Raw genomic sequence first — 51980 nt, 5'->3', positions numbered from 1 at the left:
CGGTGCACTACCGCAAGGCCGTGTACAACCACTTCATCAAGAACCTGATCGACCGCGGCGACAGCGCCTACCGCCAGTTGACCCCGGACGCCTTGAACGAAGCCAAGCTGTGGTACGTCCGCGTGCTGGACCTGCTGGGCCCACGCCCGGACAAGCGCCTGGTCAGCGGCTGGGAGCCGATCACCCTGAACACCCTGGCCAATTCGGTCAACGGCAGGCTGCGCGACTTCGAGCAGCGCCTGAATGAACAGGAACGCCTGACCGCCGAGAGCGAAGCGGCCAACGACGGCCAATCGCTGATCATGTTCCCGCAACCGCGCCTGCAACTGATGCCCTTCACCGCCGACCCGACCGTGCCGGAGCTGGACAGCCCGTACTTCCGTATCGCCTTGAACCGCGAGCTGGTGCAGAACTGGGACACCACCGAAGCACGCCTGCGCAACCTGCGCCACAACCGCACCCTGGACGGCAAGCCGCTGCAACTGCCGCTGTTCGCAGCGCCCTTGGATCCGCGGGCGCTGATGTCCGCCTACGGCAGCGGCGCAGCAGGTGGCGGTGCCGGCCGACTGCTGGGCCAGGAAATCCCGCACTACCGCTTCAATATCATGCACAACCGCGCCAGCGCTGCAGTGGAAAACCTGATCCAGTTCGGCGGCACCCTGCTGTCACTGCTCGAACGCAAGGAAGGCGCGCAACTGCAGGAAATGCAGCAACAGCAAGCCTGGGACATGGCCAAGCAGGCCGTAGTCCTGCAACAGCTGGTACAGCGTGTGGAAACCGAGGGCCGCAAGGCACTGCTGGCCAGCCGTGCCATCGCCGAAAGTCGTCTGGCCTACTACGGCAAGTTGTCGGATGAAGTGGTCAACGCCGGTGAAGTGGCCGCGGGCGCGCTGAATTTGCAAGCTCGGGTGATGGAGGGCATAGGCTCGGTATCCCAGGCTATTGGTGAAGGCCTGAAAGTAATCCCGAATGAATTCAGCGCTGTGGGCGGTGTGATCGCCGGCATGGCCGGTGGCGCCATTGTCGGTACCGGCACCGGTGGCTGGCGTCTAGAGGGTATACCCGGTATCGCAACGGCCCTCGCCCAAGGCGCAGCTACCGCCTTCCACGGTGCTGCCGAGGCGCTGGACCGCACTGAGCAATACCGCCGCCGCCACCAGGAGTGGATGCAGGCCGAAGAGCAAGCCCAGCGCGAGATCGAACAGATCGATGCGCAACTGGCCGTGCACGACGAGCAGGCCAAGGTCACCGCCGAGCAGCTGCGCCAGACCCAAGTGCTGGTGGAGCAAGCCGCTACCACCTACCAGTTCCTGAGCAAGCGCTTCACCAATGCTCAGCTGTATCAGTGGCTCAATGGCCAGTTCGCCACCTTCTATTACCAAGCCTACGACACCACCCTGTCGCTGTGCCTGGCCGCCGAAGCGTGCTGGCAGTACGAGATTGCCGACTTCAAGACCCGCTTCGTTCAGCCCGGTGCCTGGAAGGACAGCTACCGCGGCCTCACCGCTGGCGAGTCGCTCAAGCTCAACCTGATGAAGATGGAAGCGGCCTACCTGCAACGCAATGCCCGCAAGCTGGAAATCACCAAGACCGTCTCGGTGCGCCAATTGCTGGAAACCGCAGAGAAGCCATGGGCCACTGTGGTGCGGGATCTGGGCAACAACAGCGGTCTGGAAATCAGACTGGAACAGAGCCTGTTCGACGAGGATTACCCTGGCCAGTACCTGCGCCGCATCAAGCGCGTCAGCGTGACCCTGCCCGCGGTATTGGGGCCGTACGAGGACATCGCCGCCGTGCTTACCCAGACCTACAGCAAGGTCGAGATGAGCGCCGTGATCGATGAGAACCCTCGCGAGAACCTGCGCGCCAGCCAACAGATCGCCTTGTCCAGCGGCATGGATGACGACGGTATGTTCACCCTCAACTTCGACGACGAGCGTTACCTGCCGTTCGAAGGTACTGGTGCGGTGTCGAGCTGGAACCTCAGGTTCACCCGCTCGACGCCCGAGCTGCTGGCATCGCTGAGCGATGTGATCGTGAAGGTCAGCTACACGGCCGCCTCGGCGTAACCACCCATCCGGCAGCGAGGCTCTATACCGGATGCCCTCGCTTGCCTACCTATCACTTCTAAGGATACCGCCCGGCCACTGGCCGGGCGGACACTTCATCACTTTCTCTTTTCAGCGATTTCCTCATGAACACATCGAACGACAACACGTTGGCCATCAACGCCCCGTCGCTACCCAAGGGCGGCGGCGCCATTCAGAGCATCGGCAAAGGCTGGGGCGCGGTCGGCACCACCGGTGCCGCCAGCTTCGATATTCCCCTGCCCGTTTCGCCGGGCCGCGGCACCGCGCCGCAATTGGGCCTGAGCTACAGCAGTGGCGCCGGCAACGGCATCTGCGGCATGGGCTGGGGCCTGAGCCGCAGCAGCTTTGCCCGGCGTACCAACAAGGGCGTCCCGGCGTACACCGCCGACGACGAAATCCTCAGCCCCAGCGGCGAAGTGCTGGTGCCTGAGCGCAATGCCCAAGGAGTTATTGTCAGTACTCAGGTCGAGACCTTCCGCGGCCTGGCACTGGGCACGAAATACCAGGTGACCCGCTATTTCCCCCGTGTGGAAGACAGCTTCTCGCGCATCGAGCGCTGGCAGCGCGATGCACAGGAGCCGGGGTTCTGGCTGATGCACAGTGCCGACGGCGGCCTGCATGTCTACGGCAAGCGTGACAGCGCGCGCATCTTCCCGGCCGAAGCCCCGGCAAAAGTCGCGCAGTGGCTGTTGGAAGAGTCCGTCTCGCCCAACGGCGAGCATATTCTCTACGAATACACCGGCGAAGATGGCCGCGGCCTCAGCGCTGACGATGAGCGCGAGCACAGTGCCCAGCGCTACCTGACCCGCGTGCGTTACGGCAACCTGCAGGCGTTCGCACCGCTGTACCTGTGGGATGAGAGCACCCTGCCGACGCATTGGCACTTCGACCTGGTGCTGGACTACGGCGAGCGCAGCATCGAACAGGGCAGCGTGCCCACCTATGCACCCAGCCAAGCCTGGCCGGTACGACCCGACCCGGTGGCCGATTTCGCCTACGGCTTCGAGGTGCGCACCCTGCGCCGCTGCCATCAGGTGCTGATGTTTCATCGCTTCGCCGAACTGGGCGCCGAGCCTCTGCTGGTCAGCCGCCTGTGGCTGGAATACCGCCAATGCCAGGGTTACAGCTTGCTGACGGCCGTGATCAACCAGGCACTGAACGGTCGCGAGATCGAAGAGCTGCCGCCACTGGAGTTTCGCTACGAGCATTTCGGTTTCGAAGGCTATGCCTATCAGCCGTTCGAAGCGATGCCGGGGCTGGATGACGGAACCGCCTACCAATTGGTGGACCTGTACGGCGAAGGCCTGGCCGGGGTGCTCTATAACCTCGATAACGAATGGCTGTACCGTGAGCCGCTGCGCGACGCTGCCCAGGCCGACACCGACGCCGTGGTCTATGGTCCGTGGAAAGCGCTCGCCGCGCAACCGGTGGCCGATAGCCGCAAGCCGGCCCGCCAGTTCCTCAGCGACCTGACCGGTGACGGGCGTCTGGACTGGGTGGTGGCGCAGCCGGGCTACAGTGGTTTCTTCACCCTCGACGCCGACCAACGCTGGACCGGGTTCACTCCATTCAGCGCCTTCCCGCTGGAATTTTTCCAGGCCGAGGGGCAGATGGCCGACCTCATGGGTGACGGTCTGCAAGACCTGGCCATGATCGGCGGGCGCAGCGTGCGTCTGTATGCCAGCGATCGCGAGCAGGGTTTCATCGCGCCCCGTGAAGTGGCCCACACCCACGATGCCTTGCCGACACTGAGCAACAGCAGCAGTGAATTGGTGGCCTTCAGCGACATACTGGGCAGCGGCCAGCAACACTTGATCCGCATTCGCCACGATGAAGTACGCTGCTGGCCGAACCTGGGCCGTGGCCAATTCGGCAAAAGCTTCAAGCTGGCCAGCCTGCCGTTCAGCTACGGCGAATTCGATGCCGCGCGAGTACGCCTGGCGGACCTCGACGGCTCCGGTGCCAGCGACCTGATCTACCTGCACAGCGAGCATGCGCAGATCTTCCTCAACCAGGGTGGCAATGGCTTTGCCGACCCGGTGCTGCAGGTTTGGCCCGAGGGGCTGCACTATGACAACACTTGGCAGGTCAGTGCCGCAGACCTGCAAGGGCTGGGCTGTTCGAGCCTGGTGATCAGTGTGCCGCACCTGCATAACCGCCACTGGAGGCTGGACTTCAACCGCGGCCGTAAACCCTATCTGATGGCCGGTTCCAACAACAATATGGGTGCCGACAGCCGCGCGTACTACCGCAGCTCGGCGCAGGAGTGGCTGGACGAAAAGCAAGAACTGTTGGCTGCAGGCGAGAAGCCGGTGTGCGAACTGCCATTCCCCATGCACTTGGTGGTTCGCCAGGTACAACATGACGAGATCACCGGCAATACCCTGACTCAGCGCTTGAACTACCGCCGTGGCTACTACGATGGACGCGACCGCGAGGTGCGCGGCTTCGGCCTGCTGCTGACCACCGACTCCGAAGCCCCGTCGGACGAGGCCGAACCGTCTTCCCCGCCACTGCTGACCAAAACCTGGTTCCACACCGGACGGGCGGTGGACGAAGTGCTGCACGGCGTCGATACCCATGATACCGAGGCACGTGCCTTGGGTCCGGTGCTGCTGCTCGATCACGACGGCGTCACGGGCAACGACAGTATCGTCACCGACATCGATGCCGATCTGCGTGCGCAGATGGCCCGCGCCCTCAGCGGCCAGATGCTGCGCAGCGAAGTGTTCGGCCTCGATGGCGATGCCCGCCAAGCCGTGCCCTACTCGGTGCAGGTGCAGCGGTCCGGCCTGCGCTTGCTGCAGCCCGCCAGTGCCCATCAGCGCTACGCCCGTTTGCTGCCCCTGAACCTGGAAAGCCTGAGCTACCAGTACGAACGCCTTGCCGATGACCCGCAGTGCAGCCATAGCGTGCAACTGCGCACCGATGCCTACGGCGCGGTCACCCACGCCCTGAGCATTGCCTATGCCCGGCGCAAGCACGAGATCGATACCCCGCCCTACAGCGACGAGCATGAGCAGACCTGGTGGCGCGATGCGTTCGATTCGGCGCAGCACCACTACTACTTCACCGAGAGCCTGAGCCAGGCCATCCACCTGACCACCGACCCGCAACACTGGCGCCTGCACCTGCCGTATCGCAGTCGCAGCAATGCCTGGTCGTTGCCCAAGGCGCAGGTCACGGCTGCGAAGTTGAGTTATGAGGCGTTGCTGCGCGACGACGGCTTGCTCGGTAGCGCGGCACCACGAACCTTGATCGGGCTGAGCATGCAGCGCTACCAGGGCTGCGCCGACGGCACCGCCAGCTTTCTGGCCCTGGCCGACTTTGCCGAAACCGCAGAGCTGGACGAGGCCGCACTGCAAGCCTATGACGAGGTGATGGACCGTACGGCGTTGAACGCCAAGCTGCTGGAGCTGGGCTACACGCAGATGCCGGCGTTTCTTCCGGATGAACCACAGCGAGTGCTCTGGTCCGTGCGCCAGGGTTATGCAACCTACGGCGACGCCGCGGATTTCTACCGGGTCAAAGCCTACCGGCAAAGCCCGGCAGTGGGGCAAACCCAGGTCGAATACGACACCTATCGCTGCCTGCCGGTGAAGGTCACCACCGCCGACGGCTGCATTACCCAAGCGCAATACGACTACAGCACCTTGCTGCCGGTGCAGGTGATCGACCCCAACGACAACCGCCAACAGGCCAGTTACGACGCCTTCGGTCGGGTTTCCATCAATACCTTCTTCGGCACCGAGATGGGTGAACGAGTCGGCTTCGCTGAACTCGATGGTCAGATCATGGCCGGCACCGTCGTCGAGGCCATTGCCGATGACGCTGCGGGGCTGGGCGATTGGTCCATGGCCTATGTGTACGAGAGCAACAGCTGGATGGGCGAAGCCCCAACGGTCAGCGTAGCCGATCCACAGGCGCTGGCCGAGTTGGTGGGCCGTGGCCAGGTCATGCTCAACGGGCTGCTTCGCGCCTCGGCACGGCGCCAATGGCAGCGGGCCGAGCTGGACGTGCAGACCGCCGAGCTGCTGGCACCCTTGGCCAGCTATGCCCGCCAACCCGTACGAGTGGCAGCCTTCCAGGCGGACCGCTATCCAGGTGATCCCGAGCGGCAGGTGCGCATGAGCCTGGAAAGCTTCGATGGATTCGGTCGCAGCCTGCAGAGCAAGCAGCGGGTGGAGCCGGGGCTGGCCCATCAGGTCGACGAAGACGGTGAGCTGCTCGAAGGCGATGCCCACGCCGATCCGCGCTGGCGTGTCAGCGAGCGAGTGGAATACGACACCAAGGGGCAAGTGACCCGCGTGTATCGTCCGTACTTCGCCAACAGCGACCGCTACATCAACGACCAGAGTCATCGCGATGCGGAGCACAGCTATCACGATCGGCAGTTCTACGACGCACTGGGGCGCCCGACCGAAACCTGGACAGCGGCCGGATGGCTGCGGCGTCAGCGCTATGCACCGTGGTACAGCATCAGTGAAGATGAGAACGACACCGCCGAGGAGGTGCTGGCGATGCGCGCCGCCAACGCGTGATCCAGACCGGCGCTAGCCCAGCGGGCAGTGCTCGCAGGGCGGCACGTCGGTGACCTGCCGGGCCAGGCAGCAGTGGCGCCGCTCGCGGCGCCCGTCGCCCAGGTAACGCACCGGCTGGTACAGCGGATTGGCCCGCCCGTCGGCCAGCTTGCGTTGGCTCATCAAGCCCTCGGCGGGCGCCAGGTTGCGCAGGCCCATCTGCTGCAACCGGCGCACGCTGCTCTCCAGATAATCCCCCGCGTTGCCCCACAGCACCGCGGGCGGCACCTCGCCGTATTGGCTCAAAGCATCGATGAATGGCCGCAGATTGCTGGCGATCCACGGCTCCAGCGACGCCTGCGCGTCACCCTCTTCCCCCGCTTCGAAAAACCGCACGGCCAACGGCACGCCCCGCTCGTCGAGGATCAACCCGGTCTCGCGCAGCAGCAACGGCAGGTCCCAGCCGTATGCCAGTTGGCTGACCAGCATCGCCGGTAACCAGTGCATGAAGTAGTACTTGGACCACTGCGAGACCAGCGCCGGTTTGTGCGTATCGAGCAGGGCCGCGCCATAGATGCGCGTCAGCAGTTGATCGAGCACGCGCTTTTGCAACAGGGCCGGGAGCGCCACGGCGACGCGTGGATCGTCGTCGGCGGCAAGGCCGGTGAGGAGGTCGCGATAGTCGCTTTGATGAAGGTTCATGGGTTCCCGTGACAGTGCGGCGCTCTTGGCGGCTGACGTGAAGAAGTCCAGATAGACGACACAAAAATTCACGCTTTCACAAGGCTTGGTCTCGGCAGACGTCGGCAAGTTCAGGTGACAAACGGTTCAGGCCGCTCCCCTCTTGGCCTGCAAGCGTCTGCTGGCGACACACACAAAATACCCACAACTTATCCACAGCTGGGCGCCTTGCAATAGCCTCGATACCGCATTATCTTGTATCCCGATCTGCGCAAACCACTACATGTAGGGTTTGGCCGTGAAAAGCCAAGCATAGGTCAAAGGCCGAACTCAAGCCCCTGCAGTGTGCTTTTCCCGTGTTTTGCACTAAAGAATTCCCCGCCTACCGCTGCCTGCGGACGGCCGCATTTTCAGCTCTTTCCTACACCCAAGCGTTGAAGGCTCAGGCCTTCCGCTTACAGCTTTTTGGTGACGGACCCAATGACTGGCGTCCGCTCAAACTTTTGAACGTGGAGATACTCACCCCATGCAAACCGACACAACTCGCGAGAACTCGCCGGCCAAAGCGCCGCAGGCCGCCGATGCCACTCCGGATCTGGCCGCGACCGCTCCAGGCCAACTGCGCGTGATCAAGCGCAACGGTACCGTGGTCGGCTACACCGACGACAAGATCACCGTGGCCATCACCAAGGCGTTCCTTGCAGTTGAAGGCGGCAACGCTGCCGCCTCGTCGCGCATCCACGACACCGTCGCGCGCCTGACCGAACAGGTCACCGCTACCTTCAAGCGTCGCATGCCATCGGGTGGCACCATCCACATCGAGGAAATCCAGGACCAGGTCGAACTGGCCCTGATGCGTGCCGGCGAGCAGAAAGTCGCCCGCGACTACGTGATCTATCGCAACGAGCGTTCCAAGGAGCGCGCCACCCGCACCCCGGCCGACGCACCGGTCGAGGCGCACCCCAGCATTCGCATCACCAAGGCTGACGGCAGCCTGGCGCCGCTGGACATGGGTCGCCTGAATACCATCATCAGCGAAGCCTGCGAAGGCCTGGCCGAAGTCGACGGCGGTCTGATCCAGAAAGAAACCCTGAAGAACCTGTACGACGGCGTGGCCCTGACCGACGTCAACACCGCCCTGGTGATGACCTCGCGTACCCTGGTCGAGCGCGAGCCGAACTACTCGTTCGTCACCGCCCGCCTGCTGATGGACACCCTGCGCGCCGAAGGCCTGAGCTTCCTGGAAGTGGCCGACAGCGCCACTCACCACGAGATGGTCGACCTGTACGCCAAGGCCCTGCCTTCGTACATCGCCAAGGGTATCGAATTCGAACTGCTGAACCCCGTGCTGGCCACCTTCGACCTGGAAAAACTGGGCCGGGCGATCAACCACGAGCGCGATCAGCAATTCACTTACCTGGGCCTACAGACCCTGTACGACCGTTATTTCATCCACAAGGATGGCGTGCGTTTCGAACTGCCGCAGATCTTCTTCATGCGCGTGGCCATGGGCCTGGCGATCGAGGAGAAGAACAAGGAAGATCGCGCCATCGAGTTCTACAACCTGTTGTCGTCCTTCGACTACATGGCCTCGACCCCGACCCTGTTCAACGCCGGTACCCTGCGTCCGCAGTTGTCGAGCTGCTACCTGACCACCGTTCCGGACGACCTGTCGGGCATCTACGGCGCGATCCACGACAACGCCATGCTGTCCAAATTCGCCGGCGGCCTGGGCAACGACTGGACCCCAGTGCGCGCGCTGGGCTCCTACATCAAGGGCACCAATGGTAAATCCCAGGGCGTCGTGCCGTTCCTGAAAGTGGTCAACGACACCGCGGTTGCAGTGAACCAGGGCGGCAAGCGCAAGGGCGCGGTCTGCGCGTACCTGGAAACCTGGCACCTGGACATCGAAGAATTCATCGAGCTGCGCAAGAACACCGGTGACGATCGCCGTCGTACCCACGACATGAACACCGCCAACTGGATCCCTGACCTGTTCATGAAGCGCGTCTTCGACGACGGCAAGTGGACCCTGTTCTCGCCCAACGAAGTCCCTGACCTGCACGACCTGACCGGCAAGGCCTTCGAGGAGCGCTACGAGTACTACGAAGCGCTGACCGAGTACAACAAGATCAAGGTGTTCAAGACCGTCCAGGCCAAAGACCTGTGGCGCAAGATGCTGTCGATGCTGTTCGAAACCGGCCACCCATGGCTGACCTTCAAGGACCCGTGCAACCTGCGTTCGCCGCAGCAGCATGTCGGCGTGGTCCACAGCTCGAACCTGTGCACCGAGATCACCTTGAACACCAACAAGGATGAAATCGCGGTCTGCAACCTGGGCTCGATCAACCTGCCGAACCACATCACCGACGGCAAGCTGGACACCGCCAAGCTTGAGCGCACCATCAACACCGCCGTGCGCATGCTCGACAACGTGATCGACATCAACTACTACTCGGTGCCGCAGGCGCGCAACTCCAACTTCAAGCACCGTCCGGTCGGCCTGGGCATCATGGGCTTCCAGGACGCGCTGTACAAACAGCACATCCCGTACGGTTCCGATGCGGCGGTCGAGTTCGCCGACAAGTCGATGGAAGCGGTCAGCTACTACGCCATCCAGGCGTCCTGCGACCTGGCCGACGAACGTGGCGCCTACGAGACGTTCCAGGGTTCGCTGTGGTCCAAGGGCATCCTGCCGCTGGATTCGCAACAGATCCTGATCGAAGCCCGTGGCCAGAAGTACATCGATGTCGACCTCAACGAATCCCTGGACTGGGCGCCGGTTCGTGCCCGCGTGCAGAAAGGCATTCGCAACTCGAACATCATGGCCATCGCACCGACCGCGACCATCGCCAACATCACCGGCGTTTCGCAGTCGATCGAGCCGACCTACCAGAACCTGTACGTGAAATCGAACCTGTCGGGCGAATTCACCGTGATCAACCCCTACCTGGTTCGCGACCTCAAAGCGCGCGGCCTGTGGGACTCGGTCATGATCAATGACCTGAAGTACTACGATGGCTCGGTGCAGCAGATCGAACGCATTCCGCAGGAGTTGAAAGACCTCTACGCGACCGCTTTCGAAGTGGACACCAAGTGGATCGTCGACGCCGCCAGCCGTCGCCAGAAATGGATCGACCAGGCGCAGTCGCTGAACCTGTACATCGCCGGTGCTTCGGGCAAGAAGCTCGACGTGACCTACCGCATGGCCTGGTACCGTGGTCTGAAAACCACCTACTACCTCCGTGCCCTGGCCGCGACCAGCACCGAGAAGTCGACCATCAGCACCAGCAAGCTCAACGCCGTATCCAGCGGTGGCGACAGCGCGCCGATGCAGGCCGCTCCAGCCGGCCCGGCGCCTGTGCCCAAAGCCTGCGCGATCGACGAGCCGGATTGCGAAGCTTGCCAGTGATCCCAGGTTTCAATACCCCTAGCTCGTAATCGCACCGCCCCCTTCAAGCCTCTGCAAAGAGGCTTGAAGGGTTCACCTACCCCGCCTTTTTCCGCACATTCTTCGTGCTACCCAGCTCGCAAGCTGGAGACCAGCACATCCCTTGCCCGCGTTAACGTTCGATTTTTTTTCAAGCCTCGATGACTGATCGCGAGTGCCTGAATTTTTTTTGCATCGCGATGCAACGAATCTGCTTCGCTCAAATCAGAGGTTTTACACCCCCTGATCGAGAGTCTTGAAATGCAGATACTTCCCCAATCCCAGAATCGCATGCCCGGCCGTGAAACCGAATTGACGCCGCCTGCTGAGCATATCCGGCCTACTTACAAGGGCGCGGGTCGCTTGCAAGGCAAGAAAGCGATCGTGACCGGCGGAGACAGCGGCATCGGCCGCGCCGTGGCCGTCCACTTTGCCCGCGAGAGTGCAGATGTCGCCATCGTCCATTTGCCAGAGGAGGCAGACGACGCGGCGGAATCTATCCGAATGATCGAGGCGGAAGGCGTGCAAGCGCTTTCGATCGAAGCCGACTTGCGCAGCCCCAAAGCGTGCAAACAAGTGATCGACACGGCAATCGGCGCTTTTGGCAGCCTTCATATACTGGTGAACAACGCCGGCATCCAGAAAGTTGCCAAAGACCTGAGCGACATATCAGACAGTGATTGGCTATGGCACTTCGAAATCAATGTCCATGCGATGTTCTTTCTCAGCCGTGCCGCTCTGCCGCACCTCGGCGAAGGCGCATCGATCATCAACACCACATCGGTCAATGCCTTCGCCGGTAACGAGTTCCTTGTCGCCTATTCGACGACCAAGGCCGCTCAAGCAGGTTTTACTCGCGCACTTGCCCTTCAACTGGCCGCCAAAGGCATCAGGGTGAATGAAGTAGCTCCGGGACCTGTCTGGACCTCGATCCAGCCGGCCGGTTTCGGCCCCATGGATCCCCAGATGGTCGCCGACATGGGCAAGGATGTCCCCATGAAACGCATTGGACAGCCCAGTGAGCTTGGGCCGGCGTACGTCTATCTCGCCAGTGAAGAAGCCTCCTTCGTCACCGGGCAGACGATTCATGTCAACGGCGGGATGATCATCAATGGATAATGCCTTCGCCTATGTGGCGCCGCCCCTTTGCGCTTGGATAGACAATCCAAGACACAGCCATTGGCTTGATACGCAGGGGCAGCGCTTACTCGAATTTTCCAAACAATCAAAAGTGACGAACGGTTTCGCCGCGCTTGATGACCACGGTGAACTGACTGCCGATCCAGTGGCTGAAACCATCATCACGGCACGCATGACACACGCCTATGCACTGGGGGCCATTCTCGGCCTGCCCGGGTGCATGCCACTGGTCGAACATGGCGTAACGGCGCTGTTGGGTCCGTTACGCGATCCCGTCAACGACGGTTGGCTACCCGACGCTGCCGATGTATGCGGCCGGAAGCTGGCCTACGTCCATGCGTTCGTTGGCCTGGCTGCATCCTCAGCCTGCGTGGCAGGAGCGCAGAATGCGAGCGTTCTTCTGGACGCAATCGTCAACGTTCTGGAAAGGCACTTTTGGTCAGAGAGCGAAGGGGCGATGCGTGAAAGCTTCGCGGCCGACTGGGGCGATGAGGAGCACTATCGAGGTGCCAACAGCAACATGCACAGCGTTGAAATGTGCATGGCCCTGGCAGATGTACTGGATGCCCCCCTGTGGCGGGACCGCGCGCTCAGAATCGCGACCCGCGTGATCCATGTGCATGCCCGCGCCAATCACTATCGGGTAGCCGAACACTTCGACCCCTCCTGGCACATCGATAAAACCTACAACCAAGACAAACCCACGGATGATCTGCGTCCTTTTGGGATGACGCCCGGTCACTTCTTCGAATGGTCACACCTACTCGTGAAACTGGAAGCTGCGCTTCTGGCCAATGGCAAAGAGGCGCCTGCATGGCTGTTCCAGGATGCGGTAGGACTGTTCAATGCGGGTATTGAAACCGGCTGGGCTGCAGACGGTCTGCCCGGTATTGTCTACACCATTGGTTGGGATGATAGGCCTTGCGTAAAGATCAGAGCCCATTGGGTCCAGGCTGAAGCCATCACGGCAGCAGCCACTCTGCTCAAGCGTACAGGTGATATTCAATATGAAGACTGGTATCGGTCTTTCTGGAATTATGTCGATCAACACGTGATCGACAGACAACTTGGCAGCTGGCACAACGAAGTTGATCCGCAGGGCAAACCTTCTCGTCAGGTGTACCAAGGCAAAGCAGATCTTTATCATGCCTATCAAGCTACTTTGACGCCGACCCTACCCGTCACGCCCTCCATTGCTACAGTGCTAACACGTTGCAACAGGTGAACTGCAGTAACGCTGGACTCTGCTGACGAGGTAGTTGAAATTTCGTTTCAAAGCTTGAACGACTATCGGCAATACTCGATGCATTCCAGCGAGAACACAGGGAACCTGATGTGAATCCACACACGTATAGCCAACCGACCGGGCCCATGACCTCATGACGTCTTCAGGGCGCACGAACGCCACGTCCCACGACGTGGCACGCCTGGCCAACGTCTCGCAGTCAGCGGTTTCCAGGGCGTTCACAGCGGGCGGTAGCGTCTCCGAAGCGAAGCGCAAACGAATCATGGAAGCTGCGGCAGAACTGGGCTACCAGCCCAACCGTCTGCCCGGCATGATGTTGAGCGGTCGGTCGCACATCATTGCCGTGGTGGCTGGAGGTTTCTATAACCCGTTCCACACCATGGCGCTGGACGCCTTTCTCAAGGGCATCAGCGCTCGTGGCAAACAGGCGATGGTCATCCAGGTTGAAAGTGACCGTCTGCTCGACGCGGTGGTTGCAGACTTCGCCGGGTACAGAATCGATGGCGTCGTCAGTTCGCTCTCCGTGGGTTCACATGATATAGCGACAGCCCTCGCTGCTCACCGCGTCCCTGTGGTCACGCTCAACTCAGAGATTACCAACGACTATATCAAGGCAATCAACTGCGACAATCGAGCCGCAGGTCGGTTGGCCGCGCGCCACTTCGTGGAACGGGGAGCTACCCGTTTTGCTTTTATAGGCGGTCCGGGAGATCACATTGCGCATCGAGAACGTGGCCTGGGCTTTGCTCAGGAGTTGGCGGCGCTTGATGCCTGTGCACCTACCATGGTCGAGGGCGACTACACCTATCGTTGTGGATACGATTGGGGCTGTACGTTGGCCACTGACGGCAGCCGTCCGGATGCCGTGTTCTGCACCAATGATCTCATGGCCTTCGGCGTCATGGACGCCATCAGAAAAGAAGGTGGCCTGCGCTGTCCCGAGGACGTGATGATCATAGGCTTCGACAACACACCCGGCGGCGCCTGGAGAAGCTACGACCTGACATCGTTCGATCAGAACCTGGACACTCTCGTTGCAAGGGCACTCAGCCATATCGTGGAACCAGAAGACGAAATCGATGACAGCCAACCGATGCCTCGACTGATAGCAAGAGCAAGTACGAACAGAAATCAGCCAGGCAAAGAACAGGATGTCTAGCCTTTCAGTTCATCGAATGCAGCACGTACTTTCACCAATCGATAACCAATAAACCCGCCCCTTCACGGACTGACCTTGATCGTCCGCGAAGGTTTTCGGAAAACATTGCGTACACTCGAACAGTCCCCACACGGAACCTTCCTCACGGCTGCCCGTCAACCCATCGAACCCACTCTCGGATTGGTCACTACCATGAAAACCACCGTCGCCCTGCTCCTGGCCTGTATGGCCGCCCCCGCCTTCGCTGCCGAGATGTCGCACAGCAACAGCGACATGACGCCGATGCAGCATGAATACATGATGAGCATGGAAACCATGCAGAAATCCATGCACGAAGGCGGTATGGAAAAAGACGCCGACGTGGCGTTCGCCAAAGGCATGCTGGCCCACCACAAGGCGGCGCTGGACATGGCCAGGATCGAGCTCAAATACGGCAAGGACGCGGAAATGCGCAAGCTGGCCGAAGACATCATCAAGGCCCAGCAGGCCGAGATCGACCAGATGGAGACATGGGTCAAGAAGCATCAGAAGTGATGTAGACGTTCGCCTGGGAGTGCCGCCCCCTTCGCCGCTCTGCCCACAAGCCCGCTGCGTCCCACTGTAGGTGCATACACTGTGGGAGCGGGCTCTGCCCGCGAAGAGGCCAGTATGACCACTCCAACACTCCCCCTATTTTCGATGTAAGCTTTCACCCTCCCCGCTCGAACCCCACCTTCAAGGAGTCCGCCCATGAGCAACCGCCAAAGCGAGATCGCCGCCGCCCTGGCCGTGGTCCCCCCGTTCGCCGATGACCACGCCATCGATCAGGAAATAGAACGCCGCAAGGCCTTCATCAAGCAGTGCCTGACCAGCGCAGGCTTGAAAGTCCTGGTGCTGGGCATCAGCGGCGGCGTCGACTCGCTCACGGCCGGACGCCTGGCACAGTTGGCCATTGAGGAACTGCGCGCGAGCACGGGTGATACCGACTACCGGTTCATCGCCGTGCGCCTACCTTACAACGTGCAGCACGACGAGGACGACGCAGCGGCTTCCATGCGCTTCATTCGCGCCGACGTCGAAGAAACGGTGAACATTGCCAGCGCCGTGCAGGGCCTGGCGTTGCAAACCACCCAGTTGCAGGAACTGAGCGATGCCCGTCGCGACTTCGTCATGGGCAACGTCAAGGCCCGTGTGCGCATGGTCGCGCAATACACCATTGCCAACGCCAACAATGGCCTGGTGATCGGTACGGATCATGCGGCAGAAGCGGTGATTTCTACCCCCCTACACTGAACTGCACAATCCGATAGCCCTGAGCTTCGCCCCCTCCAGAATCTGAGCCATGAGCCATACTTCCCACCGACTGAATCGCCCCTGATTTCGTAGACACCTCCAAGCCTCATAATGAGGCCCAAATAGGAGGTGCCATGAGTCGTCAGCGTTACCCTGAAGAATTCAAGATCGAAGCGGTCAAGCAAGCGACAGAGAAAGGCAAGCCAGTCGCCGATGTTGCCCAGCGCCTAGGTATGTCCGTTCACAGCCTCTACGCCTAGATCAGGCTCTACAGCAAACCCCAAGAGCAGCGTCAGCAGGACGATGACCAGCAAGCCGAACTGCGCAAGCTTCGCGCTGAACTCAAGCGCGAGACTGAAGAGCGAGACATCTTTAAAAAGGCCGCCGCGTACTTTGCCAAGGAGTGCAACTGAAGTACGCCTTCACCAAGAAGCACTCGACGGATTACCCGGTGCGGCGCCTTTGCCAAATCCTCAAGGTGCATCCCAGCGGCTACTACGCTTGGTTGGCCCAACCTCAATCTGCCCGAGCCAAAGAAGATCAGCGCCTGCTTGGCTTGATCAAGCAGGCCTGGTTAGAAAGCGGCGGCGTGTATGGCTATCGCAAGATTCACGATGACCTGCGAGAGCTAGGAGAGATCTGTGGGCGAAATCGAGTCGGTTGCTTGATGCAGGCAGAGGGGCTGCGTTCGCAAACGGGCTATCGCCGTGGTACTGGGTTTTATGGCGGAAAACCAACAGTGGCCCCCCCAACTATCTGGCCCGGCAGTTCAAGGTCAGTGAGCCGAATAAAGTCTGGGTGACCGACATCACCTACATCCGCACCTATGAAGGGTGGCTGTACCTGGCGGTAGTGCTGGATCTGTTCTCCCGCCAAGTCATTGGTTGGTCAATGAGCCCAGGATGAGCAGCGACCTGGCCATCGACGCCATGCTGATGGCCGTGTGGCGACGCAAGCCACAGCAGCAAGTGATGATTCACTCAGACCAAGGCAGTCAGTTCAGTAGCTCAGATTGGCAGAGCTTCCTGAAGGCCAACAATGTGATCAGCAGCATGAGCCGACGGGGGAACTGCCACGACAATGCCGTAGCCGAGAGCTTTTTCCAGCTTTTGAAGCGGGAGCGAATCCGACGAAAGATCTACGCAACGCGTGACGAAGCCCGAAGTGATGTTTTCGATTACATCGAGATGCTCCATAACCCCAAGCGTCGATACAGCGGTGCTATGCAGCTGTCGCCAGTAGAGTATGAGAAACGCTATTTTCTGAGCTTGGAGAGTGTCTAGGAAACCAAGGGCGATTCACTACTCGTGGCGCCGGGGGTGCTTCTGTCGGCAAAATCAGGCACTCTATTCAACACAATACAAACTCGAAAATGCTGCAGGGATCTGTTCTCGCAGAGTTCTTAAGGCGAATAAAGTATCCGCACTGGGTGGCTGGGGAAAGGTAATGGCGAAAGGAACAAGCCCATCGATATCTTACGCAGCTGAACTGCAAGCGCAGCTTGAGGCATTGGCAAATCCCTCACACCTAGCCGAGCTTCGTAAGCAAGTGCTCGCATTCACGAACCCACTCCGCCTGCCAAGCTTACGCAAGCAGCTAGTGACATTAGCAAATCCCACGTACCTGGCCGAGCTTCGAAAGCAGGTCGGGGCGTTTGCGAATCCAATGCAAATGGCCGAGATGCGAGAGCAACTGGCTGCATTGGCGAATCCCCCTTACATGGCCGAGTTTAGTGGACAAGTGGCCGCGTTCGCGAACCCTCCGAGTATGGCCCGCCTGCGCGAGCAGCTGGATGAATTATCAAGCCCTAGGTACATCGCAGAGCTTCGTAAGCAAGTCGCCGCATTCACGAACCCGTCGCATATGGATGACCTGCGGAAACAAATGGAAGCGTTAGCCAATCCATCTTTCCACAAGCAGATGCGGGAACAAATGGCTTTGATGGCCAAGCCATCCTATTTCACCGCAGTCCAAGAGCAGTTTTCAACGTTCGGTGACAACGCTCGATTGCAGGAAAATCTCTCTGCCGTAGCTGCTTCGTATTCCGAGCTGATCAGCTCCTCGTCTCTAGCTAGATACTTTGCATCCGAGAGTGCTGCTAGTGCTCCTGCCGACAACGTCATTGTGGCAGATATCTCCGAAGGCCTAGAGATTAGAGATGTGGCTATGGCCACAGATGTGTTGGATCGAGAGATTGTCGGCGCACTTGAAACGAATAATATTGCCAATCTTTCAATCTCAGCGCTCCAGCGCCTGCAATCATTCTATCTGGCTTTCGTCGTTGTCTGGGAGACCCTTCTGCGGATCGTTGAGACGTATTCCGCTTATTTGATCTTGACAGCACTGTTGTCGGGGGCATCGACACCCGCAGATGTTCATAGCCAAGTCCAGCAGTTACCGAATCACGAGCGCGATCTGCTTGCTGACTATCGTGTTGTCAATCGTGAAGGAGCTAGGCTGCGAGCAAATCCCGCCACTTCCGCCGAGGCTTTGCTGTCCTTGCCTCTTGGCACCCCAGTAGAGGTAATGGAACAAAATAACAAAGGCTGGTTTTACGTTTCAGTAGACTACAGGGGCGCTGAAATCGAAGGATGGATCTACGTCAGTGTCACCACCCCAGTGCCGCCACCGAAGTCCTCGCGCGCACTGGCCAAGGAGCCGGGAATGAAATAACTGGGCTATAAGAACCTCGGCCACGCCAGATGCTGCGCCTGCAGCGATATGTTCAATAGGAAATAGCTGACTACGTAGATCGGGATGGTATGGACTTGACGGATATTGCGACCTGGACCATTAACGCCATTAATGCAGCCTTTTCCAAAGAGCTATGGAGTGCTCTGGTAGGGGCGGTGATTGGGGGGATGTTCACGCTATGGGCCACACGAGCTGCTCAGAAAAGTGAATCAAAAAGGGCATCGAGCGAGCGTGAATTCCGGCAGCGTCAGTTGGAAGACGACCGCGTAGTGGTACTTACTAATACTGTTGCGTTGATCATGGTGGAAATTTCTACCGCTTGGGATCTCTATCAAGCAGAGTACGCGTTAGATCTTATGGCGCTTCCGGACGGAGATCCTTATCTCTGTGTATTTCCAGTAGGCAGTGATCCTTTTCCAGTTTTTGATTCCGCACCAGCCTGCCTAACACAGTTGCCTTCCGAAACATCAAAGCAGATCGTACGATTTTATATGCGCGCAAAAGGCCTGATATCGATGATTGAAATGAACAATTCTGATACGGAGCGGGCAAGAGAATATGCCAACCTCGAACTGCAAAGCCGGCCATATCAACTGCCGACAGTCGACATGTCCGAAGAGCAGCAGGTCAGCGCGCTCCTCGCTAAATATGAAGAGGACGCTCGGAGGATGGCTTTTTTGATTGGGATGGGCACTACTGCTGACGGTTTGAAGGGAATCACACACGAAATAGCCACACTGGTTCTTGATATCGAGTCGCGCTTGGGCTTGGGCTTGGATGCGAGCTCGAACTAGAGACGAAATAGACGAGTGACGAGGCATTGGTAGCCGAGCCCATAGGCGTATTACTTGCACCTCAAGTAGATAGGTCTTGCTTAGTAGAATACCCTGTCCCCGCATAAGTGTTGCGCTTATCCAATCTATTATCTCAGCGACCGAATGGCCTCCAGGAAGGCGGTCTACAATTGAGAAAGCAGTATACTTTGTTGACTTGGCGCGGGAGTTTTCTATAGGCCATCCACGGTCAATTTATGATTGGAAACTTCGGATCCTACATAGTCAAGCCCAATGCTTTTATCCGATGCGAAAGCCCGAAGCAAATTGACTAATTCGCTACTGAACTTCACTTGATCATTTTTGGCTGCAATCTGAATAATGCTATCTAAAAAACCTTTGAGGCCAAGCACGTCCCCTAACTGACCCCGTATATATTTCCCCATCTCGTTCGCCACCGCAAAACTTTCTGACCGCTCATAAAATTTTAGAATCTCTTTGAAGACTTCATCTGGAACAAACAGACTCCATGCGACTGCCTTGAGCTCATCAAAGGAAGCAGCCCGAATCCTAGCTAGAGCCGACTTGTAGATCTCATGGGTATTAGGAAGATCGAAAAAATCATCCAAATCTTCTAGCATAGGCACGGGAGCATTTCGTACAAAGTTGCAGACTCGAAGTTTTTCTACTTTCGATAACAACTCCCATGCTCCCAACCCTTTAGGATAAACAAAGAAGCGCGCCGCCACAGCAAGGTCAGCTTCGCTTAAAATAGATCCCATAACTGCGCGAAGGACGTCAGGAAAATGGACGGCCCAGAGCTCAGGATGCATAGTCTGCATAGCGATCAGAGAATTACTGGCCCGAGAGCGCCTTAGGCCGGAGGTGCCCGCGTGCATGAGGCCTTTTACCATTATTGTAATGAAATTTTTATAAAGTGATTTCTTGGGTCTCCCCAGTGGCCCAGCATTAAAAAAATCGTAGACATCTTTTTTTTGGAGGGGAAATATCTTGAATCAACTTCAACCATGATTCGGTCGAGTGCAGATTTACCCTGAGTCGCGGGTTGAGACAAGATGGCTTTAATAGAAATAGAAATAGAAATAGAAATAGAAATAGAAATAGAAATATGTAGCCTAGCCAGCTCAGCGGAGGCTTGGAAGACCTGATCATCGGTCACTTGCGAAGGATGGGCACACCTATTTCGATCCTCGATTAGCCTACTAAGATCTAGGTACTCTAATGAGGATATGAACTCAAATTTTGAAAGCGCCATGTTAGGAAGCTCTTTTTCAAATCCGAGTGCACCTGAAATATCATTTCGTGCCTGGATCTGTTCAAAACGTGCAACTTGCGCCTGAGCTTGTTTATCTCCTCCAGCAGTCAGCTCGCGAATTTTGTCTACCAAGTCAAACGCGACTGCTATCCATGCGTCCGCGTTGGCTAGATCCCAGGCGGTGTTGATACCCATGCTTTCGAGGTGAACCGTCATCTTTCGACCCACTCCCCAGACATCAGAGACGGTACATTTTTTCAGTACCCATTCCCGTTTCACCCAGTCTCGTAAATCGACGCCCCCACCGCTCTGGGCTTGCCACTTTTTTGCCGCGTGGTTCGCGAGTTTGCTCAGAGTTTTGGTACCAGCGATGCCAACACCTACCGAGATGCCAGTGTGGCGATAGACCGAGGATCGGATGACTCTGCCAAGGCGCTCAAAGTCTCCTTGAACGCCACTCAAATCAGCGAATGCCTCATCGATGCTGTAGACCTCGACTGCCGGCACCAACGACTCGATGACGCTCATTACGCGCTGGCTCATGTCGCCATACAGCGCATAGTTGGATGAGAAGGCCATGATCCCTTCGCGCTGCAAGACGTCCCGAATTTGAAAGTATGGAGCGCCCATTTTCACGTGTGGTTTGGCGTCGGCTGAGCGGGCTATGACACACCCGTCGTTAGTGCTGAGCACGACGATGGGTGTATGACGAAGGTCTGGCCTGAACACGCGCTCACAGCTCGCGTAGAAGCTGTTGCAGTCGATCAGCGCAAAGACGGGCTCATGCTTGTTTTTCATGGCTGCGCACGCTGAAGGTCACGACACCGCATACCTGAAGTCCCTCTCCCTCTAGGATGTATCGCGAGGGGTATTTTGGATTTTCGGACTTCAGGACGATCTGGCCATGCTCTTTCGCCAAGCGCTTGCACACGGGTTCCGAGTCGATAGCGGCGATAACAATGTGTCCAGGCTCAGCTTCCAGCGCGCGGTTCACAATCGCAATGTCCCCGCAGAAGATGCCCGCGCCAATCATGCTGTCCCCTTCGATCCGTACCAGGTACATGTGCGGCGCACGTAGATCAAGGAGCTCGTCGAGCGAGATCTTCTGCTCAAGATGGTCGGCGGCAGGTGATGGAAAGCCTGCCGGCACTCTATAGGAATAGAGGGGTAGCAGAGCACCGCATGATGAAAGAGGGCCGAGGATAGTGACCATGGAACTGGATTCGCATTAACTGTACAGATATACAGTTAACTTTGATCTTCGCTAGCGGTCAACCGTTTGCACGCAATTGCGACGAAGAGAGGTGTGTACGGCTCGTTCAGACCGATGGCATAGCCGTCTGCATCGAAGAGCTGAGGCCCCCAAGGCGAGCGGTTCATCGCCTACGGCGCGCTGCAGTTAGCGCGGTAGCTGAAGGCCTGCGGATCGATTTAGTGGCTTGTGGCAGGTTACCGTTCTGGGCTAAGGGCAAATGAATCGATCCGATCAGTGCTCGAGTAAAGACTGTGTTGACCACCACTGTGCACACGGGAAAATTCTTCAAGCAACTCTGCCCACAGGGACGAACAAGGGTGCCGGCGAGCGGGTGATATGAGTGGTTAAAAGACTGGATTACCCGGAGAAAAAAGCCTATCGATTTAAGGAATAACGCTGAGTGCGTACCCATTTCCAATATCCACAAGCTGCAAATCAACGCTTGTTCCATTTCGACCGAAAAACTTATCCGCCCGCATACCGGTCAAATTCGTTTCAAACTTAAAAGGGGTTGTCACAAGCGATTTTATTTGAGCCTCAAAAGTAGCCACATTGTTATTTATGACTTTTATTGCCTGCTTAGATTCCATGACCGATGCTTTGCTGTCACTAATTCTTGATGGCATCAAAGGCTGGTATGCCTTAACCTCATTTATGTCATAGCGAATAAATACACGACAAAGCTCTAGCCCAAAACTCTTTATAGTCACTAGCAAATTAGTGCGCTCTCCACCTATCAGCTTACTACCTGCATCTTGCCCTGCACTTAAGAAAACCTCCCACTTAACATTAATTGGAAGACTCCCAGGCACAAACCCCACTTCGTTCTCAATAAAAGAGTATACAGTGTTATTTACACGTACCCAGCCTATGCTCCCGGTCTTGGAAATGCAGAGATAACGATATTGCGGCCTAAGCCGGATAATTTTTTGGGAGATTTCCCACTCTAATAGCTCCCCCCCTTTGAGAGAGTGCTTCCAACCCAAATTCTTATCATCATACCTGGAAACAATCGAACATCGCCTCGGGTTTGATCGAGGTTTCTCGCCGATACTTCGCACGACACCAGCATCTAAACGCGTGCGGCCGCCATCTACTCCAGAAGTTTCCAAAGCATATGCATTTACTTTTTTTTCCGCCGCAGATAACTCAAGCTTTAAATTTTCATACCTTGCCGCAAGCTTGTCAGCTTGGCCCTTTATATAATCTAGCAATTCAAGTGTCACCAGTTCGCCTGCTGCCTCAATCTTCGAAATCAATTGCAAAGCCTTCACAGGCGCGCTTCCGAGCCTGACATTTACCTCTTTATTTCGGCGCTCGCCATTTACTGTAAGGTTCTGGCTGCCAATAGTTATAAATCGTCCTTCAGCCACTACCATCTTCGCATGAAGCCTGGGAACTCTAAATAGAGTTATTTTTTCGTCCAATAATCTTCTTAAGGTCTTGTATTCAGAGCCGCCAGACGCTAAGACCTCAACATTCAATAGCGTATATACTTTTACTACCCTCGCTAGAGACGCGATATCGAACGCCACATCCCCAGTCAAATATGGTGAAAAAATTTTCACATCCGCCTTCTCCAAGGACAGATCAGAAATGATAAGAGGAACTATGTTTTCGCAAAATCTCAATAGTATCACCTCGCTTTTATTTACTATTCCCGGCGGCCAGATAGCGGATTTTGGCAGTTCGAGCTGAAGTGACTGCATCAGCGCGAGGCCCTATCAGCCCGAGGCTCCCGCTATCGTATTTACAATGAAAATTTCCGCCGGCCCGTTTGGAAAATATGCCTAACGAAGCGCCCTAAGCGGCTTTGATCAGGCTTCAGAGCTTCTTAGCACGCTCGGCCAAGGTGTCCAGTTTCTGTGAGTAGTCCATCAGATCCTTAAGCTCCTGCAACTCGACTTCGTTCCAGAACTTCATGTGTCGGCCATATGCCGTCCACTTTATAGCGTGAGCTCCGTTCCAGAACAAGCCCATCCAAGAAGCATAATTTAAGTTAAGAAGATTCTGAGTGACATACATTTTCCCGGCGTTGACCGCACTGCTAGTGCCGTAAGCCAATGCCAGCATGATGCGGAAACGTGGGCTCATACGACCTGGCAGGGTGTCCATAAAAGCATCAGCGAAGGATGCTCCATTCACAGCGACCTGTTTCACGATGTAGAAGACACGCATGATCACTTCCATAATCACTGCGGGAACGCTCGTCACAAGAAACTGTCTGAAGTCGTAGCCGTTTACATACATCCACTCGATCTGCTTGCCGAATGACATCCCGTTGATGTTTATATGCTCGAACATTCGCAACAACCCCATGAACGGAGCTGGAAGCCCCATCCCTCTGTTCCCTTTGGCAGACGGTGCATTCACATCAGACAGTAAGTGGCCAAGCATTCTACCCAATAGCTGGAACAAGTTTCCTTCGGTAGGGCCCTTGGTGCTCGGAATTTGACGTACTTCTCCATTGACAACAACGGTGCACGTGCCATGAATCATGTCATACACACCGTAGAAAAAACCTAGGATGGGGTCGTGTGCCAGTGAGCGAAGCCTATGATTGGTTGGATTGAGCACCTTCTCTGGAGCGCCGATAAGATCTGACCATACAGAGCTATCCGGAGCGCCAATCTTGCATGCTTCGCTTAGCTTTTTTGATAGGTCTTTAGGAAGCCACTTATTGAGCGCGTCTTGAATCCATTTATTAAAGGCACCATCAACTGGCGTGTCCCAACTAGCTGTAGGTTTTGGTGGAGGACGAACGAATAGGACATCCAGTGCTCCTGCGAGCAACCCGCTGCAGCCTGCAATGGCATAATCCCAACCATCTAAGCTATATTTGGCATTAAAAGCCTCAAGACGCTTCGCTACTCTCCCGTCTATGGCCTCGAAGTCGTTATCGTCTAGGATATCCTTGAGGCGAGCATTTGGAAATTTTCCACGTGCATGAGCGTAGATATCGTCGATATCAACCGAAGCAGTAGGGTGAATAGCTACTGATACCTCCGTTACTACGAAATTTGCAGAATCAGGAAAGGAGTCTACCGTGGCGCCCAGCCCTAATAATTGAGCTCGGATAAGCTGAATTTCCGAGGCAATGCCCTCATGCGACACCTCTATCGCCTGGGAGCGATCATTGAGCAGCGCCAAAGCACTCAGCTCATCACGGTAGACTTTTTCACTCACGATGGCTTCTTCCTTGTAAGCATTTCCATAGTTTGTTTGATAGCGGCAATCTCTGCTTTGAAATGCTCAGCATTTTTCATCAACCGCTCCTGGATATTGTAGAGCTTACTGATGGCCTCTTTTAAAGCTGCTGTGAGTTTTGCGTTCTTACGACTCTTCATGAGTGCGTAACCGCCTATTCCCAGTAGGGCGATAGGCGCAGCTAGGACGCCGATGCCCGCTACCATGCCACCACCAACCAGCGCACCAGCGGTAGCGAGACCAGAAGTGATACCTGCTCCTGAAAGACCGGTCATCCCCAGCATATAGAGTGCGCCGAGAGACCCTGCTGCGCCAGCGGATGAGCCAAGTGCTGCAGCCAAGCCCTCAGTCACGCCCGGATAGTCATTCTCCAGTTGATCAAGAATGTCTTTCACCTGCTTAGTTGCTTGCACTCTGACGCGTTCGATCTCGGTGTTATCCATTTTGCCGCTCCCTGCCATAGGAAATTACGTGACGTTGCGATGATGCTTGGATGGCAAAATCACTCCAACACGTATCGGCAGATCAGCATCGGGCTTGAGCGCCTGTTTAGATGAGTCTGCAAAAAAGTGGCCGTCCCAGAACGCTGAACACCGAGACACTGGGGATTCGGATGCTGGGTGTAGTAAAACGCATCAACGTCGCGCAATCAGATGTGGGGATTTGATAGCTGCCGGTTACTGATATTGATGGTCTGGAACGTCCGGTGCGATGCCCACAGTCCAATGGCCGCCAGGCGCCATGATCAAATCGAGAAGGTCGTACGTTTTGATCATATCCAGCAGGCCTGAGTGGCCGTAAGCGCTAGGTGAAAACGCGGGATCAGTACGTTTCAGGTAATGACCGAGCATGCCAAGCGTTACGCGCCCCTCGCTAGTACCACCGGCCAACAGATCTACCACCGCAATAACGAATCTTGGTCGCAGTTTCACTGGAGCTTTGGCGGGTGCAGATTTTGCTGTATCGATGCGCTGGCTATCGACCCTGGATTGCGATCCGATTGATTCCGAGGTCGTCTCTGGTAATGGGCGTGTCCACTCGAAAAACTGATCGCTAGCATTCCGCAAGGCATCGGGTGTTTTGGCCTCGCCAACAATGCATACCGTGGCCCCTCTTTCGCGAAGCTTTCGGCACAGGTAAGCAAAGTCGGAATCGCTGGTCACAATGCAGAAAGTATCTGCACGATGGTCAAAAAGTGCTTCCAAGGCGTCCAATGCCAATGCAATATCGGAGGTGTTTTTTCCGGCTGCGTATTGGTACTGAAGACACGGTGTGAAAGCCAGTTTCACCAAGGCATTTTGCCTTTTTTTTGCGAGAGTGGCATGGTTGCCATAGCCACGCCGTAACACGATTCTTCCGAACTGCGCGACTACCCGCAGCGCGTGTTCGAGCACGTCTGTAGATACGTTATCGCAATCAACCAAAACAGCAACGCGGGCCTCCTGTGCTGCTGCTTGAAACATCATCCTTGCGCTCACGTTGAACTGGTTGACCTTTGACTAAAAGCCCGAGCTGAAGCTCCCGATCAAATCGTAATCTACTTCAACTCAGGTTAAAACCGCCGGGGCCGTAGGCTCTGAGCACCGGGCATGCGCCGGATCACCAGTCTGGCTCCGGCTCTGAGTCTAGGTTGATCGACATCACCAGCGCCCGCCGATAGCGCAAAGGGGCAGCGCTCAGTTGCAGATTACGAAATCGATCAGCCCCAGCGATGAGGGCTCCTATCTGTTCTCGACAAACTGGTATATACGCCATTAATCGCGACTCGGTGGCGGTCAAAAAGCCAATATTCGTAGCCGGAGCAACGTCTTGTGAAAGCCTTGGATCTGCTGAAAGTTGGCATTCGACGTCAGGGTATTTAAACCCCTCGGGATACATCACTTTGCCCCTAAGAGTGAGGATCAGATACTCGCAATAGCTACCTTCGTCTGCCCTCGAATAGTAAGACGAGGCTAGGCCGAATGACCATGACACATCCCACCCATGAACCCTGTTTTGGTAGAGTCCCCGTTGAGTCTCAACGCTTAGCCGACCTCTCCTGGATTTGGGCTTCGGTTTGGCAGCAGTAGACATAGCAACCTCCAACTCTGGTAAGCAACAGTTGGCTTAGATATTTCGGCTGTCCTGAACACCACAATGAGACGCTGGGATCTTTCAGGTCACGTTTGTTCACCTGAGCCTCCGTGGAGTGGCAGATTTGCCTCCCCCAACATTGTGAATGTGTCTGCCAGCCTGGGTTCAATCGCCCTCACATGCTTAGGTTTCCAGGCTCTGAGCCATCATTACAACCCAGCCGCTTTTTTCAGAATCTCAAGCGCGACCTTCGGGCCCACTCGCCTGGCCATCCCGAGAATTTTCGCCACTAGGGGCAGATCATCGTCAAGGTAGGGTAGGTAAAGCGACGCGTTGGTCTTGTTACCGTAATGATCATAAAGGTGCGCCAGAAGACCTGTCGCGTGTGCCGCATCTTTTCCTGCGCTGTGAAACTGGACGTAATCAACCACGGCATTTGTTGCCATCATCGAGCCAAGAACCTCAGTAGTTCTACTCGAGTCTCCTTGCCACCAGACAATCACCAAGGCATCTTCGTCCTCCCTATCATCACCAGGGTACGGAATGATCACTGTGCCGTCTCGTAACGATCTAGCGCCTAGAAACCCAAGGATTTCTTCGGACTGGTACAACGGACTCAGACTAGCGATGAAATTGACAATAGACTGCCCGGCGTACGCCATTGCTTGACTATCCTTGAGCGGGATTTGATGACTTGTGACTATCTCGTTACTGACAGTCGGCAAGGCTATGATGGATGAACGTAAAACTCTGGGCGATACCATCAGCCACTTAACGAGGATTGCTCAGATGCGAAGGAACCGGCGAATTTCAGTGGCCATGGCCATGCTAACGCTTGCGGGATTTTACTCCGATAGCGCAAGTGCGGCGGGCGAACTGTGGGTAACCACGGATCGGGCTGACCGTAGAACCTGCCCTTCAGCGCATTGCGGCCTGGCGGGTCAACTGATGTTCAGGGAGGCTGCCACGCCCCTTGAAAAGCGTGGGGAGTGGGTCAGGGTTACCAAGCCTTACTCGGCATCATGCGTTAACGGAAATAGCGAATACGTTAAGTCCGGGCCAAAGGCTTGCTCCAGAGAAAATGGGATCGTTAACGGCAAGCTCTCGGAGTGGGTCGAATCCAGAAATCTAAGCCAGGTAAGGCCTCCAGATCCGGGGGCTGGTGCCACGGGCGATGACAAGCTGGTGAGCGGCTCTGATGACTATGGCACCTATAGAACTCAGTTTGCCCAAGCTGCGAGGGCATTGATCGCCGATGGCACCTGCACCGAAGATGACTTCAACGAAATGGGCGGGTGGATGGCCTCGACCAGTCAAGGCAAGGGTAAATACTTCACCTACTGTGGCGGGATGAGTGTCCAGAACCGCGTATACCTAGACGTGAAGACAGGTCAAACTGGAAAATAGACGTCGCGGGATTTTTTGCCCCCTCTGATTCTGATAACGTCTTTTCAACTCCCCAATCATATGAAGCCGGCCATGGCTTAGATCCGCTCCCGAATTCAAATGGCCAGGCTCAACCCATCATTAAGACCCCGAGAGAAATCATGTCTAAACTCGCTGAATTCCGTCAACTCGAACGCCATCTGGCTGAGCAACTCGCTGCCTTGGAAGCAATGAAGGGCGACAAAGGCCTTGAGCAAGAAATAGAGTTTGAGAGCAAATTGCGCACCTGCTGGGCAAGTACAACAAGAGCCTGAAGGACATTGTCTCGATCCTCAAGGTGGTTTCAAGCCAGGCAAAGCTGCCGTCACCGCGCCAGTGAAGGGCACTCGTAAGCCTCGTGCTATGAAGCTGTACAAGAATCCGCATTCAGGTGAAGTGGTCGAGACCAAGGGTGGGAATCACAAGATTTTGAAGGAGTGGAAGGCTGGGTACGGTTCGGACACTGTCGAGTCTTGGCTGTCCTGACCCTAGGTAGTTGAGAATGAAGGGCCCATAGCGGGCCCTTTTCCATGGTCGCTCACTTCAAAGCGGCGAACACCCGCAACCGCGCTTATTGGCCTCTGATAAGCCGACGCTGTTTCATCCGTTCGAGCAACGCCTCCGGATGGATGATATAGACCCCGTCGCTGACACGAATAGTAAGCTTGCGGTACGTCAGTGTATTCGCGCTGTTAATCTCCGAATTCGACAAAGAAGTACCGCTGCTGTTAGCAGGTAACTCGGAAAAAACTTCATGAACTGCTGACGGGTAACCTGCAGGCCAGTGCCCAGTAGGCCATCGATGGAAGCATCCAGAAAACGATCCGCGAGCGAAAGGTCGGTCGAAATGGGCATAATCATTCTCCAGTAGCAGGTAGGCGGCGGTAGATGGCTTTGTTACCACTATTCCTCGAAACCCATTCGGCTAGGCCAGACTGGGCTGCCTGCGTGAGGAACATTTTCCCAAAGGATTTACGGCCTCAAGAGGTGAACGACTGCCAGATGTCCGGAGGTATGACATCCTCGACCAAGAACTCTCTATGAGGACAATCTCGCTGCCTCACTTAGGGTGACTTGGACAGCATGCACCAGATCAACAGACTCCCTTTCTGGCTGATCTAGGCTGGCGCCAGCAAGCGTTTCAGTACCTCCTCTGCTGTGGTGTCGGTGCTGCCGCTGCGATCAGTACAGCTCATCGCGGACTTCAAAAATGATTTTCATGAAAACCCTCCTTTCTAGTACTTTTATTGAGACACAAGGGTGCATGAGCTACAGCTCTGCGTAAAACCTTTTGAAAGGAGAGAAAGCTTTTATTGGGCAAAGCCTTGAACTGATTGCCGCGTAGCTCGGTCAGGGGGCGATGAGATACCGACGAGCGGCCTAGGCTCCCAGTGGTAATCCGGGAGCAGGCTGTGCATACACGGGCTTCAAAGTAAAACACCCGCCACCGAAAGCGCTCAAAAATTGATATCATGCTGCCACTTCAGTCATTACCAAGGAATAGGAATGAGCTACGGTGCCGATGTTTTTAACGTCATGATCGCTTCTCCAGGGGACGTCAAAGCTGAGCGAGCACTGGTCAGGGACGTAATCCACGAGTGGAACGCAGTGCATTCTAAGATACGTAAGATTGTCTTACTGCCTACCGGATGGGAAACGCACACCGCCCCAGAAATGGGCTCAGGCCCACAGACCATCATCAACCGGCAGGTGCTAGAAAAGTGTGACTTGCTAGTCGGGATTTTCTGGACTAGGGTCGGCACCGCCACTAACGAATACGCCAGTGGAACGGTCGAGGAAATAGAAAAGCATGTCAATAGCGGAAGGCCCGCGATGCTTTACTTTTCCAGCCAACCTGCAGCTCTTGATACGATAGATCATGATCAATACAAGCAGCTGACAGAGTTTAAGCAGGCATGCCGAGAGAGAAGCCTGTATGAAGGATATGACGATCTATCCGATTTCCGCAATAAATTTGCACGGCAATTACAAATAACAGTAAATGAAAATAAAATATTTAACTCTTCTGGTAACACTTCGCCGGAAAACTTCAGCTCGAGTATTAAATCGATACCCGAATTATCTTATGAGGCAAAAATGCTCTTAAAGGAGGCATCATTAGATGCCCATGGTAGTATCATGCACATAAGATATATTGGAGGTACAGACATCCAGACCAACGGCAAAAACCTGATTAACTCAAGTGAACGTCGTGCTATCGCAAAGTGGGAGTCAGCACTCGCGGAGCTGGTGCGTCTGCAATTCATCGCAGTTCGCGGAAGCAAGGGTGAGGTATACGAAGTCACCGCATCAGGCTTCACGTTCGCCGACATACTTAGTGGAATCTGAAAATAACCGTTTTAGGGTGTCCTTTAAAGATGATATCAATAAATCTTCGCGACAAAAAACTGTTCGGAAACGAAGCCGGAGAGGACGAAGATCTCGAGCACCTCAACGCCTACTACATCGAGAATAACGAATTCGATGACTTTTACGACGCAAACGAAAAATTGTCCATCGTAAGCGCCAGAAAAGGCATGGGTAAATCGGCCCTACTGTCCAGGCTAGAGTATAAACTTAATAAAGACGAGTCCTACGGCACGCCCATAGTGATAAGGGTAAAGGGAAACGAGCTAATAGGCTTGGGGTGTTTCAATGGCAGCGACCATGCACACCTAGAAAACTATTGGAAGCAAATAATCTGTAAAAAAATACTGATGGAAGCCGGTGCACGTATTGGCATTGCTTTATCAGACGATCAAATGTCCATGGTAGAACTTGCCGAGCTTGACAATATAAAAAGCAAAAACATTGTAGGAGCGCTTCTATCCAGAACTCTCGGCAAGATACCTTTTTTAGGTGTGGAGTTAAAAAAGTCACTGCCAGCAAATAGCGAAAACCTTTTAAAGCGTTATCAGGAATCTGACGATAGCAAAAACGTTTGGATACTGATAGATGATATTGACGCGAAATTTCAAAATAATGCTGAAAGCCAAGCAAGGGTTGGCTCTTTTTTTAGTGCCATTCGCTCCCTAGCGTTCGACTATAAAGGGCTGAACATTCGAACCACTGTTCGGAGTGACGTGTGGTCATGTTTACGTCATCTAGAAGATCTCGATAAGCTTCAGCAGTATATAATAAATATTTTTTGGACTAAGCGCCAGATGCGAGATATGCTCGCGCAGAAAATACTCGTGTACATAGTAAATAACTATCCTGCCGCTCCGGAGGCGAGATACAAGCTGGCGACAGACTATAACAAAATATTAGACATGGTTTTTACCTCGCCCATCGAGTGGGCAAATAGTAAAGATGCAAAATTGTTTGATGCTATATCTGCGTTCTCTAATAGGAGGCCTCGCTGGATGGGCCAGCTTTGTCGAATGGCAGGAAAGAAAGCAAAAGAAAATTCTCTTACACGAAAGATCACACTTGAACATATAAATTATATACTATCTGATTTTGGCGCTAACCGTAGAGATGACCTGATGAAGGAACACAATCATCAATTCGATGAGCTACATCAGCTGATCGACGCATTAAGGGCTACCAAAAAAGAGTTTTCATGCTCTGACCTAGAAGAGACACTCGAGCTCAATTATCTACGGGGTCGCACCAAAGACGATGTCCCAATGGTTGACGGTAAGGCCTATGCGGGGGTCGAGGATCTTGCAGACTTCTTATACAAGCTTGGGCTGATCTCCCACATCCATTTGGATGGGAAAGAATTTACCCACTTTACAGATGATCCTGATCTTTATCGCTCAACTGAAAACAGAAGAAACAATGTCAAATGGTCGCTGCACCCTTCGTACAGAAAATTCCTTAATATCCACTAGCGGATGACCCAACCTCACAGTTCTCTGCCAGCCTATCCATCTAGGGGCTGACAGTGTCCTAATGCGGAGAGAAATTAGTCTATCAAATGTGGTCTGGAGCTAAGCAAGCATCAAGTTCTACTTTTACGCCATCACAGATCCTAGCCAACCGGCTCAGTTACGATTGGCCGATGGCCCGGAGTCGTTGGGGATTGGCCAGTAGGTTCGATAGGACGCAACGACGAATCTAGTGCTGTTTTCATGAGCAAGTTTATCCGACAAGTCAGATGAGGGTTGTATTTCTCTAGGCCGTGGAAGCCGCCATAACCAGGCAGGTGACTCGGCTATCCTATTCATCTTCGGGCGATAACGAAGCATCAAGGTCGAGAGCTACACCATCAGCTAGCTCAACCATTCGGTTGATCAGCGGGTGACTGATGGGCTTGAGTTTCCCGGGGTTGGTCAGGATGTCTCGCTCGAGCATCTCCAACACCCGCACTACTTCTGGGTTTCCGACCAGCGGATCGGCATGGGGGATCGGACTTTCAGGCTCTGTGGGCCTGACCAACCTCTGCATTCATGAGGTTTTTGTGTTCCAAACAATCGACGTAAGATGAGCACCATCAGAAGTCTTCTTTCTCTTCACCGAGCTCAAAATCTCCGATAGCGCCGAGATAGATGCTACGGCAGGGCATCTTCGTAATTAGCACCTGTGCCAGGAGCATCCTAGGGATCTCATACATAAGCCCAGAAATTTCCCATGGCTCTTCGACAGTGGCCTTGGCCTTGTCGATGAATGCTTCGAGATCGAAGTCTTGTGCGACGATGAATGGGCCTGTCCTGTCGCACCCTTCATAAATGCCCGACGCAATGCAGATCACCTCGCCTGCTTTCATGACCATGCTCGGCATGTCGTCTCCGGATTTCTGGTATGCGTCGTCTTCAGTGACCGAGCCTCTACTGCAGTCGGTACGAAGATGGATGGTGCTGCCCTTTCGAGTGCCGTAGAAAATTACGGAGGCTTGAGCGTCCGTTACCCCGCTGGAACGTCGCAATGACATACCGAGAGTTCTCAGTAGTCATCACCCAAAACCGCCCGTCTTTCTGGACTGAAATTACGTCCGAGGTTCGGATCAGATGACCGTCCTCAAAGAGCCCATTGGACTCTCGCCGGACATGATCGAACACGACACCGACGCCAGTACGCGCTTTAATGAAGACACCACAAAGGTACGCGGTGACAGGCTCTGAAAAGCTATGTGCCTTAGCTCGTACCAACCGCTGCAAGTCGAAATCCGAGTGGCGCCTGCTGTAAAACTTCAGATCAATGTTGTTCGCCGTATCCGCTTTCATTCGTTCTTGCTTCCTTGTCATCGAGCTAAACCAAGAATCCGCCATGGAATCAGTGCTTCTGATTGAGTTGGCAAATCTTGGTATACCTCAAGCTGTTTTGATCATGCTCGCCAGGTAAATCGGGCGGAGGTTTGTCAGCAAATCAGGGCGGAATCCTGGGCGATGCGAATTGTGATAAACCGCACCATCTTCTACTTCAAGAAGGCATGCTTCAAACCCGTCCTTGTCCACACCAATAGTGACCTTCGCCAGCGGCTCCATACTCCAAATACCCTTGGAGTTCATGTACGACGGCGTAACCACTTGGATATCAGTGATAAAGGCCTGCTCGTCTTGGGCCACCAGCATGCGCTGGAGTTTTTGCTCCCCCTCGACCATGAATGCGAGCTCCGTGCTCCGACCATTCTCCTCGGCCCGAACAGTGAGGTGGTACCAGTGGGTCTTAAGCAACCGCGACACGGAGTGCCATTGGGAAATGCCTTCACCGAACATTCCGGGTATCCCGATGAGGTCGGCGTCTTGGGTTCTGAACATGTGCTGCCTCATTGCGCTTGGTCGACACCGCGGCCCATTAATTAATCAGTTGATTACCATGAGCAGATGGAAAATATCGCTTCGATGGAGGAAGACTTGCGATGGCCCGGCCCTAGCAACACGTAGACCGTGTTGCGTGTTTCGAATAGGTAGCCTTCTTTGAAAGCGGTGCCCATGCTTGAGCGCACCTAATGACCTGGTTCGAAACGCCGCTGCTCGTCGTGCACAACTTTGTGGGCAAACAGGAAGATTGGTTGGCAGCCTGCGGCGGCTACTTTGGCTCGCTCGGCGTCGGTGACGATGGCGTCAAGGATGAACCACTCCTCGACGACGCAGAGCGGCATCCATTTGCAATGCTTCCTCGCGGCGATTAGGGCCTCCTTCAAGCTGAGCTCGAGCCCATCAGATCGGCGCCTTCGCCCAATAGCCCATCATTTATCGAGCCGTTCATACGATTCCTTTGTCAAAGCCGTTATGCTCAGCCCCACCTGCGACTGAGCGGATGCGCCATCTCCGGGATGACAAGCCTCACGAACGACCTGTGTTGGGCAGCGGGCTTTACTCTCGCTTAGGCTAGCCGTAGGCACCTATGTGGCCGAGTACGTCTCTCGCGTACGCCTACCGTTCGGATGAGGACTATAGTCCGTGTTTCCGAACGCTGCAATATGTGTACATCCTCGGATTGGTTGAGGATGTCGAATGTCATTAAACAAAGCGCTCGCTCAGGTCGTCCGAGGGGTGCGCATTAGCAAAGGCTTGTCCCAAGAAGACTTGAGCACTGTGGATCGTTCCTACCTAGGAAGGATCGAGGGTGGACGGACTCAGGTCACCGTGGAAGTGCTGAACCGTATAGCTGTGTTGCTAGGCGTAGACGTAGGGCTGCTGGTCATTCTGGCAACATCTGTGCTTGAAGAAGAGCCGAGCCAAGTAACAATTCGAAGAATTGACAGCCAGCTCTCGGCGTTAGGTCAGAGCGGACCGTACTCAAGTATTGACGAAATGCTGGAGGCGAAGAGACCGCCAACTGGCCGTGATCGCAAAGCAAACTCTGCTGAGAATGTAGCGAGCGCCCGGCGAATGAGATCGCAAGGGGCTTCGCTGGCAGAGATTGGGAAAGCACTGGGGTTGGCAAAGTCGACCGTACACGCTTATCTGAAGCAAGACGCTCTTTGAGATCAACGGTTCTGTAAGGTCGAGCATGAAAAAACGCGCAGTGTTTTCGCCTGGTATACGCGCCATCTTGAGCCACCCCTGGGCAACTCTGTATCCATGACCAGAAGCCGCATGACTATCTTGCAGGAAGCGCTCCTCTGGAAGACTGCACTTGGATACCTTGGGCCATCAAATTTGTATCAGGTGGTCGTCGACCTATGGCGCCAGGCAGGAGCTCCAGCAAGGCCCACTGTGGAATATCTCACCAGCGACATGGTCGGCGATGAGGTGGTGATCATCCTAAGGAACGCCCAGGCCCCAGTCGGAGCCATAGTGCCCGGCAGAGAGGCGCCACCGGAGGCATGTGCTCTGTACAGCCGTCACGCGGGCGAGCTTGCCGGTGGCCTACTAGGACGATTGCCCGTGCGGGAGCTGCCGCTATGCTTGAGGGCCTTTCGGCTTGAGAGTGATCTCGGGATGTAGACCCATCATAGGATCGCGTCCGTCTCTTCCCATGGCCGAGCGCGATGATGGTCTAGGGATCGTTGCAGAAGCCTCCAGAGTGCGTGATGGCTTTTGGCCTTGTCGCCGGTTAGTATCTTGTCTTTGCTTGCTCAAGGACGAATATGAAAAAGATTATTATGGCTATTGGCGTGTGTATCGCGCTGTCTGGCTGCGCCACTTCTCATTTCACCGCTGGCCGGGATTTCTCGTCGGCCAATGTCTCCAGCATCACCAAAGGAAAAACCACTACGACTGAGTTGAAGTCGATGTTCGGTGAGCCATACGCCAAGAGCGCTGTGAGTGAAACTGACGAGAAATGGGTCTATACGTACACGAACGGCTCCGCTCATGCTCAGAGCTACGTGGTGACCATGAAGGTTACTACGACAGGCACCCAGAAGACCCTCGACGTGCTGATCCGAAATGACGTGGTCATCAATTACAAGTTCAGCGAAGGGCCTGCGCCAGGAACGACTACCGCAACCAATTGAGGCCATCACCTTTCCGGTGGACAGTCCTACGCGTTGAGCGGAGTCCTGTTGATGGAGCAACTAATTTGGATAGAACGTATGCCTTTGTAGACGAGTCAGGAAACTCTGACCTGGATACTTCGAAAAAGGGGAGCTCGGGATTTTTCGTCGTCTGTTCCATCCTCGTAGCTGAGAAAGATCTAGAAGCAGCGTATGGGCAAGCGGAGGCATTACGTAAGCGCCACTTTCAAACCGGCGAAATCAAATCCAGCACCCTCAAGGCCAAGAACTCGGATCGCCGTGCTCGGATTCTCGGTGAGCTGGCTGAGCTACCGCTCAAGCTTTATTTCACCGTCGTCGACAAATCTAGAATCCACTTGGACGGCGGCCTTCGGTTCAAAACCTCCTTCGTTAAATTCACCAACGGAATGCTGTACGACCGTTTGTTCGGCAGTTTCCGAAACCTTCGGATGATCGTCGATGAGCATGGCGGCCAAGAATTTCAGCAGAGCCTTAAGAGTTACGTTGAAGATCGCTTCGTTGACGATCTATTCGGCGACGCTGAAGCTTTTCGTACGAAGTCGAGTAAGGATGACGTCCTGATCCAAGTGGCGGACTTCTTCGCCGGTACGGTTGCGCAGATTTATGAGGGCAAAGCTTCTGGGGAAGTGGTGCGAGCCTACAAGGCCATCCTCCGGGAGCTAACTCTTGACCTTATTGAGTGGCCTCCAAAATACCAAGATTTGCTGCCGCCACCCTTGGACGAATCGGGGTATGCCGACCACCAGGTGCACGAGGAGGCACTCCGCCAAGCCGAGCGTTTCAGCGAGCGGCTAGGCCGGCATCCTGATGAGGATGGGCGCCTGCAATTATGCATCCTGGATTTTTTGCGATTTCAGAGCAAGTTCGTCACCAAGGACTATGTGCCCACCGCCGAGATCATTGAACATCTACAAGACAGGGGATTCGGGGAGCTTACCGACCAGAAGATTCGTTCCAGTGGCGTTGCCAAGCTTCGGGATGCTGACGTAATTATCACCAGCTCCGCCAAGGGCTACAAAATCCCTCAAACCCGAGCGGACATCAAAGAGTTTCTCGAGAGAGCTTCAGGGATAGTCGTGCCCCTACTTGAGCGGGTCAAAAGGGCCCAGCGTATTTATCGGCTTAGCAGCCTCGGGGAATACGACATTGTGAAAGCCGCCAACCTCACCGAGCTCGCCAAGCTGATCGATTCACTGGATGAATTTATGGATGGTTGATCGTAGTAGGACGGGTACGTCAGCTAAAAGAGGTTTAAATTTTATCGTTGATGATTGTATAAATATATATGCAGTGATCGCTAAGGAAAAAAATGACACAAAATGATAATGATACGTCCCGTTTTTGGGAATTCTACGCGCTTAGATATAGTGTGGGAGCGGTCTTGGGAGCTTTGACTCTGTTTTTTCTTGTTAAGCAAAATCAAGCGCTGGCAAGCCTAATTTTTGTCAAGGAAGGAGAGCCCGTAGATATAATTCAAGTTGGTATATTCCTTGGCATCGGCCTAGTGTACTCCTATCTCGCAAGCGCTCCGATTCTAGTATTCCATACAGGGCGATTTATGATACCTAAATCACCTGCCAGATTTCTCAGAGGGGGCGGTTTATCAATAGCAGTCTGCCTGGCGATTTCCGCAGTTCCAGCAATATTATTCATGGTATTAAGCTCGCTGGATATACAGTTAAAACTTTGGTTTGCCATGGTGATATTCATAGCAAGCACCATCATACTGGGGCAGTTAACTATAATTTATAAATGCCAATCTCGCCGATCAACTCTATTTGAGTTCTATAAGGATCTCTCGACGAAAAGGTCGGCTGCAACGGGCGGAATGGTTGATTCATACCGTCATCTGAGAGAGCACGGAAATGCGTTTGCAATTGTTTTTTTTGATATAATTTTGGCGCTGATTATTTTCGCCGCGACAATCTATCCATCTGTCACTTCACAAGCGGGTTTATCTGGAAACTACCAAACAATTTCGACACTAACGGTCGTCCTCATGTTGTGGATAACTCCGGCGTCTTTGGTGTGGTTGATCGGTTGTATAATTGAGCAAGAGCTTATTGATTCTTAAGTATTTTGAGTGCGATGATTGGGGTGTGTTGATCGATTTGGCACATCTCTGAAGCTTTTCGAAGTCTATGTCCCTGCAATGCTCGGCCGCTCTCTTGAGTCGAGTGATTAAGGAAATGAGGCCAGACGTGGCGAACTTTAAATCCACTGATATGCGCTTTCTTGATTCGGTCTTCGGCATGAGCGGCGGGTACGTCTTAGATTTCTCCAACCGCACCATGTCTAATTTCTTCTCAGAAGAGCTAGAGATCGACATTGATCATGAGATGTTTTCTGCTGAAGGCACCTCAAAGGCTAGGCGGATCAGATGCCTACTCCAAAGCGCAGATACCCCAACCGTCTGCCGCGTGCTCGAAGCCTTATGGAGGCACAGACAAACCATTCGAGAAGAAACCAAAGCCGAGGAGACGATCAGCAACGCCGAAGGGCGGTTTCTGTCACTGCTCGAGTCGATCAGAGCGCCTGGGCTGGCTTCTGAGGTCGTACAGAACCCCTTCGCTGCGGCGCCAGTTGTTGACCATGGCCAAGTCTGTGATGCGCTGAAAAAGCGATTGTATGAACTACGCGATCAGTCACCTCAGAAACGCGGCTACGAGTTTGAAAGCTTCCTCAAAGATTTGTTCGACTCTTCCAGATTGCAGGCCCGTACGCCATTTAGCCTCGTCGGAGAGCAGATCAATGGAAGCTTTCAGCTGGGAAACGAGACGTACCTGGTAGAGGCCAAATGGGTTAAAGACCCTAGAGGTGTTGCTGAGCTCCACACGTTTCACGGCAAGGTTGATCAGAAGGCTGCTTGGGCGCGTGGCCTGTTCATCAGCTATCGCGGGTCCACTCAGGAAGGACTCCAAGCGTTCGGTAGAGGTCGTAAAGTGGTCTGCATGTCCGGCGAGGACATCGATAAGGCTCTGGGAAGACGGATAGCCATCGCTGAGGTGATTGAGCGGAAGGTCAGGGCGGCGGCAGCGACGGGCGCTACTCATGCACCGCTGGACGACTTGTTCAAAGCGTGACGTCACGCACAACACGAGCTCAGGGCTCACGGTTAAGGTCGAGAAAATTTTCAACCTTTAACAGATCCTGATTAGACACAGAAAAAGGGGCGCAAAGCGCCCGTAGTGCATTCGCCAGCTGATTAAGGCATCAGTCTCCGATACTCCAGCCAGAAGTGATCGGGTAGCGACGGTCACGCCCAAAGCCGCGCTCGGTCACACGCGGGCCAACTGCCGCCTGGCGCCGTTTATACTCATTCAGGTCGACCAAGCGAATTACCTTCCGTACAACCACCTGATCAAACCCCTTCGCGGTGATCGCATCGGCGGACAAGTCCTGCTCAATGTATAGCCGAAGGATCTCATCCAAGATTGGGTATGGAGGCAGGGAATCTTCATCTTTCTGATCAGGAGCTAGCTCAGCAGAGGGCGGACGATCAATGACGCTTTGCGGAATAACGTAGCTTAGGGTGTTGCGATATTCGCACAGGCGAAATACCAGCGTCTTCGGCACATCCTTGAGGACGTCGTAGCCACCAGCCATATCACCGTACAAGGTCGCGTAACCGACAGCCATCTCACTTTTGTTGCCAGTGGTCAGGACGAGATAACGCTTCTTGTTAGAGATCGCCATCAACATAGTGCCGCGACACCGCGCCTGTAGGTTTTCCTCGGTAGTGTCCTTACCCAAACCTTCAAACATTGGCGCTAGCGTAGATAGGAAGGCTTCGACCATCGACGCAATGGGCAGTACGCTGTACTTCACACCCAGAATGTCGGCTTCCTCTTTCGCATCGTCCTGACTCATCTGGGCCGTGTAGTGGTAAGGCATCATCACGGCCTCGACGTTTTCGGCGCCCAGCGCATCAACAGCAACAGCGAGCACCAGCGCCGAGTCGATACCGCCCGAAAGACCTAGAACAACACCTTCAAATCCATTGCGCCGCACATAGTCCTTAACGCCGGCAACGAGTGCCTGGTAGACGCTCGCCTCTAGGCTTAGAAGCTCATTGGTTTGAGCCGGAATCGGCATCAAGGCACCTTCCTTAATCTCAAACTCCGAGACAAAGAGTCCTTCTTCGAAAGCGGGGCCACGCTGAGTAACCTTACCGTCCCCGTCCACCACAAAACTATTTCCGTCAAATACCAGCTCGTCTTGGCCACCAACTTGATTGACGTATACCATCGGTATGGAGCATTCGCTGGCACGTTTCGCCAGCAACTGTTCGCGCTCAGCCTGCTTTCCACGATGGAACGGAGAAGCATTCAGGGTCAGCATGATCTGAGCACCAGCATCACAAGCCTGCTTGAGAGGCTCGGAGAACCAGATATCCTCGCAGATGGTGATACCGACCTGCACGCCGAATAGGTTTATTACGCAAGGGCCGCTGCCAGACTCAAAATAACGCTTCTCGTCGAAAACACGATAATTCGGCAGACGCTGTTTGTAGTAACGTGAGAGTTCCTTCCCGTCGGAGATTACGGCACAGGTGTTAAAGCGCGCTTCATTCTCTACCCACGGAAAGCCAATCACAGTCACGATGCCTTGGACAGCATCCTTGATTTGCTGCAACGCCTTTTCGATTCTGCTCTGCATGCTAGAGCGAAGAAGCAGATCCTCAGGGGGATAACCACAGAGGGTCAGCTCAGGAAAAACAATGACTTGGGCCTTAAGGTCGTCACGAGCCTTGTGAGCTGCTTCGATCACCTTCTCAACGTTGCCGAACACATCCCCAACCCGGATGTTCAGCTGGGCCATTACCACTCTCAAACGTTGCTCCATGGTTCCTCCAGATATGCCTAGATCGAGATCGGCAAGATGCGACGCTGTCCTGACATCGGCGCTCAATGAGGCATCTACTCATTTATTCATTGTGAGCGAGGGCCATCGGCTTACCGCTAGCAATTACAGGTCATCGTGCATAAGTCAGGCTGGCTATAGGCGCGCGCATTTTGCGAACGTGGACATTATGCCCTATCCACGATGAGCTCCCTCGAGCAAATTTTTGATGACGTCGACGAGTTGAGCTATCAGCATCCTTCACATTGGGCAAATGCAGATTGTGCACAGCGTCAGCATCGGTGGCTCACCCTCCCACTACGGTGTATTGGGCACTATTTAGGGGGGAGGAACGCAAAGGGCTTCTTCACCAAATTCGGTGACGGCGCCTGCGACCTGACGCCCCTGAGCGGTCTGGTGAAGAACCAGGTTCGCGCCATCGCCCGCCGCCTGAGCGCGCCGGATAACCTGGTGATGACGGTGCCAACCGCCGACCTGGAAGAGCTGCGCCCCGGCAAGCCGGACGAAGACGCCCATGGCGTCAGCTACAAGCAGATCGACGCGTTCCTGCACGGCGAGCCCGTGGGCGACGAAGCCTATGCGATCATCGTCAAGGCGTACGACCAGACCCGCCACAAGCGTGGGTTGCCGTTTGCGCCTTGATTTCCTTCGATTGCGCGGTTGATCATCTCCGTAGGTCAGGGAGATCGACACACCATGAAATTGCATCAACTGCGCGCGCTCGTCTGTATTCATGAAACCGGCAGCCTGCAAGACGCCTCGCAGGTGCTTCACCTGACGCAGTCAGCGTTGAGCCGGTCGATGAAAGAGCTCGAAAGCCAGCTGGGAGTGACGCTTCTGGTTCGTTCCAACAAAGGGATGAGTCTGACCGAGCATGGTCAGCGCATGCTCGGTCATGCACGCCAGGCGCTGGAAAGCGTACGGCGGGCGCGCCAGGAAATCGAAGACATGAAAGGCCTGACCGTGAGCGAAGTCACGCTTGGGGTGACGCCTGTCACGGCGCTGCTGCCGCCTCTGCAACAGACCCTCCTGCATTTCCAGCAAACCTATCCGAACGCCACGCTGAAGGTCCTGGAAATGCGCCCTGCGCAATTGTTGCAGCATCTGCGCGACGGCCTGCTGGATTTCGCCCTGACCTCTCAGATACCCAGCCACGCCGTGGGTCTGGACTGGCAGCCACTGTGTCGGATCCCCGGGGTGGTGACCGTGCGCAAGGGCCACCCGCTGCAATATGTTCGTTCCTTGCGCTTGTTCCAGGAAGCGCAGTGGATCAGTGTCGATGCCATCACCGACGCCCAATCCCAGTTCAACCAACTGTTCGCCAGCAGTGCTCTTGGAAGGCCGCGCCGGGTGTTCGAATGCACGGCCATGAACCTGGCGATCAAGATGCTGCTCAACAGCGATTCGGTCATGGTGGCAAGCCAGGGAGCATTGGGGCCTGGTCTGGTAGGTCTAGGTGACATGGTCAGGCATCTGCACCCTGTCGAACTCGAGGAATCGGTGCCCGACTACTCCGTCAACATCGTCTGCGTTAACCGAAGCTACCTGACCCGGGCGGCAGGACTGTTGTTCAACCAGTTGCAAAGCGGTTTCGCGGAAGAGCACTCGACGTCGAACGCTCTATGAGCCATCCAGACAGAGTGAAACGCAGTTTATCCTTGCGGCTTTCTCAAGCCCTTGCGATTTCAGACACCCGCTGATTTGATCCGCGAACCACGTCGATTATCGACAAAAAGTCTACGAACCTGCGCTCATTACAGGCTGATCCTCGAAGGACCAGTTACCAGACTGCACTTCTGCTGCCCTTCATCTGAGGGATTCCGCAGTCATTCAACCTTAATGGCCAGAGCCGGATCGCTACCTGCTACACCTACCCTAACCAACGCTTAACCCCTTGAATAAAAGTGATGTGCGCTGGGCGAAGCTGTGCTCGACACTTGCCGGCAATTCGACTCCCGGTACAGGCATTCACCATGAACAGCACTTCTGCCAGCGACTCGCCTGCTCTTCCCGGCCATGCCGTCCGGCGGCCGGCCTCAGCGCAGATGCGACGGGTGATTTTTGCGTCATCCCTGGGCAATGGCCTGGAGATCTATGATTTCACCGTCTACAGCTTCTTCGCGGTCATCATCGGCCAGCTCTTCTTCCCCAGCGGTTCGGCCGTGGCATCGTTGTTGATGTCGCTGGCCACGTTTGCGGTCGGTTTCGTCATGCGACCCTTGGGCGCGCTGCTGATCGGACGGGTCGCCGATCGTCGCGGACGCAAGGCCGCACTGTCGCTGACCATCGCGTTGATGACACTGGGCACCGGCATCATCGCGTTCACCCCGACCTACGCCAGCATCGGTATCAGCGCCAGTGTCCTGTTGGTGATCGCCAGGCTGTTGCAAGGGCTGTCGGTGGGTGGCGAGGTGGGCTGTGCGTCGGCCTTTCTCATGGAGTCGGGACGCACCGACAACCGCTGCTTCATGGTCAGTTGGCAGGGCGCCAGTCAAGGCGCCGCAGCATTATTGGGTGCGGGCACGGGTTTGCTTCTGACCAGCAGCCTGAGCCACGAATCACTGCTCAGTTGGGGGTGGCGAGTGCCGTTCGTGATCGGCCTGCTGATCGGTCCGGTGGGTTGGTACATCCGCCAGCACCTGAACGAAACGCACACGGCCACGGCCACGGCCAACTCCCTGGCGCAGCTACTGCGTGCCCATGGCCGCACCCTGGCCATGGGCATGGGCTGGATGGCGGCGCCCACCGTGACGATGTACATGGTGGTCTACTACATGCCTACCTACCTGACACAAACCCTGGGGCGGCCGCAGAGCTTCGGATTTGCCCTGGTTGCCCTGGCCAGCGCCCTATTGGCGGTCATCACTCCCATCGCCGGCCATTACGCCGACCGTTTCACGCGTCGCAAGCCATTGCTCTATGCCGTCACAACCCTGGCCGTATTGACCGTGTATCCATCCTTCATCCTGCTGAGTCAGGAAAACACGCTGCTGTGCGTCCTGGCCATCACCCTGCTGATTCTACCGCTGGCCATAGGCCTGGCTCCGAGCATGGCCATGCTGATGGAAGCCTTCCCCAGAGACCAGCGGGTCACTGGGCTCTCCATCATGTACAGCTTCGGCGTGACCCTGTTCGGTGGCTTTTCCCCCCTGCTGGTGACATGGCTCATCGGCATCACTGGCAACCCACTGACGCCTGCGCTGTATCTGTCCGCCGCGGGCACCTTGGCCCTGTGCGTCTTGCGCTGGTTGCCAGAACACCCCGGCCGAGACTGAGCGAGAATTGAAAGGAGAGGCTTATGAGCAATGCCAAGATCCACCCAGAGTTGAAAAACAGCGCGACCCGCTTCGCCGAACTGCGCCGAGAAATCCACCGGCACCCGGAACTGGGCACGGAAACACGCCATACGGCCACATTGGTGGCCGACCGGTTACGCGCTTGGGGCTATGAGGTGCATAAAGATGTAGGTCAGGGCGTGGTAGGCGTGCTCAGACGTGGCAGTGCGGGACGCAGCCTGGGAATCCGCGCCGACATGGACGCACTGCCCATTACCGAGAACACCGGATTGCCCTGGGCCAGCCAGCACCCCGGTCGCATGCACGCCTGCGGTCATGATGGCCATACCGCGACGTTGTTGGCAGCCGCTGAGCACCTGGCATGGCGCGGGCAGTTTGCAGGCACCCTGCATGTCATCTTCCAGCCTGACGAAGAGGGCCTGACCGGCGCCCGCTCGATGATTGAAGCGGGCCTGTTCGATCGGTTCCCCTGCGATGCAGTGTATGCCCTGCACAACATGCCCGGCTTGCCGGTGGGTCAGGCCGTGGTTCAGCAAGGCGAATTCATGGCGTCATCCGAGCAGGTACTGATCACATTGGTCGGGCGCGGCGGGCATGGCGCCATGCCCGAACGTGCCATCGACCCGATTCCTGCCCTGGCTGGCATCATCACGGCGTTGCAGACGGTCATTTCGCGCAACCTTTCCGCCAGCGATGCTGCAGTGCTGAGCGTCGGCAAGGTCAACGCAGGGACCGTTTACAACATCATTCCGGAGACGGCCACCCTGATGCTGAGCGTCCGCACGGCCGATCCCACCGTGCGGGACAGGGTCGAGAGGCGAATCCGCGAAATCGTCCACGGGCAAGCTGCCAGTTTCGGGATCCAAGCGACCATCGAGTACACGCTGTTAGCGCCGGTGCTGGTCAATACGCCTGCCGAGACACAGCGGCTGCACGCGGCAGCGTGCTCGGTGCTGGGGGCGGACAACGTGCTGGAGCGCATGCCGGTGCGGCTGATGGGCAGCGAGGACTTCGCCTGGATGCTCAACGAGCGTCCAGGCTGCTACTTCGTGCTGGGTAATGGCACCGGTTCGTTCAACGGCTGTTCGGTTCACAACGATCGTTACGACTTCAATGACGCGGTCATCCCCATCGGCGCCGCTTGCTGGGTGAACCTTGTGGAAAGCTATCTGCAACCTGCAGATGATTAGACCCTGCTCGCCGCCTGAATCAGCGCCTTCATCTCCGCCACCGCCGCTTTGAACCCGACGAACAACGCATGGGCCACCAACGCGTGACCGATGTTCAACTCGTTCACGCCGCGAATCGCCGCGATCGGCTCGACGTTGTGATAGTGCAGGCCGTGGCCGGCATTGACGATCAAGCCCTGCCCCAGGCCGAAGCCGACGCCGTCGACGATGCGCTGCAGCTCAGCGGCCACTTCGCTCGGGGTCTGGGCATCGGCGTAGCGGCCGGTGTGCAGCTCGATCGCCGGCGCGCCGATGCGCTTCGAGGCTTCGATCTGGCGCTCATCGGCATCGATGAACAGCGACACTTCGCAGCCCAACTTGCTCAGGCGCTCGACCGCGGCCTTGATCTTGGCTTCCTGTCCGGCGACGTCCAGACCACCTTCGGTGGTCAGCTCTTCGCGGGTTTCGGGCACCAGGCACACATGAGCCGGGCGGATCTGCTCGGCGAAGGTCAGCATGGCCTCGGTCACGCCCATTTCGAAGTTCATACGGGTCTGCAACACGTCCTTGAGCAGCAGCACATCGCGCGGCTGGATGTGCCGGCGGTCTTCGCGCAGGTGCACGGTGATGCCGTCGGCGCCCGCTTCCTCGGCGTCAAGCGCGGCCTTGACCGGGTCGGGATAGCGCGTGCCACGGGCCTGGCGCAAGGTCGCCACGTGATCGATGTTGACGCCCAACAGAATGCGGTTACAGGTATCCACGAGAACTCTCCGAAAAATCCAGGGCACAGCATACGTGTTGGTCAGGGCTTGCGAAACAACTCGCGGCTGACCAGCGGACGACCGCCCAGGTGCACGGCCAGGGCCTGGCGCATCAGGCGCTTGGCTGCGGCCAGCGCGCCTGGCGTTTCCCAACTGGCCTGGGCCATGGCGAGCAATTCGGCGCCCTGAAACAGTCCGGGTTGCAGCAGCTCGACTCGCTCCAGGCCGGCATCCACCAACAGGCGGTACAAGCCGTCGGTTGCCACCGGGTCACCGTTGACGTCCATGTCCAGGGCGAAGCCATAGCCGAGCTGGTCCAGCAGGCGCCATTCGAAGGAGCGCAGCAGAGGCTCCAGAGCACGCCCGGCACCGAGCGCCTGGAGGGTCGCGGCGTAGTGTTCGAACACCTGAGGATGAGGGTCTTCGCTGGGCAACAGGCGAATGATCAACTCGTTGAGGTACAGGCCGCTGAACAGCGCGTCACCGAGCATCCATACCGCCACGCCGGCGGATTCCATGCGAGAGACGTTCTTGAGTTCGCCTTTGCCGCGAAACTCGACTTCCAGCGGTACGAAGGGCCGCGCCAGGGTGCCGGCCTTGCCACGCGCGTTGCGCAGCACGGCCCGCAGGCGGCCCTGGGGGGTGAGAAAGTCGACCAAGGCGCTGGTTTCGCGATAGGCACGCGAGTGCAGGACGTAGGCGGGTTGTGGCGTTGGGGTGGTCGACATGTGGGCGACTCGGGGTTGGCGGGTGTCTGGGCGGGCCTCTTCGCCGCCTTACGCGCAAGCCCGCTCCCACAGAGATCGAGCACGCCCGGCGATGTGCTTCCCCGTGGGAGCGGTCAGTGGCCGCGAAAAAGCCAACGCGAGGCCAGGCTGTGGATTACTGGTCGTTATACCCCAGCGAACGCAGCGCGCGCTCGTCATCGGACCAGCCGCCCTTCACTTTCACCCACAGATTGAGCATGACCTTGGAGTCGAACAGCACCTCCATGTCCTTGCGGGCCTCCATGCCGATACGCTTGATGCGCTCGCCCTTGTCGCCAATGATGATCTTCTTCTGACCATCGCGCTCGACCAGGATCAAGGCATGGATGTGCAGGGTCTTGCCCTGCTGCTTGAATTCTTCGATTTCCACGGTGATCTGGTACGGCAGCTCGGCACCCAGCTGGCGCATGATCTTCTCACGCACCAGTTCGGCGGCCAGGAAGCGGCTGCTGCGGTCGGTGATCTGGTCTTCCGGGAAGAAATGCTCGTTCTCGGGCAAGTGCCCGGCAATGACCTTTTCCAACGCGTCCAGGTTATGCCCCTGCTGCGCGGAGATTGGCACGATCTCGGCGTTCGGCAACTGCTCCTGCAGCCAGGTCAGATGCGGCATCAGGTCAGCCTTGTCCTCGATGCGATCGGTCTTGTTGATCGCCAGGATCACCGGCCCCTGCACGTACTGCACGCGTTCGAGAACCAGCTGGTCTTCGTCGGTCCACTTGGTGCGGTCGACTACGAAGATCACTACATCGACGTCTTTCAACGCCGCCGACGCGGTCTTGTTCATGTAGCGGTTCAGGGCTTTCTCGTTGCCCTTGTGCATGCCCGGGGTATCCACGTAGACCGCCTGGATCTCGCCTTCGGTCTTGATGCCCAGCATGTTGTGGCGGGTGGTCTGCGGCTTGCGCGACGTGATCGCCAGCTTCTGCCCCAGGATGTGGTTGAGCAGCGTCGACTTGCCGACATTCGGGCGGCCAACGATGGCTACATAGCCACAACGGGTAACGGGTGCATCAGTCATTGCCATTCTCCACGCCCAGGGCGATCAGGGCAGACGCGGCGGCCACCTGTTCGGCGATGCGACGGCTGACGCCCTGGCCCCGGCTTTTCTCATTCAGAAGGACGACTTCACACTCGACGAAAAACTGTCGGCAGTGCGGGTCGCCCTGGATATCCACCACTTCATAGCGCGGCAGTTCAGCACCGCGCGACTGGAGGAACTCCTGCAGGCGGGTCTTGGGATCTTTGTTGGTATCGACCAGGGTCAGCCCTTCGAACTGACCTTCCAGCCAGGCCAGCACACGATCGCGCGCTGCCTCCATGCCGGCGTCCAGGTAGATGGCGCCGATCAGGGCTTCCAGCGCATCGGCCAGGATCGATTCACGGCGGAAACCGCCACTCTTCAGTTCGCCCGAGCCCAGGCGCAGGTAGTCGCCCAGATCGAAGCCGCGGGCCAGAATGGCCAGGGTCTCGCCCTTGACCAGGCGCGCCCGCAGACGTGAAAGCTGCCCTTCACGGGCTTGCGGAAAACGCTCGAACAGCGCTTCGCCCGCCACGAAATTGAGGATCGCATCGCCCAGAAACTCGAGACGCTCGTTGTTGCGCCCGGCGAAGCTGCGGTGAGTCAATGCCAGCACCATCAGGTCCTGGTCCTTGAAGGTGTAGCCCAGTTGGCGCTCGAGGCGGCCGAGGGAAGCGGTCACGGCTTGACCACGCTGAACTGACGATCGAACTTCACTACCATGTCCAGATTCTGGATCAGTGGCTCACGCTTTTCATACTTGAGGTGGGCCTGAAACACATTGCCCGCATCGGTGACGCTCAAAACCTTGTTCAAATCCAGATCCTGAATATTGTTGACCTGCATGGCCCGGCTGACGTGGCCATAGAATTCACCCACCGTATCGACTCGGGCGGACTTGTCGGCGCCGATCGATTCGATGGCTTGGGAGAGGGTCCGGTTATCCATGTAGTGCGGCACCAGCTTGAAAGCCGTGCTCGCCACGAACGCCACCACCGCCAGGGTCAGCAACCAGCCGACGATGGACATGCCTTGCTGAGACTTCACTGCGTTCATGCCGGACACCTCGGAAAACATTCGGCGCCGTCCATGGACGGCGCCGGCAGCGCTACTTGATCAGCCCGACTCGGGAGAAGTTGGGCAAGTGGCTGAGCTTGGGTTCAGGCCAGCTCATCCAGATGGCGAAGGCCTTGCCGACGATGTTCTGGTCGGGGACCATGCCCAGCAGCTCCTTGGGAATCGACGGGTCATCCCAGTAGCGGCTGTCGTTGGAGTTGTCGCGGTTGTCACCCATCATGAAGTAGTGCCCGGCGGGCACCGTCCACTGGCTGTCGGGCGGCGCACGGTAGCGCGACATTTCCTGACGGATCACGTGTTCGACCTCGCCCAGCTTTTCCTTGTACAGCTCGGCGCTGCCCAGACTGCCCGGCTCGCTGCCGACCAGCTGGCGGGCGATCAACTCGCCGTTGACGTACAGCTGCTTGTCCGAAGTGTAGCGAATCCTGTCGCCCGGCAAGCCAATCACGCGCTTGATGTAGTTGACGTTGGGGTCGCTGGGGTAGCGGAACACCATGACGTCGCCACGCTTGGGATCGTTGACCTCGATGACCTTCTTGTCCAGTACCGGCAGGCGAATGCCGTAGGAGAACTTGTTGACGAGGATGAAATCACCCACTTCCAGGGTCGGGATCATCGAACCCGACGGGATCTGGAACGGCTCCACCAGAAACGAACGCAACACCAGCACGATGAACAGCACCGGGAAGAACGACTTGCCGTACTCCACCAGCAGCGGTTCCTTGTCCAGGCGTTCGACCACCGACGGCTCGGGCTGGCTGACGCTGCCCTCGTAGTTGGCGATCGCAGCCCGTCGCCGTGGCGCCAGGAAGACCAGATCAAGCAAGGCCAGCAGACCGCAAACGGCTACGGCGATAACCAACAACAGCGGGAAATTTAGGGACATAGGACTCGATTATTCCAACCTGAGCACAGCAAGGAAGGCTTCCTGTGGAATTTCCACATTGCCGACCTGCTTCATGCGTTTCTTACCGGCCTTCTGTTTCTCCAACAGTTTGCGCTTACGGCTCACGTCGCCGCCGTAACACTTGGCCAGTACGTTCTTTCTGAGCGCCTTGACAGTGGTCCGGGCGATAATCTGTCCGCCAATGGCGGCCTGGATTGCCACATCGAACATCTGCCGAGGGATCAGCTCCTTCATCTTCTCGGTCAAAGCACGACCCTTGTAGGCCGCGTTGTCGCGGTGCACGATCAGCGCCAGGGCATCGACCTTGTCGCCGTTGATCAGCACGTCCAGCTTGACCAGGTTGGCCGACTGGTAACGCTCGAAATGGTAGTCCAGCGAGGCATAGCCACGGCTGGTGGATTTCAGGCGGTCGAAGAAGTCCAGCACCACTTCGTTCATCGGCAGGTCGTAGCGAACCTGAACCTGGCTGCCGAGGAACTGCATGTCGCGCTGCACGCCGCGCTTCTCGATGCACAGGGTAATGACGTTGCCCAGGTGCTCTTGAGGCACAAGAATAGTCGCCGATACGATCGGCTCGCGGAAGTCCTCGACGGATGAAACATCCGGAAGCTTCGACGGGTTGTCGACATAAATGGTTTCGCCGGTCTTCATGACCACTTCGAAGATCACGCTCGGGGCCGTGGTGATCAGGTCCAGGTCGTACTCGCGCTCCAGGCGCTCCTGGATGATTTCCATGTGCAGCATGCCCAGGAACCCGCAGCGGAAGCCGAAGCCCAGGGCGTCGGAGCTTTCGGGCAGGTACTGCAGCGACGAATCGTTGAGGGTCAGTTTCTGCAGGGCATCGCGGAAATCTTCGAAGTCTTCCGAGCTGACCGGGAACAGGCCGGCGTAGACCTGTGGCTGAATGCGTTTGAAACCGGGCAGCACAGGCACGTCAGGGGTGCTGCTCAAGGTCAGGGTGTCGCCGACCGGCGCACCGTGAATGTCCTTGATGCTGCCGATGATGAAGCCCACTTCGCCGGCCTTGAGGTCAGCGGTGGCCGTGTGCTTGGGGGTGAAGACGCCGACGCTGTCGACCAGGTGCACCTTGCCGGTGGACTTGACCAGAATCTTGTCGCCCTTCTTGACCCGGCCATGGCGCACGCGCACCAGCGAGACGACGCCCAGGTAGTTGTCGAACCAGGAGTCGATGATCAGCGCCTGCAGCGGCGCATCGATGTCACCGGTAGGCGCCGGGATGGTATGCACCAGGCGTTCGAGCACGTCGATCACGCCCATGCCGCTCTTGGCGCTGCACGCCACGGCGTCGGTGGCGTCGATGCCGATGATCTTCTCGATCTCGTCCTTGACCTTGTCTGGGTCGGCCTGGGGCAAGTCCATCTTGTTCAGCACCGGCATCACTTCCAGGCCCTGTTCGATGGCCGTGTAGCAATTGGCCACGGACTGGGCTTCGACGCCCTGCCCGGCATCGACCACCAGCAGCGCGCCTTCGCAGGCCGCCAGCGAGCGGCTGACTTCGTAGGTGAAGTCGACGTGGCCTGGGGTGTCGATGAAGTTCAGCTGGTAGGTTTTGCCGTCCTGCGCCTTGTAGTGCAGGGTGACGCTGTGCGCCTTGATGGTGATCCCGCGCTCACGCTCCAGGTCCATGGAGTCCAGGACCTGGGCCTCCATTTCCCGGTCGGCCAGGCCACCGCACATCTGGATGAACCGATCGGCGAGGGTCGACTTGCCGTGATCGATGTGGGCGATGATGGAGAAATTGCGGATATGACTCAAATCACTCACGGGTCAACACTCAAAAAGGCTGCGGGCCGGACGCCCAACGAAAAATAGCCGGGAATTGTACCTGAATAACGTTCGGGTGTGGGAGCCGGTGGGTTACGGGTGGCAGTGCCGACGTCTTCGCGGGCAGAGTCCCGCTCCCACAAAGCGGCGCACGCCATAAGGTTGTGGGAGCGGGGCTCTGCCCGCGAAGGCCACACAACCGGCCAAGAAAAAAGACGACCCG

General features: G+C 56.4%; 39 protein-coding genes and 5 pseudogenes. 25 read left to right on the top strand and 19 right to left on the bottom strand.

Annotated elements, in window-relative coordinates:
- Positions 1–2069: pseudogene (locus tag QMX89_RS16655) on the top strand (toxin); the annotation flags it as partial.
- A 125-nt stretch (positions 2070–2194) separates the two neighbouring features.
- On the top strand, positions 2195–6631 hold the full coding sequence (locus QMX89_RS16650) for a SpvB/TcaC N-terminal domain-containing protein (protein WP_282349037.1): 4437 nt from the start codon (positions 2195–2197) through the stop codon (positions 6629–6631).
- Between the two features lie 12 nt (positions 6632–6643).
- Here the strand turns inward: QMX89_RS16650 and fhuF are convergent, their stop codons facing one another.
- Positions 6644–7312 carry a siderophore-iron reductase FhuF gene (gene fhuF, locus QMX89_RS16645; protein WP_049860755.1) on the bottom strand — a complete coding sequence of 223 codons (669 nt, stop codon included), beginning with the start codon at positions 7310–7312 and terminating at the stop codon, positions 6644–6646.
- Between the two features lie 505 nt (positions 7313–7817).
- Between fhuF and QMX89_RS16640 the strand changes: the two genes are divergently transcribed.
- The 9 genes and pseudogenes from QMX89_RS16640 to QMX89_RS16600 all read left to right on the top strand — a co-directional run bounded on the left by QMX89_RS16640 (position 7818) and on the right by QMX89_RS16600 (position 19026).
- Positions 7818–10703, top strand: a complete 2886-nt coding sequence (locus tag QMX89_RS16640) for a ribonucleoside-diphosphate reductase subunit alpha (protein WP_049860754.1) — start codon at positions 7818–7820, stop codon at positions 10701–10703.
- A gap of 279 nt (positions 10704–10982) precedes the next feature.
- Positions 10983–11840 (top strand): glucose 1-dehydrogenase, encoded by an 858-nt coding sequence (locus QMX89_RS16635; RefSeq protein ID WP_049860734.1) that lies wholly within the window; start codon positions 10983–10985, stop codon positions 11838–11840.
- Positions 11833–13086, top strand: a complete 1254-nt coding sequence (locus QMX89_RS16630; protein WP_282349036.1) for an AGE family epimerase/isomerase — start codon at positions 11833–11835, stop codon at positions 13084–13086. The genes QMX89_RS16635 and QMX89_RS16630 overlap by 8 nt, the downstream gene beginning before the upstream one ends.
- Positions 13087–13279: 193 nt before the next feature.
- Positions 13280–14266 carry a LacI family DNA-binding transcriptional regulator gene (locus QMX89_RS16625; protein ID WP_161804297.1) on the top strand — a complete coding sequence of 329 codons (987 nt, stop codon included), beginning with the start codon at positions 13280–13282 and terminating at the stop codon, positions 14264–14266.
- Between the two features lie 192 nt (positions 14267–14458).
- The gene (locus QMX89_RS16620) at positions 14459–14800 is read left to right on the top strand and encodes a DUF305 domain-containing protein (RefSeq protein ID WP_049860731.1); all 342 of its coding nucleotides are present in this window, start codon (positions 14459–14461) and stop codon (positions 14798–14800) included.
- Between the two features lie 195 nt (positions 14801–14995).
- Positions 14996–15520 (top strand): annotated as a pseudogene (gene nadE, locus QMX89_RS16615) (NAD(+) synthase); the annotation flags it as partial.
- Between the two features lie 152 nt (positions 15521–15672).
- A pseudogene (locus QMX89_RS16610) lies at positions 15673–16821 on the top strand (IS3 family transposase).
- A 163-nt stretch (positions 16822–16984) separates the two neighbouring features.
- Positions 16985–18211: an SH3 domain-containing protein gene (locus QMX89_RS16605; RefSeq protein WP_282349034.1), complete on the top strand. Its 1227-nt coding sequence runs from the start codon at positions 16985–16987 to the stop codon at positions 18209–18211.
- Positions 18212–18300: 89 nt separating this feature from the next.
- On the top strand, positions 18301–19026 hold the full coding sequence (locus tag QMX89_RS16600; RefSeq protein ID WP_282349032.1) for a hypothetical protein: 726 nt from the start codon (positions 18301–18303) through the stop codon (positions 19024–19026).
- Positions 19027–19238: 212 nt separating this feature from the next.
- Here QMX89_RS16600 and QMX89_RS16595 read toward each other — a convergent pair whose 3' ends face one another.
- The 8 genes from QMX89_RS16595 to QMX89_RS16560 form a co-directional block, all read right to left on the bottom strand.
- Positions 19239–19904, bottom strand: coding sequence for a hypothetical protein (locus tag QMX89_RS16595; RefSeq protein WP_282349031.1), 666 nt, complete (start codon positions 19902–19904; stop codon positions 19239–19241).
- Positions 19905–19918: 14 nt separating this feature from the next.
- Positions 19919–21079: a hypothetical protein gene (locus QMX89_RS16590; RefSeq protein ID WP_282349030.1), complete on the bottom strand. Its 1161-nt coding sequence runs from the start codon at positions 21077–21079 to the stop codon at positions 19919–19921.
- Positions 21063–21494 (bottom strand): translesion error-prone DNA polymerase V autoproteolytic subunit, encoded by a 432-nt coding sequence (gene umuD, locus QMX89_RS16585; RefSeq protein ID WP_282349029.1) that lies wholly within the window; start codon positions 21492–21494, stop codon positions 21063–21065. The genes QMX89_RS16590 and umuD overlap by 17 nt, the downstream gene beginning before the upstream one ends.
- Positions 21495–21919: 425 nt before the next feature.
- Complete coding sequence (locus QMX89_RS16580) at positions 21920–23245, bottom strand: phospholipase D-like domain-containing protein (protein ID WP_282349028.1); 1326 nt, start codon at positions 23243–23245, stop codon at positions 21920–21922.
- 115 nt (positions 23246–23360) lie between these two features.
- Positions 23361–24722: a hypothetical protein gene (locus QMX89_RS16575; protein ID WP_282349027.1), complete on the bottom strand. Its 1362-nt coding sequence runs from the start codon at positions 24720–24722 to the stop codon at positions 23361–23363.
- Positions 24719–25186, bottom strand: a complete 468-nt coding sequence (locus tag QMX89_RS16570) for a hypothetical protein (protein WP_282349026.1) — start codon at positions 25184–25186, stop codon at positions 24719–24721. Before QMX89_RS16570 ends, QMX89_RS16575 begins: the two co-directional genes overlap by 4 nt.
- A 234-nt stretch (positions 25187–25420) precedes the next feature.
- On the bottom strand, positions 25421–26209 hold the full coding sequence (locus QMX89_RS16565; protein WP_282349023.1) for an NYN domain-containing protein: 789 nt from the start codon (positions 26207–26209) through the stop codon (positions 25421–25423).
- Between the two features lie 816 nt (positions 26210–27025).
- Positions 27026–27478 (bottom strand): hypothetical protein, encoded by a 453-nt coding sequence (locus QMX89_RS16560; protein WP_282349022.1) that lies wholly within the window; start codon positions 27476–27478, stop codon positions 27026–27028.
- 67 nt (positions 27479–27545) lie between these two features.
- Between QMX89_RS16560 and QMX89_RS16555 the strand changes: the two genes are divergently transcribed.
- The 4 genes and pseudogenes from QMX89_RS16555 to QMX89_RS16540 all read left to right on the top strand — a co-directional run bounded on the left by QMX89_RS16555 (position 27546) and on the right by QMX89_RS16540 (position 32080).
- A complete protein-coding gene (locus QMX89_RS16555) occupies positions 27546–28223 on the top strand; it encodes a hypothetical protein (RefSeq protein WP_282349021.1) in 678 nt (225 codons plus the stop codon).
- 140 nt (positions 28224–28363) lie between these two features.
- Positions 28364–28727: pseudogene (locus QMX89_RS16550) on the top strand (histone-like nucleoid-structuring protein, MvaT/MvaU family).
- 1020 nt (positions 28728–29747) lie between these two features.
- Positions 29748–30590 carry a DUF4062 domain-containing protein gene (locus QMX89_RS16545; RefSeq protein WP_282349019.1) on the top strand — a complete coding sequence of 281 codons (843 nt, stop codon included), beginning with the start codon at positions 29748–29750 and terminating at the stop codon, positions 30588–30590.
- Positions 30591–30619: 29 nt separating this feature from the next.
- Positions 30620–32080 (top strand): hypothetical protein, encoded by a 1461-nt coding sequence (locus QMX89_RS16540; RefSeq protein ID WP_282349018.1) that lies wholly within the window; start codon positions 30620–30622, stop codon positions 32078–32080.
- 602 nt (positions 32081–32682) lie between these two features.
- Here the strand turns inward: QMX89_RS16540 and QMX89_RS16535 are convergent.
- Positions 32683–32970, bottom strand: a complete 288-nt coding sequence (locus QMX89_RS16535; RefSeq protein WP_282349017.1) for a hypothetical protein — start codon at positions 32968–32970, stop codon at positions 32683–32685.
- A 529-nt stretch (positions 32971–33499) separates the two neighbouring features.
- Positions 33500–33946, bottom strand: coding sequence for a hypothetical protein (locus QMX89_RS16525; RefSeq protein ID WP_282349015.1), 447 nt, complete (start codon positions 33944–33946; stop codon positions 33500–33502).
- Positions 33947–34137: 191 nt separating this feature from the next.
- Between QMX89_RS16525 and QMX89_RS16520 the strand changes: the two genes are divergently transcribed.
- The 6 genes from QMX89_RS16520 (at position 34138) to QMX89_RS16495 (ending at position 39197) form a co-directional block, all read left to right on the top strand.
- Positions 34138–34320, top strand: a complete 183-nt coding sequence (locus QMX89_RS16520; RefSeq protein ID WP_282349014.1) for a hypothetical protein — start codon at positions 34138–34140, stop codon at positions 34318–34320.
- 325 nt (positions 34321–34645) lie between these two features.
- Positions 34646–35119, top strand: coding sequence for a helix-turn-helix domain-containing protein (locus QMX89_RS16515; protein WP_282349013.1), 474 nt, complete (start codon positions 34646–34648; stop codon positions 35117–35119).
- Positions 35120–35724: 605 nt separating this feature from the next.
- Entirely contained in the window at positions 35725–36093 is a 369-nt protein-coding gene (locus tag QMX89_RS16510) for a hypothetical protein (RefSeq protein WP_282349012.1), read from the top strand.
- A 65-nt stretch (positions 36094–36158) separates the two neighbouring features.
- On the top strand, positions 36159–37331 hold the full coding sequence (locus QMX89_RS16505; protein ID WP_282349010.1) for a DUF3800 domain-containing protein: 1173 nt from the start codon (positions 36159–36161) through the stop codon (positions 37329–37331).
- Between the two features lie 92 nt (positions 37332–37423).
- Positions 37424–38188, top strand: a complete 765-nt coding sequence (locus QMX89_RS16500; RefSeq protein ID WP_282349009.1) for a hypothetical protein — start codon at positions 37424–37426, stop codon at positions 38186–38188.
- 127 nt (positions 38189–38315) lie between these two features.
- Complete coding sequence (locus QMX89_RS16495; protein WP_282349008.1) at positions 38316–39197, top strand: restriction endonuclease; 882 nt, start codon at positions 38316–38318, stop codon at positions 39195–39197.
- Positions 39198–39327: 130 nt separating this feature from the next.
- On the opposite strand, the gene QMX89_RS16490 is transcribed toward QMX89_RS16495, so the two are convergent.
- Positions 39328–40959: an NAD+ synthase gene (locus QMX89_RS16490; RefSeq protein ID WP_282349007.1), complete on the bottom strand. Its 1632-nt coding sequence runs from the start codon at positions 40957–40959 to the stop codon at positions 39328–39330.
- Positions 40960–41316: 357 nt separating this feature from the next.
- Between QMX89_RS16490 and nadE (QMX89_RS16485) the strand changes: the two are divergent.
- The 4 genes and pseudogenes from nadE (QMX89_RS16485) to QMX89_RS16470 all read left to right on the top strand — a co-directional run.
- Positions 41317–41619: pseudogene (nadE, locus tag QMX89_RS16485) on the top strand (NAD(+) synthase); the annotation flags it as partial.
- Positions 41620–41673: 54 nt separating this feature from the next.
- Entirely contained in the window at positions 41674–42603 is a 930-nt protein-coding gene (locus tag QMX89_RS16480; protein WP_282349006.1) for a LysR family transcriptional regulator, read from the top strand.
- A gap of 347 nt (positions 42604–42950) precedes the next feature.
- Positions 42951–44252 (top strand): MFS transporter, encoded by a 1302-nt coding sequence (locus tag QMX89_RS16475; RefSeq protein WP_282349005.1) that lies wholly within the window; start codon positions 42951–42953, stop codon positions 44250–44252.
- A 23-nt stretch (positions 44253–44275) separates the two neighbouring features.
- On the top strand, positions 44276–45463 hold the full coding sequence (locus QMX89_RS16470; protein WP_282349004.1) for a M20 aminoacylase family protein: 1188 nt from the start codon (positions 44276–44278) through the stop codon (positions 45461–45463).
- Here the strand turns inward: QMX89_RS16470 and pdxJ are convergent.
- The 7 genes from pdxJ to lepA form a co-directional block, all read right to left on the bottom strand.
- A complete protein-coding gene (gene pdxJ, locus QMX89_RS16465; protein ID WP_282349003.1) occupies positions 45460–46203 on the bottom strand; it encodes a pyridoxine 5'-phosphate synthase in 744 nt (247 codons plus the stop codon). The two genes, QMX89_RS16470 and pdxJ, sit on opposite strands and share 4 nt — an antisense overlap.
- A gap of 41 nt (positions 46204–46244) precedes the next feature.
- Positions 46245–46931, bottom strand: coding sequence for a DNA repair protein RecO (recO, locus tag QMX89_RS16460; RefSeq protein ID WP_049860728.1), 687 nt, complete (start codon positions 46929–46931; stop codon positions 46245–46247).
- 154 nt (positions 46932–47085) lie between these two features.
- On the bottom strand, positions 47086–47988 hold the full coding sequence (era, locus tag QMX89_RS16455; protein ID WP_056845138.1) for a GTPase Era: 903 nt from the start codon (positions 47986–47988) through the stop codon (positions 47086–47088).
- A complete protein-coding gene (gene rnc / locus QMX89_RS16450; protein WP_049860726.1) occupies positions 47981–48670 on the bottom strand; it encodes a ribonuclease III in 690 nt (229 codons plus the stop codon). Before rnc ends, era begins: the two co-directional genes overlap by 8 nt.
- On the bottom strand, positions 48667–49044 hold the full coding sequence (locus QMX89_RS16445; protein ID WP_282349002.1) for a DUF4845 domain-containing protein: 378 nt from the start codon (positions 49042–49044) through the stop codon (positions 48667–48669). The genes rnc and QMX89_RS16445 overlap by 4 nt, the downstream gene beginning before the upstream one ends.
- A gap of 52 nt (positions 49045–49096) precedes the next feature.
- Positions 49097–49951, bottom strand: a complete 855-nt coding sequence (lepB, locus tag QMX89_RS16440) for a signal peptidase I (RefSeq protein WP_049860725.1) — start codon at positions 49949–49951, stop codon at positions 49097–49099.
- Between the two features lie 9 nt (positions 49952–49960).
- Positions 49961–51757, bottom strand: a complete 1797-nt coding sequence (gene lepA / locus QMX89_RS16435) for a translation elongation factor 4 (protein WP_049860724.1) — start codon at positions 51755–51757, stop codon at positions 49961–49963.
- Positions 51758–51980: the final 223 nt, after the last annotated feature.

The organism is Pseudomonas sp. PS01301, assembly GCF_029960215.1.
GTDB lineage: Bacteria > Pseudomonadota > Gammaproteobacteria > Pseudomonadales > Pseudomonadaceae > Aquipseudomonas > Aquipseudomonas coleopterorum.
Note: the sequence above shows the minus strand (reverse complement) of the source record. Positions and strands in the feature narration are given on the sequence as shown.

Bases quoted from the DNA above. Each gene is read 5' to 3' on its own strand.
- QMX89_RS16650 (WP_282349037.1), top strand. From the start codon at position 2,195: ATGAACACATCGAACGACAACACGTTGGCCATCAACGCCCCGTCGCTA.
- fhuF (WP_049860755.1), bottom strand. From the start codon at position 7,312: ATGAACCTTCATCAAAGCGACTATCGCGACCTCCTCACCGGCCTTGCC.
- QMX89_RS16640 (WP_049860754.1), top strand. From the start codon at position 7,818: ATGCAAACCGACACAACTCGCGAGAACTCGCCGGCCAAAGCGCCGCAG.
- QMX89_RS16635 (WP_049860734.1), top strand. From the start codon at position 10,983: ATGCAGATACTTCCCCAATCCCAGAATCGCATGCCCGGCCGTGAAACC.
- QMX89_RS16630 (WP_282349036.1), top strand. From the start codon at position 11,833: ATGGATAATGCCTTCGCCTATGTGGCGCCGCCCCTTTGCGCTTGGATA.
- QMX89_RS16620 (WP_049860731.1), top strand. From the start codon at position 14,459: ATGAAAACCACCGTCGCCCTGCTCCTGGCCTGTATGGCCGCCCCCGCC.
- QMX89_RS16605 (WP_282349034.1), top strand. From the start codon at position 16,985: ATGGCGAAAGGAACAAGCCCATCGATATCTTACGCAGCTGAACTGCAA.
- QMX89_RS16600 (WP_282349032.1), top strand. From the start codon at position 18,301: ATGGACTTGACGGATATTGCGACCTGGACCATTAACGCCATTAATGCA.
- QMX89_RS16595 (WP_282349031.1), bottom strand. From the start codon at position 19,904: ATGCACGCGGGCACCTCCGGCCTAAGGCGCTCTCGGGCCAGTAATTCT.
- QMX89_RS16590 (WP_282349030.1), bottom strand. From the start codon at position 21,079: ATGAAAAACAAGCATGAGCCCGTCTTTGCGCTGATCGACTGCAACAGC.
- umuD (WP_282349029.1), bottom strand. From the start codon at position 21,494: ATGGTCACTATCCTCGGCCCTCTTTCATCATGCGGTGCTCTGCTACCC.
- QMX89_RS16580 (WP_282349028.1), bottom strand. From the start codon at position 23,245: ATGCAGTCACTTCAGCTCGAACTGCCAAAATCCGCTATCTGGCCGCCG.
- QMX89_RS16570 (WP_282349026.1), bottom strand. From the start codon at position 25,186: ATGGATAACACCGAGATCGAACGCGTCAGAGTGCAAGCAACTAAGCAG.
- QMX89_RS16565 (WP_282349023.1), bottom strand. From the start codon at position 26,209: ATGATGTTTCAAGCAGCAGCACAGGAGGCCCGCGTTGCTGTTTTGGTT.
- QMX89_RS16560 (WP_282349022.1), bottom strand. From the start codon at position 27,478: ATGGCGTACGCCGGGCAGTCTATTGTCAATTTCATCGCTAGTCTGAGT.
- QMX89_RS16555 (WP_282349021.1), top strand. From the start codon at position 27,546: ATGATGGATGAACGTAAAACTCTGGGCGATACCATCAGCCACTTAACG.
- QMX89_RS16545 (WP_282349019.1), top strand. From the start codon at position 29,748: ATGAGCTACGGTGCCGATGTTTTTAACGTCATGATCGCTTCTCCAGGG.
- QMX89_RS16540 (WP_282349018.1), top strand. From the start codon at position 30,620: ATGATATCAATAAATCTTCGCGACAAAAAACTGTTCGGAAACGAAGCC.
- QMX89_RS16535 (WP_282349017.1), bottom strand. From the start codon at position 32,970: ATGCCGAGCATGGTCATGAAAGCAGGCGAGGTGATCTGCATTGCGTCG.
- QMX89_RS16525 (WP_282349015.1), bottom strand. From the start codon at position 33,946: ATGTTCAGAACCCAAGACGCCGACCTCATCGGGATACCCGGAATGTTC.
- QMX89_RS16520 (WP_282349014.1), top strand. From the start codon at position 34,138: ATGACCTGGTTCGAAACGCCGCTGCTCGTCGTGCACAACTTTGTGGGC.
- QMX89_RS16515 (WP_282349013.1), top strand. From the start codon at position 34,646: ATGTCATTAAACAAAGCGCTCGCTCAGGTCGTCCGAGGGGTGCGCATT.
- QMX89_RS16510 (WP_282349012.1), top strand. From the start codon at position 35,725: ATGAAAAAGATTATTATGGCTATTGGCGTGTGTATCGCGCTGTCTGGC.
- QMX89_RS16500 (WP_282349009.1), top strand. From the start codon at position 37,424: ATGACACAAAATGATAATGATACGTCCCGTTTTTGGGAATTCTACGCG.
- QMX89_RS16490 (WP_282349007.1), bottom strand. From the start codon at position 40,959: ATGGAGCAACGTTTGAGAGTGGTAATGGCCCAGCTGAACATCCGGGTT.
- QMX89_RS16480 (WP_282349006.1), top strand. From the start codon at position 41,674: ATGAAATTGCATCAACTGCGCGCGCTCGTCTGTATTCATGAAACCGGC.
- QMX89_RS16475 (WP_282349005.1), top strand. From the start codon at position 42,951: ATGAACAGCACTTCTGCCAGCGACTCGCCTGCTCTTCCCGGCCATGCC.
- QMX89_RS16470 (WP_282349004.1), top strand. From the start codon at position 44,276: ATGAGCAATGCCAAGATCCACCCAGAGTTGAAAAACAGCGCGACCCGC.
- recO (WP_049860728.1), bottom strand. From the start codon at position 46,931: ATGTCGACCACCCCAACGCCACAACCCGCCTACGTCCTGCACTCGCGT.
- era (WP_056845138.1), bottom strand. From the start codon at position 47,988: ATGACTGATGCACCCGTTACCCGTTGTGGCTATGTAGCCATCGTTGGC.
- QMX89_RS16445 (WP_282349002.1), bottom strand. From the start codon at position 49,044: ATGAACGCAGTGAAGTCTCAGCAAGGCATGTCCATCGTCGGCTGGTTG.
- lepB (WP_049860725.1), bottom strand. From the start codon at position 49,951: ATGTCCCTAAATTTCCCGCTGTTGTTGGTTATCGCCGTAGCCGTTTGC.